This is a genomic window from Novacetimonas hansenii, from assembly GCF_014843995.1.
GTDB lineage: Bacteria > Pseudomonadota > Alphaproteobacteria > Acetobacterales > Acetobacteraceae > Novacetimonas > Novacetimonas hansenii.
In genome coordinates this window covers 2,904,963-2,962,633 of the sequence record NZ_CP062147.1, presented here as the reverse complement: position 1 = coordinate 2,962,633, position 57,671 = coordinate 2,904,963, and the positions used below count along the sequence as shown (strand labels likewise).

48 protein-coding genes, 1 pseudogene and 1 riboswitch (2 of these 50 cut by a window edge) are annotated in these 57,671 nt (G+C 62.3%); of the genes and pseudogenes, 31 read left to right on the top strand and 18 right to left on the bottom strand.

Annotation, left to right across the window (positions count from 1 at the left end; all coding sequences use genetic code 11):
- The 10 genes from IFJ82_RS12915 to IFJ82_RS12870 all read left to right on the top strand — a co-directional run.
- Positions 1-66, top strand: partial view of a cellulose synthase operon protein D gene (locus tag IFJ82_RS12915; protein WP_003617981.1) — the end only. It extends 405 nt beyond the left edge of the window; the window shows 66 of its 471 coding nt (coding positions 406-471); the start codon falls outside the window, past its left edge; its stop codon occupies positions 64-66.
- A gap of 56 nt (positions 67-122) precedes the next feature.
- Positions 123-272 (top strand): hypothetical protein, encoded by a 150-nt coding sequence (locus IFJ82_RS12910; RefSeq protein WP_192264844.1) that lies wholly within the window; start codon positions 123-125, stop codon positions 270-272.
- A 659-nt stretch (positions 273-931) separates the two neighbouring features.
- On the top strand, positions 932-3,160 hold the full coding sequence (locus tag IFJ82_RS12905; RefSeq protein ID WP_192264843.1) for a beta-glucosidase family protein: 2,229 nt from the start codon (positions 932-934) through the stop codon (positions 3,158-3,160).
- 71 nt (positions 3,161-3,231) lie between these two features.
- Entirely contained in the window at positions 3,232-3,876 is a 645-nt protein-coding gene (locus IFJ82_RS12900; protein WP_062809806.1) for a hypothetical protein, read from the top strand.
- A 452-nt stretch (positions 3,877-4,328) separates the two neighbouring features.
- Complete coding sequence (locus IFJ82_RS12895; RefSeq protein ID WP_003617984.1) at positions 4,329-4,847, top strand: cupin domain-containing protein; 519 nt, start codon at positions 4,329-4,331, stop codon at positions 4,845-4,847.
- A 14-nt stretch (positions 4,848-4,861) separates the two neighbouring features.
- On the top strand, positions 4,862-5,497 hold the full coding sequence (locus IFJ82_RS12890; RefSeq protein WP_192264841.1) for an NUDIX hydrolase: 636 nt from the start codon (positions 4,862-4,864) through the stop codon (positions 5,495-5,497).
- A 125-nt stretch (positions 5,498-5,622) separates the two neighbouring features.
- On the top strand, positions 5,623-7,491 hold the full coding sequence (htpG, locus tag IFJ82_RS12885; RefSeq protein ID WP_192264840.1) for a molecular chaperone HtpG: 1,869 nt from the start codon (positions 5,623-5,625) through the stop codon (positions 7,489-7,491).
- Between the two features lie 471 nt (positions 7,492-7,962).
- Positions 7,963-9,063, top strand: a complete 1,101-nt coding sequence (gene mtnA / locus IFJ82_RS12880; RefSeq protein WP_003617988.1) for an S-methyl-5-thioribose-1-phosphate isomerase — start codon at positions 7,963-7,965, stop codon at positions 9,061-9,063.
- 140 nt (positions 9,064-9,203) lie between these two features.
- The gene (gene aspS / locus IFJ82_RS12875; RefSeq protein ID WP_040511565.1) at positions 9,204-11,021 is read left to right on the top strand and encodes an aspartate--tRNA ligase; all 1,818 of its coding nucleotides are present in this window, start codon (positions 9,204-9,206) and stop codon (positions 11,019-11,021) included.
- Positions 11,022-11,025: 4 nt separating this feature from the next.
- Positions 11,026-11,919, top strand: a complete 894-nt coding sequence (locus IFJ82_RS12870; protein ID WP_062808640.1) for a cell envelope integrity EipB family protein — start codon at positions 11,026-11,028, stop codon at positions 11,917-11,919.
- A gap of 491 nt (positions 11,920-12,410) precedes the next feature.
- Here the strand turns inward: IFJ82_RS12870 and IFJ82_RS12865 are convergent, their stop codons facing one another.
- Both IFJ82_RS12865 and IFJ82_RS12860 read right to left on the bottom strand, forming a co-directional pair.
- Positions 12,411-13,193 carry an exodeoxyribonuclease III gene (locus tag IFJ82_RS12865; RefSeq protein WP_192264839.1) on the bottom strand — a complete coding sequence of 261 codons (783 nt, stop codon included), beginning with the start codon at positions 13,191-13,193 and terminating at the stop codon, positions 12,411-12,413.
- Between the two features lie 6 nt (positions 13,194-13,199).
- The gene (locus IFJ82_RS12860) at positions 13,200-13,568 is read right to left on the bottom strand and encodes a HesB/IscA family protein (protein WP_062808642.1); all 369 of its coding nucleotides are present in this window, start codon (positions 13,566-13,568) and stop codon (positions 13,200-13,202) included.
- 131 nt (positions 13,569-13,699) lie between these two features.
- Here IFJ82_RS12860 and IFJ82_RS12855 point away from each other — a divergent pair, with 131 nt between their 5' ends.
- The 8 genes from IFJ82_RS12855 (at position 13,700) to serS (ending at position 22,442) form a co-directional block, all read left to right on the top strand.
- Positions 13,700-14,881: a deoxyguanosinetriphosphate triphosphohydrolase gene (locus IFJ82_RS12855; protein ID WP_192264838.1), complete on the top strand. Its 1,182-nt coding sequence runs from the start codon at positions 13,700-13,702 to the stop codon at positions 14,879-14,881.
- Positions 14,882-14,987: 106 nt separating this feature from the next.
- Entirely contained in the window at positions 14,988-16,790 is a 1,803-nt protein-coding gene (argS, locus tag IFJ82_RS12850) for an arginine--tRNA ligase (RefSeq protein ID WP_075596013.1), read from the top strand.
- Positions 16,787-17,794 (top strand): SPOR domain-containing protein, encoded by a 1,008-nt coding sequence (locus tag IFJ82_RS12845; protein ID WP_192264837.1) that lies wholly within the window; start codon positions 16,787-16,789, stop codon positions 17,792-17,794. Before argS ends, IFJ82_RS12845 begins: the two co-directional genes overlap by 4 nt.
- Positions 17,795-17,873: 79 nt before the next feature.
- A complete protein-coding gene (locus tag IFJ82_RS12840) occupies positions 17,874-18,713 on the top strand; it encodes a segregation and condensation protein A (protein ID WP_048859157.1) in 840 nt (279 codons plus the stop codon).
- Positions 18,714-18,856: 143 nt separating this feature from the next.
- Complete coding sequence (gene scpB, locus IFJ82_RS12835; protein ID WP_192266537.1) at positions 18,857-19,621, top strand: SMC-Scp complex subunit ScpB; 765 nt, start codon at positions 18,857-18,859, stop codon at positions 19,619-19,621.
- Positions 19,622-19,723: 102 nt separating this feature from the next.
- The gene (tatB, locus tag IFJ82_RS12830; RefSeq protein ID WP_003617999.1) at positions 19,724-20,344 is read left to right on the top strand and encodes a Sec-independent protein translocase protein TatB; all 621 of its coding nucleotides are present in this window, start codon (positions 19,724-19,726) and stop codon (positions 20,342-20,344) included.
- An 11-nt stretch (positions 20,345-20,355) separates the two neighbouring features.
- Positions 20,356-21,165, top strand: a complete 810-nt coding sequence (gene tatC, locus IFJ82_RS12825; protein ID WP_003618000.1) for a twin-arginine translocase subunit TatC — start codon at positions 20,356-20,358, stop codon at positions 21,163-21,165.
- Entirely contained in the window at positions 21,165-22,442 is a 1,278-nt protein-coding gene (gene serS, locus IFJ82_RS12820; RefSeq protein ID WP_062808646.1) for a serine--tRNA ligase, read from the top strand. Before tatC ends, serS begins: the two co-directional genes overlap by 1 nt.
- Before the next feature lie 450 nt (positions 22,443-22,892).
- Here the strand turns inward: serS and IFJ82_RS12815 are convergent, their stop codons facing one another.
- Positions 22,893-25,337, bottom strand: a complete 2,445-nt coding sequence (locus IFJ82_RS12815; protein WP_192264836.1) for a helicase-related protein — start codon at positions 25,335-25,337, stop codon at positions 22,893-22,895.
- A 290-nt stretch (positions 25,338-25,627) separates the two neighbouring features.
- Between IFJ82_RS12815 and IFJ82_RS12810 the strand changes: the two genes are divergently transcribed.
- Both IFJ82_RS12810 and gorA read left to right on the top strand, forming a co-directional pair.
- Positions 25,628-26,506 carry a ferredoxin--NADP reductase gene (locus IFJ82_RS12810; protein WP_003618006.1) on the top strand — a complete coding sequence of 293 codons (879 nt, stop codon included), beginning with the start codon at positions 25,628-25,630 and terminating at the stop codon, positions 26,504-26,506.
- A gap of 354 nt (positions 26,507-26,860) precedes the next feature.
- Positions 26,861-28,258 (top strand): glutathione-disulfide reductase, encoded by a 1,398-nt coding sequence (gorA, locus tag IFJ82_RS12805; RefSeq protein ID WP_192264835.1) that lies wholly within the window; start codon positions 26,861-26,863, stop codon positions 28,256-28,258.
- Positions 28,259-28,306: 48 nt separating this feature from the next.
- On the opposite strand, the gene IFJ82_RS12800 is transcribed toward gorA, so the two are convergent.
- Positions 28,307-28,657, bottom strand: a complete 351-nt coding sequence (locus tag IFJ82_RS12800; RefSeq protein WP_003618011.1) for a hypothetical protein — start codon at positions 28,655-28,657, stop codon at positions 28,307-28,309.
- A gap of 333 nt (positions 28,658-28,990) precedes the next feature.
- On the opposite strand from IFJ82_RS12800, the gene IFJ82_RS12795 reads away from it, so the two are divergent.
- The 4 genes from IFJ82_RS12795 (at position 28,991) to gltX (ending at position 33,512) form a co-directional block, all read left to right on the top strand.
- Entirely contained in the window at positions 28,991-30,394 is a 1,404-nt protein-coding gene (locus tag IFJ82_RS12795; protein ID WP_062808650.1) for a class II 3-deoxy-7-phosphoheptulonate synthase, read from the top strand.
- 35 nt (positions 30,395-30,429) lie between these two features.
- The gene (locus IFJ82_RS12790) at positions 30,430-31,665 is read left to right on the top strand and encodes a beta/alpha barrel domain-containing protein (RefSeq protein WP_225578667.1); all 1,236 of its coding nucleotides are present in this window, start codon (positions 30,430-30,432) and stop codon (positions 31,663-31,665) included.
- A gap of 59 nt (positions 31,666-31,724) precedes the next feature.
- Entirely contained in the window at positions 31,725-32,093 is a 369-nt protein-coding gene (locus IFJ82_RS12785) for a hypothetical protein (RefSeq protein WP_040511575.1), read from the top strand.
- A gap of 84 nt (positions 32,094-32,177) precedes the next feature.
- The gene (gene gltX, locus IFJ82_RS12780) at positions 32,178-33,512 is read left to right on the top strand and encodes a glutamate--tRNA ligase (protein WP_192264834.1); all 1,335 of its coding nucleotides are present in this window, start codon (positions 32,178-32,180) and stop codon (positions 33,510-33,512) included.
- Positions 33,513-33,709: 197 nt separating this feature from the next.
- Here gltX and IFJ82_RS12775 read toward each other — a convergent pair whose 3' ends face one another.
- From IFJ82_RS12775 to rpsD, 4 genes are all read right to left on the bottom strand, one after another.
- Positions 33,710-34,486 carry an RNA methyltransferase gene (locus tag IFJ82_RS12775; RefSeq protein ID WP_003618018.1) on the bottom strand — a complete coding sequence of 259 codons (777 nt, stop codon included), beginning with the start codon at positions 34,484-34,486 and terminating at the stop codon, positions 33,710-33,712.
- The gene (cysS, locus tag IFJ82_RS12770; protein WP_192264832.1) at positions 34,483-35,853 is read right to left on the bottom strand and encodes a cysteine--tRNA ligase; all 1,371 of its coding nucleotides are present in this window, start codon (positions 35,851-35,853) and stop codon (positions 34,483-34,485) included. Before cysS ends, IFJ82_RS12775 begins: the two co-directional genes overlap by 4 nt.
- Positions 35,854-35,933: 80 nt before the next feature.
- Entirely contained in the window at positions 35,934-37,502 is a 1,569-nt protein-coding gene (locus tag IFJ82_RS12765; RefSeq protein WP_040510468.1) for a peptide chain release factor 3, read from the bottom strand.
- Between the two features lie 222 nt (positions 37,503-37,724).
- Positions 37,725-38,342, bottom strand: a complete 618-nt coding sequence (rpsD, locus tag IFJ82_RS12760) for a 30S ribosomal protein S4 (protein ID WP_003618022.1) — start codon at positions 38,340-38,342, stop codon at positions 37,725-37,727.
- 353 nt (positions 38,343-38,695) lie between these two features.
- Between rpsD and IFJ82_RS12755 the strand changes: the two genes are divergently transcribed.
- Positions 38,696-39,250: an HdeD family acid-resistance protein gene (locus tag IFJ82_RS12755; protein WP_192264830.1), complete on the top strand. Its 555-nt coding sequence runs from the start codon at positions 38,696-38,698 to the stop codon at positions 39,248-39,250.
- A gap of 289 nt (positions 39,251-39,539) precedes the next feature.
- Positions 39,540-39,625, top strand: a riboswitch (ZMP/ZTP riboswitch).
- Positions 39,626-39,640: 15 nt separating this feature from the next.
- Positions 39,641-40,594, top strand: a complete 954-nt coding sequence (locus tag IFJ82_RS12750; RefSeq protein ID WP_003618025.1) for a DMT family transporter — start codon at positions 39,641-39,643, stop codon at positions 40,592-40,594.
- 27 nt (positions 40,595-40,621) lie between these two features.
- On the opposite strand, the gene IFJ82_RS12745 is transcribed toward IFJ82_RS12750, so the two are convergent.
- Complete coding sequence (locus tag IFJ82_RS12745) at positions 40,622-41,386, bottom strand: NADPH-dependent F420 reductase (protein ID WP_192264828.1); 765 nt, start codon at positions 41,384-41,386, stop codon at positions 40,622-40,624.
- A 250-nt stretch (positions 41,387-41,636) separates the two neighbouring features.
- On the opposite strand from IFJ82_RS12745, the gene IFJ82_RS12740 reads away from it, so the two are divergent.
- A complete protein-coding gene (locus tag IFJ82_RS12740) occupies positions 41,637-41,975 on the top strand; it encodes a hypothetical protein (protein WP_075624076.1) in 339 nt (112 codons plus the stop codon).
- A 375-nt stretch (positions 41,976-42,350) separates the two neighbouring features.
- Here IFJ82_RS12740 and IFJ82_RS12735 read toward each other — a convergent pair whose 3' ends face one another.
- The 4 genes from IFJ82_RS12735 to alaS all read right to left on the bottom strand — a co-directional run bounded on the left by IFJ82_RS12735 (position 42,351) and on the right by alaS (position 48,073).
- Complete coding sequence (locus IFJ82_RS12735; RefSeq protein ID WP_192264826.1) at positions 42,351-43,316, bottom strand: aldo/keto reductase; 966 nt, start codon at positions 43,314-43,316, stop codon at positions 42,351-42,353.
- A gap of 154 nt (positions 43,317-43,470) precedes the next feature.
- Positions 43,471-44,352 (bottom strand): endonuclease/exonuclease/phosphatase family protein, encoded by an 882-nt coding sequence (locus tag IFJ82_RS12730; RefSeq protein WP_003618029.1) that lies wholly within the window; start codon positions 44,350-44,352, stop codon positions 43,471-43,473.
- Between the two features lie 54 nt (positions 44,353-44,406).
- Positions 44,407-45,099: a carbonic anhydrase gene (locus IFJ82_RS12725; protein WP_003618032.1), complete on the bottom strand. Its 693-nt coding sequence runs from the start codon at positions 45,097-45,099 to the stop codon at positions 44,407-44,409.
- 322 nt (positions 45,100-45,421) lie between these two features.
- A complete protein-coding gene (gene alaS / locus IFJ82_RS12720; protein ID WP_075624074.1) occupies positions 45,422-48,073 on the bottom strand; it encodes an alanine--tRNA ligase in 2,652 nt (883 codons plus the stop codon).
- Positions 48,074-48,242: 169 nt separating this feature from the next.
- Between alaS and tenA the strand changes: the two genes are divergently transcribed.
- The gene (gene tenA / locus IFJ82_RS12715; protein WP_225578665.1) at positions 48,243-48,947 is read left to right on the top strand and encodes a thiaminase II; all 705 of its coding nucleotides are present in this window, start codon (positions 48,243-48,245) and stop codon (positions 48,945-48,947) included.
- A gap of 119 nt (positions 48,948-49,066) precedes the next feature.
- Here tenA and IFJ82_RS12710 read toward each other — a convergent pair.
- Together IFJ82_RS12710 and IFJ82_RS12705 are read right to left on the bottom strand one after the other, a co-directional pair.
- Positions 49,067-49,821, bottom strand: a pseudogene (locus IFJ82_RS12710) (IS5 family transposase).
- 152 nt (positions 49,822-49,973) lie between these two features.
- Entirely contained in the window at positions 49,974-50,897 is a 924-nt protein-coding gene (locus IFJ82_RS12705; protein ID WP_003618035.1) for an SMP-30/gluconolactonase/LRE family protein, read from the bottom strand.
- 167 nt (positions 50,898-51,064) lie between these two features.
- Here IFJ82_RS12705 and IFJ82_RS12700 point away from each other — a divergent pair, with 167 nt between their 5' ends.
- Positions 51,065-51,841 carry a competence/damage-inducible protein A gene (locus IFJ82_RS12700; protein ID WP_408887755.1) on the top strand — a complete coding sequence of 259 codons (777 nt, stop codon included), beginning with the start codon at positions 51,065-51,067 and terminating at the stop codon, positions 51,839-51,841.
- A 333-nt stretch (positions 51,842-52,174) separates the two neighbouring features.
- Here the strand turns inward: IFJ82_RS12700 and IFJ82_RS12695 are convergent, their stop codons facing one another.
- The 3 genes from IFJ82_RS12695 to IFJ82_RS12685 all read right to left on the bottom strand — a co-directional run bounded on the left by IFJ82_RS12695 (position 52,175) and on the right by IFJ82_RS12685 (position 54,389).
- The gene (locus IFJ82_RS12695) at positions 52,175-53,131 is read right to left on the bottom strand and encodes an acetyl-CoA carboxylase carboxyltransferase subunit alpha (protein ID WP_040511582.1); all 957 of its coding nucleotides are present in this window, start codon (positions 53,129-53,131) and stop codon (positions 52,175-52,177) included.
- 119 nt (positions 53,132-53,250) lie between these two features.
- On the bottom strand, positions 53,251-54,165 hold the full coding sequence (locus IFJ82_RS12690) for a tyrosine recombinase (protein ID WP_003618038.1): 915 nt from the start codon (positions 54,163-54,165) through the stop codon (positions 53,251-53,253).
- Positions 54,162-54,389, bottom strand: a complete 228-nt coding sequence (locus tag IFJ82_RS12685) for a hypothetical protein (protein WP_050772131.1) — start codon at positions 54,387-54,389, stop codon at positions 54,162-54,164. The genes IFJ82_RS12690 and IFJ82_RS12685 overlap by 4 nt, the downstream gene beginning before the upstream one ends.
- A gap of 133 nt (positions 54,390-54,522) precedes the next feature.
- On the opposite strand from IFJ82_RS12685, the gene aroB reads away from it, so the two are divergent.
- Positions 54,523-56,286: a 3-dehydroquinate synthase gene (aroB, locus tag IFJ82_RS12680; protein ID WP_075624093.1), complete on the top strand. Its 1,764-nt coding sequence runs from the start codon at positions 54,523-54,525 to the stop codon at positions 56,284-56,286.
- 305 nt (positions 56,287-56,591) lie between these two features.
- Positions 56,592-57,671 carry the 5' portion of an OmpA family protein gene (locus tag IFJ82_RS12675; protein WP_192264821.1) on the top strand. Its footprint extends 99 nt past the window's final position, so the window shows 1,080 of its 1,179 coding nt (coding positions 1-1,080); the start codon lies at positions 56,592-56,594; the stop codon falls past the right edge of the window.

The following is a 57,671-nucleotide window of genomic DNA, read 5'->3' as shown; positions in this document are numbered from 1 at the left end:
GATCTGAATGCTGTTCCGCGTCAGACCATCATCATGTACATGCGCGTGCGCAGTTCCGCGACCTGAGGCAGGACAACGGCGGTCTGGTCCGCCGCTGTTTTTCAGGCAGGTCGCCGTCGGCGATGCCGGATGATGCGATGGCGTCCGGCACGACGGCAGGCAGCCGGGCATGGCGGCCCGGCCATTCCGTTTCGGGGTGGTCGGGCTTTTTGCTGTCTGGCGGGATGTGGGGGGAGCCACATGGGCTGGCAACACCTCAAAATAGTGTTTGAGAATGGAAGGTTTTAAGCGATTTTTTGAACACAAGCCATTGATAAAAGACGAAAAAATCTTCGGTCGTTATCTTGTGTGTCTTGAAAATACGATCGCTTGCCTGGATCAGGATTCACAAAAACATTTATTTTTAGTGGGTTGCCGGTTCTGATGTTGAAGAGACTGTTTGAAAAGTCAGGATCGATAACATACTGAAATTATAAAGGTTTTTGGTGAAGCTTTTTCTAAAAAGCTTCGGAAGGCACTGCCTTTTTGAAAAAAGGCGGCATCCAAAAACTTTTCTTCTATTTATCAATGATCTGTTTTCAAATAGAGATAGTTATTCTGCAAAAAATATTGTTTCCCAAAGGTCATTCCTGCTTGATGATCTGACAATCAGCATATGGTTCTGGTGAATATTTTTTCAGAAATCCTCGAAAGACGTTATTTTTTCTGACAACGGCGCCAAAAGTTTTTATTTTTATCAACAGGTTGTTTGTGTGTGGTGCCTTTTGGCATCATGTGCTGCCTGTCATCAGGTTTTCTTGGCCGACATTGCGATATGTCATGCCGTTCTGGCGGGATGGGGTTCATCCTTGGGGCGAAATGGGGGTGGCATGCCGATTGGTGACGTCAGCTTCTTCTGGTTGTGGCCATGTATGAGGAGGATGATCGACGCATGATGATGTCTCGTAAACTGATGTTGCTGTCTGCCGTGGCGTTTGGCGGGATCGTTGCTCTGTCGCCCGGCGCGCAGGCCCGCGAGGGACAGGATGCCCCGGCCACCATGGCCACCACGGCGGACAGCCGGGCGCGCGATCTGCTGTCGCACATGACGCTTCAGGACAAGCTGTCGATGGTTTTCACCATTGATGGGGGGGGCACGATGGGCAATGCGCCGATCCCGCCTGGCGGCCTGGGGTCGGCGGCATATCTGAAGACGCCGGCCGGGCTGCCGCCGTTACAGATCAGTGATGCGGGCCTTGGCCTGCGTAACCCGTCGCATGTGCGCCCGCACGGACAGGCGGTCGGCCTGCCGTCCGGCCTTGCAACGGCCAGCACATGGGACCCGGACATGGCGCGGCAGGGTGGGGCGATGATCGGCGGCGAGGCCTGGCGGCAGGGGTTCAATGTGCTGCTGGCCGGTGGCGCCGACCTGACGCGTGACCCGCGCGGGGGACGCAATTTCGAATATGCGGGCGAGGACCCTTTGCTGACGGGGCGGGTGGTTGGGGCCACCATCGCCGGTATCCAGTCGCAACATGTGATTTCGACGTTGAAGCATTTCGCGATGAACGATCTTGAGACATCGCGCATGACCATGAGTGCGGATATCGATACTGCGGCGATGCGCGAAAGCGACCTTTTGGGATTTGAAATTGCGATGGAGGTCGGGCATCCCGGGTCGGTGATGTGTTCGTACAACCGCGTCAACGACATCTATGCCTGCGAAAATCCCTATCTGCTGACAAAGGTGCTGAAGCAGGACTGGAAATATCCCGGCTTTGTCATGTCCGACTGGGGGGCGACCCATTCGTCCGCCCGATCCGCTCTGGCGGGGCTGGATCAGGAATCATCGGGGGACGATGCCGATGCCCGCCCCTTTTTCCGCGAGATCCTGGCGCGTGATGTCAAGGAGGGGCGCGTCCCCACCAGCCGGGTGGATGACATGGCGCAGCGTATTGTCCGCTCCATGTATGATGTGGGGCTGGTGGACCATCCGCCGGTCATGCAGCCGCTGGACGTCGTGACCGATACCCTTACCGCGCAGCGTGATGAGGAAGAAGGCGCGGTGCTGCTGAAGAACAGTGGGAACCTGCTGCCGCTGTCGCCCACGGCGCATGTCGCCGTGATTGGCGGGCATGCCGATGTGGGCGTGATTTCGGGCGGGGGGTCCAGCCAGGTCGATCCGATCGGCGCGCCCGCGATTGGCGTGGTCAAGGGACCGGGCAAGAAGGACTGGCCCGGCGACCCGGTATATTTCCCGTCTTCGCCATATCGCATGATGCAGGCGGAAGCACCGTCGGCGCGCCTGACCTATACCTCTGGCGCGGACATCGCGCGCGCGGCGGATGCAGCGCGCAGGGCGGATGTTGCGGTCGTGTTCGTGACGCAGTTTTCCTATGAAGGCATGGATACCGCCAATGCCATGACGCTGGATGGCAATCAGGACGCGTTGGTGGCGGCGGTCGCGCGCGCCAATCCGCGTACGGTTGTCGTGATGGAAACGGGGAACCCGGTCATGATGCCCTGGCTGGACAATGTCGGTGCGGTGATGGAGGCATGGTATCCCGGTTCGGGCGGTGGCGCCGCGATTGCACGCCTGCTGTATGGCAAGGTGGCCCCGTCGGGTCGTCTGCCGATGACATTCCCCGCATCGCCCGTCCAATTGGCCCACCCTGATATTGCAGGTGTCACGGCCAACAGTGTGTTTGAAATGCAGTTCCATACCGATCAGGAACTTGTCTATGACGAAGGCAGCGAGGTTGGCTATCGCTGGTTCGACCATACGCATGCGACGCCGCTCTTTGCGTTTGGCCATGGCCTGACCTACACCACTTTTGCCCATGATGGCCTGCGTGTCGCGCATCATGGGGACGATGTCGTCGCCACCTTTACGGTGCGCAATACGGGCACGCGCGTGGGGGTGGATGTGCCGCAGCTTTATGTCCGCCTGCCCGATGGCGGGGGGCGTCGCCTTGCAGGATGGCAGCGTGTGACGCTTGCGCCTGGTGAAAGCCGTGAACTGTCGGTGGTGCTGGAACCACGCGTGCTGGCGCATTTCGATGAGAAGCATGACCGCTGGAACGTGCCATCGGGGGAATATCGCATCTGGCTGGGGTCGTCTGCCGTGGATGAGTCGCAGCAGGTGACGTTCCACCTTGCCGGCCGGAACATGGCCCCCTGAGTATGGCGTGGGTGGGTGCCCCGAAAACTGGCTGGCATCGCGGTCGCTTGTGTCGTGCCTCGGTGTCGGTCATGGTCCTGCTTACGGCGCTGATGTCGGGAGGGGAGGGCATGGCCATGGCGTCCGGCTGGCCTGATACGCCCATGGTACGGATGCGCATGCAGGCTGAAATCCGTACCCTGCAGGTGGCATTGCTGACGCAGCCAAGTGCGACTGTCACGCTGGAGGATTGGTGCGCCCGCCATGGCATGGCCGCGCCCGCGCGTGTGCTGGCGCGGCGTCTGCCTGTGGCACCGGCCAGCATACCGGCGCAGGTGCGCGCCGACCTTGGCGTGGGTGTGGATGAACCGGTTCGCCATCGTCGCGTGGCGCTGTTGTGCGGTGCGCATGTGCTTTCTCTGGCTGACAACTGGTATGTGCCCGCGCGCCTGACCCCGGCGATGAATGCACGGCTGGATCAGACGGATGTGCCGTTCGGCCATGTGGTTGCTGAACTTGGTTTTACGCGGCGCACGCTGGAATCCTCATTGCTATGGTCGCCTCTGCCCACAGGGTGGGAAGCGCACGCCATCCCCCCTGCATCATCGGGCATGATCGCGGTGCCGGCTGAGGTCCTGCGCAATCGCGCGGTCCTGTCACGTCATGATGGCGCTGCATTCAGCGAGGTTGTGGAGACCTATACAGGCGCGATCATGGAATTCACGCCACCATTATAGGTAGCTGTTTGAAAACAAATCATTGATAAAAATAGTGAAAGTTTTTGGGTGCGGACTTTTTTCAAAAAGGCGGCGTCTTCTGAAGCTTTTTGGAAAAAGCTTCACCAAAAACCTTTATAATTTCAGGATGCTATTGGGTCTGAATTTTTAATAAGTCTCTAAGTTATGTTATCTGTTTATTTTAAATTATATTGAAAATACTTCATTTATTTTGGGATGGGGTGGCGGATATTTACTCTATTTTTCCTGATGGGTCGTTGCAAACGGCATTTTAACGCAGACATCAATGTAAAAAGCCTGAAGGCAGAAAGAACCTGACGCGGCTTTTTCCCTGAACATTTTGACAGGGGGCAGCGCGGACACCGCCTTGCCGCCTGTCGCGGGGTCGGGCACGGTGGCGCATTGCCTGTCGTGCGGCAGGCCCGTACCCAGCCAGGCAAATGAGGTGCCCCATGACCGAAAAATCCCCCACGGATCGCAGCGCGCTGGACCTGCGTGACCCGGGGCTGGATGCGGCGAGGGTTCGTGCCGCCCTGTCGCTTGCCCCCCATCCCGAAGGTGGCAGTTACCGTGAAATCTGGCGCGAGACACGCGCCGATGGGGGGCGCGGCAGTGTCAGCACGATCGAATTCCTGCTGGAGCAAGGGGAGCGTTCGCACTGGCATCGTGTCGATGCGGCGGAAATCTGGTGCTGGCAGGCGGGCGGCCCGTTATGTCTGCGTATTGTGGGCGCGGGGCAGGCCGAACAGGCCATAACCCTTGGCCCGTGTCCCGATGCGGGCGAGGTGTTGCAGGCCGTGGTACCCGCCGGGGCATGGCAGGCCGCCCAGGGCATGGGGAAATGGTCGCTTGTGGCGTGCATCGTTGCGCCCGCCTTCCTGTTCGACACATTCGAACTGGCCCCGCCCGGCTGGTCCCCGGCAGGCACGCAGGAACAGACCCAGACAGAAATACCGACAGGCCTGGCGTGATGGAGGACAGGCCCATGACCCACGAACCGCAATGGCTGTCACTTGCACGCGAATTGCAGGCCATCGCGCAAAGCGGTCTTGCCTATGCCGATGGCAGCCCATTTGACCGGGAACGTTACGAGGTCGTGCGTGACGTCGCCGTGCGCATGATGGCGATGGGCAGCGACGAACCCGCCCCGCGGATTGCGGACCTGTTCGCGGCCCAGCGCGGTTATGCAACGCCAAAGGCGACGGTACGCGCGGCGGTGTTCGATGCGTGCGGCCGTATCCTGCTGGTGCGTGAGGTGCTGGACCACGGGCGGTGGACCCTGCCGGGCGGATGGGCTGACGTGAACCTCTCGCCTGCGGAAAACACGGTCAAGGAGGTGTACGAGGAAAGCGGCTATATCGTGCGCGCCACCCGGTTGGCGGCGGTATGGGACCGTGCGCGGCAGGCGCACCCGCCGGGACCGTTTTCGTGTTACACGTTATGTTTCCTGTGCGAACTGCTGGGGGGTGTGCCCACCATCAGTGCGGAAACATCGGAAATCGGATGGTTCGCGCGCGATGAAATCCCTGCGGACCTCTCTCTGGGCCGCGTGCTGCATGCGCAGGTCGATGCGATGTTCGATTATGCCGCCAACCCGGCCCTGCCGACCTATTACGACTGATCCCGCCCTACGGGTCACACTCTGTAATGCGCTGGGCATAGGGCATTGAAATCGGGCATGAAGATTTCCATATCGTAACCCATGACAGTTCGGCCGACTACTGAAGCTGGAGAACAGGTAAAAAGATGACAGAACAGACAGCCGCGCCCGCCGCCGGGGGCGAACAGCATGAATTCAGCGCCGAGGTCGGGCGTCTTCTCGACCTTGTGGTGCATGCCCTTTATTCCGAACGGGAAATCTTCCTGCGCGAACTGGTGGCCAATGCCGCCGATGCGACGGACAAGCGCCGGTTCGAGGCCCTGACCGATGGTGCGCGCGCCCTGCCGGATGATGCGAAGATCCGAATCAATCCCGACAAGGAGGCACGCCTGCTGACCATTACCGATGATGGCGCGGGCATGGACAAGGACGAACTGGCGCGCAACCTCGGCACCATCGCGCGGTCGGGCACCCGTGCGTTTGGCGAGGAACTGCAAAAGGCCAAGCCTGAGGAAAAGCCCAGCCTGATCGGGCAGTTCGGTGTTGGCTTCTATGCCGCGTTCATGGTGGCGGACCGTGTGGACGTGATCTCGCGCCGCGCCGGCAGTGACGAGGCCTGGCGCTGGTCCTCCACGGGCAAGGGGAACTATACCATTTCCCCCGCAACGCGGGAGAAGGCAGGCACGGACATCATCTTGCATATCAAGGAAGATGCCGACGACTTCCTTGATTCGTGGCAGCTTGAGACGATTGTGCGCAAATGGGCGGACCATATTTCGTGGCCCATCAGCATCGTCAAGGAAGGCGAGGAAACCACCGCCAACAAGGGTACCGCCCTGTGGCGCAAGGGCCGTGGCGAAATCGACGAAGAACAGCTTAACGAGTTCTATCGTCATGTCAGCCACAACTTCGACACGCCATGGGCGACGTTGCACTGGCATGCCGAAGGAACGCTGGAATTTTCCGCCCTGCTGTTCATCCCCGGCAGCAAGCCGTTCGAATTCGGCGAACCCGTGCGTGAAAGCCAGATCCGCCTGCATGTGCGGCGCATGTTCATCACGGACGAAGCCGGGCTGCTGCCGCCATGGTTGCGTTTTGTAACCGGCGTTGTCGATACGGAGGATCTGCCGCTCAACGTCTCGCGCGAGATGTTGCAGGCGACGCCGGTGCTGGCGCGTATCCGCAAGGCCGTGACCAATCGCGTGATTTCCGAACTGAAGACCCGCGCCAAGGACGAGGCGGATTTCGACAGGTTCTGGGATAATTTCGGCCCGACCTTCAAGGAAGGCATCTGGGACGATGCCGAGCATCGCACCGAACTGGCGACCATCGCGCGTTTCCGTTCCAGCACGCAGGATGGCTGGACCACGCTGGATGCGTATCTGGAGCGTAAGAAGCCGGAGCAGGAGGCGATCTACTACCTGACGGGGGATCGCGCGGAAATGCTGTCATCCTCGCCGCAGCTCGAAGGGTTCCGCGCGCACGGGATCGAGGTGCTGTTGCTGTCGGATGCGGTGGATTCCTTCTGGCCCGACCGGCTGGGTGTCTACAAGGATACGCCGCTGCGTAATATCAGCCAGTTCCACGCCGACCTTGAGAAGTTTGGCGCGGCGGAGGAAACGGCCGAGGAAAAGAGCGACCTTGAGTCCGTCCTGCCTGCGTTGAAGGAAGCGTTGGGCGATGCGGTGTCCGATGTGAAGGCGACGAATCGGCTGGTGGACAGTGCGGTCGTGCTGGGTGCCGCCGAAAATGGCCCGGATCTGCAGATGATCCGCCTGATGCGGCGCAGCGGGCAGGAAACGCCCGATACGGCGCCCGTATTGCAGGTCAACCCGCGCCATGTGCTGATCCATGAACTGGCGCAGCGCGTGAAGGCCGGGGAGTCGATTGAGGATCTTGCCCTGATCCTGATGGACATGGCCCGCATCCAGGATGGTGAAAGCCCGAAAGACCCGACCCGCTTTGCCCAGCGTCTGACGGCTCTGCTGTCGAAGGTGGCCGTAAAGGCTGGCTGACGCGCCACCCGGCCCGTCATGGTGCGATATCCCGTCATGCCGTCATGCATGGCGGGATATTTTTTTGCCCGTCGCACCATGCGGGGGCGGGCGGGATGGTTCGCGCATGGTGCGGTGATGGCGATACACACGCCCCGCAGATATATTCGTTTACGAAAGACAGCGTTCTTTTGATGCTTTTCGTAAAAAGCTTCCCCAAAAACGTCTTCGGCATCATACAATGGCCGAGGAAGTTTCCCGGCGGGCACTGTCATGGCGGGCACTGTATGGCAGGCAATGTCTGGCGGGGTACGCTTTGGAAATATCGCTGATATTTTCGCATGACGCATGTTAACCGGTGCGCGGGTGATGGCTGACTGCGTGATGATGGCCCGTTGGTATGATCGGGGCTTGAATACATGTCGCGCGGATGCTTCCTTGCACGCCCCTGATGAATGGTAAGTTCCTGATTTTGACAACGGCAAACGACGCATGAAAATCAACGATGTCTCGTATCGCAGCGTTTGGGTTGACCCCGATGACGGGTGGTCGGTGCGGATATTTGACCAGACCCGGCTTCCATGGGCGCTGGACATCCTGCGCCTGACGCAATGTGGGCAGGTCGCCCATGCCATACGCACCATGCAGGTGCGTGGCGCGCCGCTGATTGGCGCGGTTGCGGCCTATGGGCTGGCGCTGGCGTTGCGGGTGGATGCCTCCGATACCGCAATGGAACGTGATGCGGCGATGCTGGCCGCGACACGTCCCACGGCGGTCAACCTGGGGTGGGCCATCGGGCGGATGCTGACGCGGCTGCGTCTGCTTGCTCCTGCCGACCGTGTGGCCGCCGCCTATGACGAGGCGGGGCGCATCTGTGATGAGGACGTGATCCAGAACGAGGCCATAGGCCGGCTGGGCCTTGAACTGATCGAGGAACTCCATCGCGCGCGGGGCAATGCCGCAGGACCGGTCAATATCCTGACCCATTGCAATGCCGGATGGATCGCAACCGTGGACTGGGGCACTGCGCTGGCCCCGATCTATATGGCGCATGACCGGGGTATTGATGTGCATGTGTGGGTGGATGAAACCCGCCCGCGCAACCAGGGTGCATCGCTGACGGCATGGGAACTGGGCAGTCATGGCGTGCCGCACACGGTCATCGCGGATAACGCGGGCGGCCACCTGATGCAGCATGGCAAGGTGGATCTGGTGATCGTGGGCACCGACCGGGTGACACGTAACGGTGATGTCGCCAACAAGATCGGCACCTATCTCAAGGCACTGGCAGCAGCGGATAATGGCGTGCCGTTCTGGGTCGCGCTGCCTTCCACCACCATCGACTGGAGCATTTCGGACGGCGTGCGTGAAATCCCCATCGAGGAGCGTGCAAGTGCCGAAGTCACCCATATCTCCGGCCTGACGGGGGCGGGGCAGGTCGAAACGGTGCAGTTGACGCCACAGGGCAGCGGTGCGGCAAATCCCGCATTCGATGTGACGCCAGCACGCCTTGTGACGGGGTTGATTACCGAACGTGGGCGTTGCAGCGCCACGGCGGATGGGTTGTGTGACCTGTTCCCCGAATATGTATAAGTGAAAAAAAACGCCCGTGCGGCGTTACAGGGGTGTCCGAACTTGACAGCGCGGGGCAGATTGGCTTTGTCGCGCCTGCGGGAACGGACGGCTGTAACGGCCGCCCGGCACCCCTGAAACAGGTTGGACAGGACGAGATCATGCATCCCTATCGTACCCATAGCTGTGCGGCCCTGCGGGCCAGCGACGCCGGGCAGACGGCCCGCCTTTCCGGATGGGTACACAGCAAGCGAGATCACGGCGGCCTGCTGTTCATTGATCTGCGCGACCATTTCGGCCTGACCCAGATCGTGATCCCGGCGGGATCGCCTGTGCTGGAACTTGCGGAAAAGATCCGCGTCGAAAGCGTCCTGACCATTACGGGCGAAGTTGTCCTGCGGGACGCCGCGACGAAAAACCCGAACCTGCCGACAGGGGATATCGAGGTCCGCGCCCAGCAGATTGATGTGCAGTCGGCGGCCGATGTGCTGCCGTTCCAGGTCGCAGGGCAGGAAAACTACCCCGAGGACCTGCGCCTGACCTATCGCTATATCGACCTGCGCCGGGAAAAGGTCCATCGCAACATCATGCTGCGCGCGCAGGTGATCGCAAGCCTGCGTCGGCGGATGACCGATCTGGGGTTCGTCGAATTCCAGACGCCCATCCTGACGGCGTCCTCGCCCGAAGGCGCGCGCGACTTCCTTGTTCCCGCGCGCATGCATCCGGGCAAGTTCTATGCCCTGCCGCAGGCCCCGCAACAGTTCAAGCAGTTGGCGATGGTCGCGGGCTTCGACCGTTATTTCCAGATCGCGCCGTGCTTCCGCGACGAAGCCGCGCGCGCCGACCGTTCACCGGGCGAATTCTACCAGCTTGACTTCGAAATGGCGTTCGCGACGCAGGAAGATGTGTTCGCGACGCTGGAGCCGGTGATGGAAGGGGTGTTTCGTGAATTCGGCGGCGGGCGTATCGTCAGCAAGGCCCCGTTTGAGCGCATTCCCTATGCCACCGCCATGGAAGTCTATGGCAGCGACAAGCCCGACCTGCGCAACCCGCTGAAGATTTCCGATGTCACGGACTCCTTTGCAGAATCCGGATTCGGCCTGTTCGCCCGTATCGTCGCCGATGGCGGTCAGGTGCGCGCCATCCCCGCCCCCGGCGCAGGGGAAAAGCCGCGTGCGTTTTTTGACAAGCTCAATGCCTGGGCACGTGAAGTCGGTGCCGGTGGCCTTGGCTATATCATCTTCGCCGAAGATGGCGGCAAGGGGCCGATCGCCAAGAACCTTGAGCCCGAACGTATCGCCGCCATCCGTGACAAGACGGGCCTGAAGGCAGGCGACGCGGTCTTCTTTGCCGCGGGCAAGGGGGATGAGGTCGCCAGGTTCTCTGGCCTGGTGCGCACGCGCATTGCGACTGAACTTGACCTGATCGAGGAAAATGCCTTCCGTTTCTGCTGGATCACGGACTTCCCGATGTTCGAGCGAAACGAGGATACGGGACAGATCGACTTCTCCCATAATCCGTTCTCCATGCCGCAGGGCGGGATGGAAGCACTGGAAAAGCAGGACCCGCTGACGATCAAGGCCTACCAGTATGACATCGTATGTAATGGTATCGAGCTGTCGTCGGGTGCGATCCGCAACCATCGTCCTGATGTGATGATCCGTGCGTTCGAGATCGCGGGCTATCCCGAAAGCGAGGTCGAGGCCCGTTTTGGCGGCATGCTCAACGCCTTCCGCTATGGCGCGCCGCCGCATGGCGGGTCCGCGCCGGGTGTGGACCGTATCGTCATGCTTCTGGCTGATGAACCCAATATCCGCGAGGTCATTCTCTTCCCGCTGAATCAGCAGGGCGAGGATCTGATGATGGGCGCGCCCGCCCCGGTGGAGAGCGCACGCCTTAAAGAACTGTCGCTGGCGCTGGACCTGCCCAAGCCAAAGCCGGTAGTCGTGAAAACCTCCGAAACCCCAAAGAAAGACTGACGGCATGCATCGTGCCATCCGGGCCTGCGTCATGAACGCGCCACGCTGGCGGGGCGTGTGCATGGGTGCGGCCCGGATGGTGACGGCAGGAATGGCGATGGGGCTGGTTCTGGGGCTGATGCCCCCGGCCAGGGGGGCGGAAACCCCGACACCACTGACGCCACATCGCGCGGTATATGACCTGACGCTGCAATCCGTCAGTGGTGGTCAGATCGTCTCTGCAAGTGGCAGCATGACCTATGTGCTGTCCGATGCATGTTCCGCATGGTCCACGCAGCAGGAACTTAACCTGCAGACTGCATCGCGCAGTGGCGTGCAGACGGAAATCCGTACCGATTACGCCGTGCTGGAGGACAAGGACGGTGGCCACATGGTCTTTCGCACCCATCAATACGGCAGTGGCGTGACGGAACAGAAGATCAGTGGCGAGGCGACGATGACAGCCACCGGTGGTCAGGTGCGTTATACCCAACCGGGCGTAAGCGTCGTCCCCCTTGCGGCGGGTACGCTGTTTCCTGTGGCGCATACCCGCGCGATCATCGCCGCCGGACGCGCGGGACAGGCCACCATCGAACCTGTCCTGTTCGATGGCACCACGGAAAAAGGGGCCATCGACACCTTCATTGTCCTGATGGGGTGGAAGCCACCGCCGGCACAGACGGATATCCCCGCGCTGGCACATCTGGGGTCGGTTGCGACGCATGTGGCCTATTACGACCATGCGACGCACGACATGCCGCCGGATTTCGATATCGGCATGCGATATTTTGAAAATGGCGTATCGGACCGGCTGGACATGAATTTCGGGGAATTCCGTATGCGCGGCACGTTGCGCACCTTTACCCCGCTGCCTGCGCCGCGTCATTGCTCCGTCATGGTGACGCCGCATTCGCCATAAAGGACAGGCAGGGGTGGGCTTTGTCCCCACCCCTTGCCCAAAGATATTAGAGAGTGTCTGAGAACAACTCATTGATGAAAAAAGAAAAGTTTTTTGGTGCCGCCGTTCGATCGAAAAAGGCGGCGTCTTCTGAAGCTTTTTTCAAAAAGCTTCACCAAAAACTTTTATGATTTCAGGATGTTATCGAGCCTGACTTTTCAAACAGTCTCTTATCTGTCCTTATGAAAATAATCCATTGATAAGGAATGATAAAAGTTACCGGGTATTGCCGTTTTCCAATCAGGCAACGCCCTTTAACGCGTTCTGGCAAACGCATTGCCAGAAACTTTTATTATTCAGCCTGTGACGTGACCTGCATGTTCCAACAGTTGCTTCAGCAGATCACGATGCATGGGGCGGGCGCCCTGCGTTCTGCGGGGGCTGGGGCGCCCGGTTCTTTCATGTGTGCAATGGCCCCCGCATATCCGGGAATATTTCTTTGAATATTTCTTTCAGGCCACCGCGTCGCGCAGTGTGACAATCAGCGGGACATGGTCGGAAGGCTGCGTCATGTTCCGTTCTTCCCGGTCGGGGATGGCGCTCAGCAGCCGTTCGGCCACGCGGGGCGACAGCAGGGCATGGTCGATGCGTAACCCGCTGTCACGCTGCCATGCGCCTGCCTGATAATCCCAGAACGTATAAAAACGTCCCACCGGATGCAGCGCGCGCAACGCATCGGTCAGCCCCAGCCACAACAGCGTGCGAAAGGCCGCGCGCGATGCCGGGCGCACCAGTGCATCATCGGGGGGCAATGCGCCGGGGGCGAGGTCTTCGTCCGTCGGGCAGACATTGTAATCCCCCGTCAGCACGAAGTCCGTGCCCGCATGCAGCAGGTCACGTGCATGTCGCGCCAGTGCCGCCATGAAGGCCAGTTTGTTGTCATAGCCCGCTTTCCCGCCCGAATTGCCGTTGGGCAGGTAAAGGTTGCCAAATGTCAGTGCCTCTGTCCGGATTTCGACATAGCGCGCCTGTGGTGGTTCGCATTCCCATCCCGGCAGGGAACGGTGCGTCACCGTGAACGGCACGCGCGACAGGATGGCGACGCCGTTATAGCTTTTCTGCCCGACGACCACGCTTTCATATCCGGCCTTGCGAAACGCATCGGCGGGGAACTGGTCCTCGATGCATTTGATTTCCTGCAGGCCAATCAGGTCGGGCTGTTCACGTTCCAGCCATTGCAGGACATGGTCGTGGCGCTGGCGGATGGAATTGACGTTCCAGGTGGCGAATTTCATTGGGCGTCAGTCAACCGAGAAACTGGTGCCACATCCGCATGACGAGGTCGCCTGCGGATTGCGGATGGTGAAGTGCGCGCCCATCAGGCTATCCTTGAAATCAAGTTCCCCGCCCTCAAGCAGGTCGAGGCTGGCAGGATCGACGATCACATGTGTCTCCCCCGCCGGGATGACGATGTCGTCGGGGGCGATGGCGGTTTCCAGCGCGAATTTGTACTGGAACCCGTTGCACCCGCCCGCCAGAACGGAAACCCGCAGGCCCGGCGGCGTGGCGGAGGCTTCGCCCTGTTCGTCGATGATTTCGCGCAGGCGCCTGATTGCACCGTCAGAGACGCGGAAACTGGCGGGGGTGGGGTGGTCGGTGGTCTTGTCCATCGGGTATCACCATCGTGTGACGGAACCCGCGAACGTGGCGGCATGGTAGCCATCGCGTCCGGGGCAGGTTATCGGACAAAGGACGGATGCGCGGCCATCGCGCCCGGCCTTCATGCGGGATAGAGGTATATATGAGTGTCGCCCCCTATGCTGTCCAGATCGCGACCGCGCGCGGCCGCCTTCACAAGGAGGCCGAAGCCCCCACGCGCACGCCATGGCAGCGCGATCGGGACCGCATCGTCCATTCCGCCGCCTTCCGGACCTTGCAATACAAGACGCAGGTATTCCTGAATCACGAAGGCGATTTTTTCCGTACCCGCCTGACACATTCGCTGGAGGTGGCGCAGATTGCGCGTTCCATCGCACGCAGGCTGCACCTTGACGAAGACCTGACCGAAGGGCTGGCACTGGCGCATGATGTCGGTCACACCCCCTTTGGCCATGCGGGGGAGGAGGCATTGTCGGCGGCGATGCAGCCATGGGGCGGGTTCGATCATAATACGCAGTCCCTGCGACTGGTGACGATGCTGGAGCGGCATTATTTTGCTTTTGACGGGCTGAACCTGACATGGGAACTGCTGGAGGGGTTGGCCAAGCATAACGGGCCGGTGGACCATCCCACGGCCTATGTCGCCGATTATGCCGCCCGCCACGGGCTGGAACTTGGCAGTTTTGCTTCGGCGGAGGCACAGGTCGCGGCGCAGTCGGACGATATCGCCTATCACGCCCATGACCTTGATGACGGGCTGCGCGCGGGTCTGCTGCACCTGCCCGATCTGGAGGATTTGCCCGTGGTGGGCGATGCCCTGGCCCAGGCACGGCTGGTGCAGCGCGAGGTCGGGGCCGAACGGTGCGGGGCGAATGACCCACGCCTGCGGCACGAGACGATCCGCCGGGTCATCAACGTGCTGGCCACCGACCTTACGGCACAGACACAGCGTAATCTGGAACGCCTGTCGCCCACCTGTGCCGATGACATCCGCCATGCACCCTATCCCGTGGTGGCATATAGCGAGGCGATGCGCGCGGCGAATCTGGAAATCCGCAAGTTCCTGTATGCCCGGCTGTATCGCCACTGGCGGGTAAACCGCATGACGCGCAAGGCGCGGCTGACGGTCGAATCGATTTTCACCATCCTGTCGGAAAACATGACGCTGCTGCCCGATGGCTGGCGCGAAGATGCGCTGGCGGCGCGTGATGCCAAAAAGATGGCCGATGCGCACCGGGTCGTGGCGGATTATATAGCCGGGATGACCGACCGTCTGGCGATGGAGGAATATCGGCGGTTGACGGACCTGTCCTCGCCGGGGTGAAACAGCATGGCATCATGCCATGCCCCGTTTCGGGATATGGCCTGTGTGCCGCGTTATGTTTTCCGGGCCTGTGGCTCCGGGTGTCAATTTTGGGAAACCGCACCACATGTCTGACAGTCTGTTCGTCCGCTATCTTTCGCATGTGCGCGAGGCACTGGGCCAGGTCGTGCCCGATCTGCCCCCCGCCATCGTGGCGCGGGTGGAGGTCACGCCCACGCGCGATCCATCGCATGGCGACCTTGCGACGAATGCGGCGCTGCTGGTGGCGAAGGTCGCGCGACGCAAACCCGCCGACATCGCGGCGGACCTGGCCCGTGTGCTCGAATCCGTGCCCGGTATCACCGCGGCGCAGGCGGCAGGGCCGGGATTTGTGAACCTGAAGCTTGCCCCGGCGGTCCTGCAGGAGGTCGCGGCACAGGTGCTGCGTGCCGGCGACTCCTATGGTGATGGCCATGTGGGTGACGGTGTGAAGGTCAATGTCGAATATGTCTCCGCCAATCCCACGGGGCCGATGCATGTCGGGCACTGCCGTGGCGCGGTGGTGGGGGACGCGCTGGCGAACCTGCTGTCGAAGGCGGGATATGGCGTGACCAAGGAATATTACATCAACGATGCCGGGGCGCAGGTCACGGCGCTGGCATGGGCTGCATACTGGCGTTACCTGCAGGCGATCGGCACCACGTTGACGCAGGATGAATTCGCAGCCCTCGTGCCCGGCGGCATCCAGTATGGCGGCGATTACCTCGTGCCCGTGGGCGAGGAACTGGCCGCCCGTCATGGCACGTCGCTGGCGGCCGATGGTGGTCGGCCCGCACCGGTGGATGTCTGGATGCAGACCGTGCGGACCGAAACGGTGGCGCGCATGATGGCCATGATCCGCGAGGACCTCGAAGCACTGGGCGTGCATCACGACGTCTTCACCAGCGAGGCGAAGATCCTTGCGGATGGGGAAACCAACCGTGCCATCGACCGCCTGACGGCCAAGGGCCTGATTTATGAAGGTGTGCTGGAACCGCCCAAGGGCAAGCTGCCCGAGGATTGGGAAGCACGACCGCAGACGCTCTTCCGCTCCACCGAATTCGGTGATGACGTGGACCGTCCGCTGCGTAAGTCCGACGGGTCGAACACCTATTTCGCCAATGATATCGGCTATCACGCGGACAAGATCGCGCGCGGGGCCGATGTGCTGATTGACGTGTGGGGCGCGGACCATGGGGGCTATGTCACGCGCATGAAGGCCGCCGTCGCGGCGCTGGGGCAGGATGGGAAGCCTGAACTTGACGTGCTGCTGTGCCAGATCGTGCGCATTGTGCGTGACGGGCAACCGGTGCGCATGTCCAAACGTGCGGGCACATTCGTCACCCTGCGTGACCTGATTGACGAGGTCGGGCGCGATGCCGTGCGCTTTACGATGCTGACGCGCAAGGCCGATGCGCAGATGGAATTCGACCTCGACCAGGTTGTGGCGCAAAGCCGCGACAACCCGGTCTTTTACGTGCAGTACGCCCATGCGCGCTGCTGCTCCGTACTGCGTGGCGCGGCCGAACTGGCACAGGCGGGCAGGCTTGCGGGCGACCTGTCGGCGGAGGCGCTGGCCGCGCTTGATCTGTCGGGGCTGTCGTCGGATGCGGAACTGGCGCTGCTGGGGCGCATGGCACAGTGGCCGCGCGTGGTCGAAAGTGCGGCCATCGCGCATGAACCGCATCGCATCGCCTTTTACCTGCAGGAACTGGCGGCGGATTTCCATGCGTTGTGGAACCGTGGGCGTGATGACGCCACCCTGCGTTTCCTGCATGAGGATGACGCCCAACTGACGCGTACGAAACTGGCACTGGTGGAAGCCACGGCGCGTGTGATCCGTTCGGGTCTGCGCGTCCTTGGTGTCGAGCCGGTCAAGGAGATGCGATGAGTTCAGCAGACCCCACCGATCGTAACCCGCACGAGGATCGGATCAACCGCGAGCGTGAGCGCATGAGCCCCGATTACGGGGACGAGGATGACGCCCCGCGTGCGCCCATGGAACCGCCCGAATCCGGGGCGGACCGCCGTGGCGTGCGTGGGCGTGGGATCATGTCCACCGTAAGCGGGCTGCTGGGTTCGGGGTTGTTGGGTGGCAACGACCCGATGACGCGCAAGCTGCTGTTCGGGGCGGCGGGCCTTGGGGGGCTGCTGATCGTGTTCGTGGGCGGGTGGTCGTTGTTTGGCCATCACCAGAACGGCATTCCCGTAATTGGTCCGCCGCCGGGTGCGTTGCGTGTCAAACCGGCGGACCCGGGCGGGATGCAGGTGCTGGGCGCTGATGGCCCAGGCGTGGGGGATGGTGGCGGCGACGGCGCGCATATGGCCCCCGGCCCGGAACAGCCGCGCCCCGACGCCATGGCCCGCCAGTATGGGCAGACGGAGGCACCGGCAACCCCCGCCCCGGCACAGGCAGGCGCCGCCGCGCCGGGCGTGCAGGCCACGCCGCTGGCTTCGGCGCAGACAGAGGAGGGGGCGGCGCCATCCACCGCTGCGAGCATCCCTGCTGCTGCCACCCCTGCCGTTGCACCCCCGCAGCCCGCGCCGCAGGCGACGGAGGAGGCGGACGGGGCATCGGATGAAGATGACCATGCCCCCGCTGCCGCGCCGTCCGGCGCGCATCATGGTGCCGTTTCGCATGCGGCGGGCGGGCAGTATGGCGTGCAGCTCGCGGCACTCGACAGCGAGGCGGCAGCCCGGAAAAGCTGGGGACGGCTGCAAAGCCAGTATGCCTCCCTGTTTGGCGATCGCCAGCCCGCCATTGTCCGCGCCGAGCATAACGGGACTGTGTTCTATCGCCTGCGTGTCAAGGGATTCGCCTCCACCGCGCAGGCTTCTGCCTTCTGCCAGCAGGTCAAGGCGCACGGACTGGCCTGTAACCCGGTCCGGTTCTGAGCCTGCGGCATGATCGTTTTTCATGCCGGTCGCCGGGAATGCCCCCATGTCCGCTGAGGACGTGGGGGACCGGGGGGATATGGAGGATGCGGCCACGGCGGAGGGGCATGCGCCGGTCGTGATGTCCCCGGTCCTGCACCTTGACGGGTTCGACGGGCCGATGGACCTGCTGCTGGAGCTGGCGCGTGCGCAGAAGGTTGACCTGTCGCGCATTTCCATCCTCCAGCTTGTGGAGCAGTACCTTGCCGTAGTCGATTCCGTGCGTGACCTGCGGCTGGAACTTGCGGCCGACTGGCTGGTCATGGCGGCGTGGCTGGCGTGGCTGAAATCACGCCTGCTGCTGCCCGCGCATGACGAGGATGCCTTGGATGCGGAGGAGGCGGCAGGCGCATTGCAGGCGCGGCTGGTGGAACTCGAACGGATCGGTCTGCTGGCGCGCTGGCTTGGGGCGCGGCCCTGCCTCGGGCATGACGTGTTTGAACGTGGGGAGGCCGAAGACCTTGTGGAGGTCGACCGCTCCGGCCTTGCGGTGGATATCGCCCAACTGATGCGTGGTTACATGACGGCCATGCGGCGGCATGCGCGCAAGCGTGCCTATCGCCCGCGGCAGTTCCATTTCTGGACGGTGCAGGATGCGTTGCGCCGCCTGCGTGACCTTCTGGGCGCGGACATGGTGCCTGACTGGTGCGGCCTGGATGCGTTCCTGCCCACCGCGCGTGAGGCGGGGCGGATGGACGCACCGCAGGAGGACGAACGCCGTGCGCAGCAGCGTGCGGCGGTGGCGGGCACGCTGCTTGCTACGCTGGAGATGGCCAAGAGCGGGATCATAGAATTACGCCAGAACGAGGAATTCGGCCGCATTGAACTGCGCCGTAACCCGCAGGCCGAAATACTGGAGACAGGAGTGCAGACGGCATGACGACAATCCCGCCCGATGAGGACCCTGCCGCACCCCGGTTGCCACTGTCCGGTGGGTCCGCCATGGATGTGCCATCGCGGGATCGCGCATCCCATGGGGATGACGGGCGCGAAGGCGGGGACAGCCCGGCTGTGGCGGCGGGGATGGTGGTGTCGGACATGTCCGTACGTCTGGTGGAGGCACTGATTTTCGCACGCGCCGAACCGGTCAGTGAACGCGCCATTGCGGAACTGCTGGAAACGCAGGGCGATATCCCTGCCGGTGTGGACGATCTTGCCGCCTATACCCGTGCGACGCTTGATGCGTTGCTGGCGCTGTATGAGGGGCGCGGCGTCATGCCGGTGGCGGTCGCGGGCGGGTGGCAGTTCCGCACCGCGGCCGACCTTGCGCCACGCCTGACGCGGGTTCTGCGCCGTCCGCGCAGGCTGGCCCGCTCCACCATGGAAACGCTGGCGATCATCGCCTATCACCAGCCCTGCACCCGCGCTGAGATCGAGGGGATACGTGGCGTGTCGCTGAGCCAGCAGGTGCTTGATACCCTGCTGGAGGCCGAACTGGTCATGCCGCTGGGGCGCAAGGAGGTGCCGGGGCGGCCGATCCTGTGGGGGACATCGTCCGGGTTCTTGCGGCATTTCGGGTTGCGTGACCTGCGTGACCTGCCGCGCCGGGAGGAACTGCTGGTGGATGTGCCCGACCTGCCATCGTCTGGTGCCATCGACGAGGGGCAGGGGAGCGCCGATATCTTTGGGCAGCCGGATGCGGTGGGGGCGTTGCCCGACGACATGCAGCCGGAGCAGCCCGGTGCGGCCGGGGATATAACAGGGGATACAACAGGGGGTGTGGCAGGGGATGCGGCGCATGCGGAGGCCGTGTCCGATGATGCGGTTTGCGCCCCGCCCGATGCGTGATAGGTCTGCGGACAGGTTTATGCACGCAGTGCGACGGGTTGGTGGGATGCTGGTCCCGGCAGGTGGTTTTACTGCCTGCGCGGCAGGAGAGGGCAGGGTGTCATGTTCGATTTCGCGTGGTCTGAATTTGCCCTGATCGGGGCGGTGGGCCTGTTGCTGATCGGGCCGAAGGACATGCCGGTGGCCATCCGCACGGTAACGGGCCTGATCAAGAAGGCGCGCAAGATGGCGGCCGAATTCCAGACCCATGTCGATGAAATGGTGCGCGAGGCCGACCTGACGGAGGCACGTGACCAGCTTGGCCGCCTGCGCAGGATGAATGTGCGTGACCAGATCATGCGCGCGGTCGATGGTGATGGCAGTTTGCGCCGCGCGCTTGATGACCGGCCACTCGACGCCGGGACGGCGTTGTCCGCCCCCACCATCACCCCGCCGCCGACAGGTGGGGATGCGACATATCCGCCGATGGACGAGGTTGCGATGCCATCGCGTTATCGCGCGCCAACAGCGGTGCCGGGCATCGCGTCATTGCATGATGATCCTGTCACATGGCCCGTAATGGCCGGTCCGCCCGCGCCGGATTTCGTGCCGCCACAGGTCGCGCGCCGGATTGCCGATGAACGCGCGCGCCTGCACCCGCCCGCGTTCCTGCCGCCGGTGCGCGTGATCCATGCGGGCCACCGCGTCGCCCCGGCGCGCGCGGCCGATACGACCAGTTCCTGAATGTCTGGCCCATGCCGGGGGATACGACGCTGAACGACGATAAGCTTGATGACCAGCCCATGCCACTGCTTGAGCACCTTGTGGAACTCAGGCGACGCCTGTTGTGGTCGGTCGCGACCTTCGCGGTCTGTTTCGCGGTCTGTTATTATTATTCGACCCAGCTTTACATGTTCCTCGCGCGGCCGCTTGCGGACATCATGCGCCAGCAGGGCGAACAGCCGCACCTGATCTATACCGCGCTGGCGGAAGCGTTCTTTACCTATATGAAGGTGGCGTTCTTTGGCGCGGCCTGCCTGTCCTTTCCCATGATCGCCATACAGGCATGGATCTTCATCGCGCCGGGCCTGTATCGCAGTGAAAAGCGCGCCTTTGCGCCGTTTCTGGTCGCGACCCCGGTGATGTTCGCGCTGGGCGCGTCGCTGGCATATTATTTCGTCTTTCCCGCCGCATGGAAATTCTTCCTCTCGTTCCAGAATGCGGGCGGCCATGGGGCGGATGGCATCGCAATCCAGTTGCAGGCCAAGGTGTCTGAATACCTGTCGCTGGTGATGAAGCTGATTCTGGCGTTCGGCACCGCCTTCGAACTGCCGGTCGTACTGACGTTGCTGGCGCGGGTGGGGCTGGTGACGGCGGACGGGCTGGCGCGGGTGCGGCGTTATGCCTATGTCGGGGCATTCGTGATTGCCGCTGTCCTGACGCCGCCCGACGTGATTACCCAGACCGGTCTGGCGGTGCCGATGATCGGGCTTTATGAAATTTCCATCGTCTGCGCGCGCATGGTCGCCCCCCGTCGCGTGGACGAGACCGAGGAGGATTCCTGATGCATGACCTGCGCGCCCTTCGCGCCGACCCCGACGCGTTCGACGCCGACCTGACCCGGCGGGGCGAAGCCCCCGTTGCGCACGTTCTGCTTGAACTGGATCGCGACCGCCGTGCCGCCGAAACCGCGTTGCAGGAATGTCAGGCCCAGCGCAAGACCCTGTCGAAGGAAGTTGGCGCCCTGCGCCGCACCGGGGCCGACAGTTCGGCGGTGGAGGCGAAATCCGCCGCCCTGCGCGACCGGATGGAGGAACTGTCCACGCAGGTGGCCGATCTGGATACGAAACTGCGCGGGACGTTGGAATGCCTGCCCAACCGCCTTGATGCGGGTGTGCCCGATGGCCGGGACGAAAGCGCCAATGTCGTGTGTCACACCTGGGGCACCGTGCGGGAGATGGGCTTTCCCGCAAAGGAGCATTTCGAACTTGGCGAGGCGCTGGGTCTGATGGATTTCGAAACCGCCTCACGCCTGTCGGGCGCGCGGTTCGTGGTCCTGCGTGGTGCGCTGGCGCGGATGGAGCGCGCGTTGGGACAGTTCATGCTGGACCTGCATACACGTGAAAACGGGTATGACGAGACTGCCGTCCCCGTGCTGGTGAATGACGAGGCGATGTATGGCACTGACAAGCTGCCGAAATTCGCGGACCAGTCCTTTCGCACGACCGATGGCCGCTGGCTGGTGCCCACGGCGGAAGTGCCGCTGACGGCCTCGGTCGCGGGGGAAATCCTGTCCGCCGATACACTGCCGCGTCGCATGGTGGCCCTGTCCTCATGCTTTCGTAGCGAGGCCGGGGCGGCAGGGCGCGATACGCGCGGCATGCTGCGTCAGCACCAGTTCCAGAAGGTGGAAATGGTGTCCATTACCGCACCCGAAGATAGCGAGGCGGAACATGAGCGCATGACCCGCTGTGCGGAAATGGTGCTTGAACGTCTGGGCGTGCCCTATCGCCGGATGCTGCTATGTGCGGGGGATACCGGTTTCGGCGCGGCCCGTACCTTTGACCTTGAAGCATGGCTGCCGGGGCAGAAGGCGTGGCGTGAAATCTCGTCATGTTCGACCACCCGTGATTTTCAGGCACGCCGCATGAATGCCCGTTACCGTGCGGCGGACGGGAAACCCGCTTTTGTCCATACGCTCAATGGTTCGGGGCTGGCGGTCGGGCGCACCCTGATCGCGGTGATGGAAAACGGACAGAATGAAGATGGCTCCATCACGGTGCCGGAGGTGCTGCGGCCCTATATGGGGGGGACGGACATCATCAGGGCTGGCGTGAAATAAGCTGTGTGATGGGGCAGCGATCCGCAGGAGGCTGCCCCTGCCCCCTCCGATGGTTGTGCCCTTGTGTACGGGGGGTAAAAAGTTTGTCCCGATACCCCATGGGAATGATGCGAGTTCTTGACAGAGCTTTTTTAAAAAAAGCTTTGCAAGTCAGCATATTTTCAAAAGATAAAAGTTAATGTCTGAAGATGTCCCGTTTCGTCTCAATGGGCTGTTTTCAGACAGGGCCTTATGAGCGACTGTGTAAAAAGTCAGCCTCGATAACATACTGAAATTATAAAAGTTTTTGGTGAAGCTTTTTCTAAAAAGCTTCGAAAGACGCTGCCTTTTTGAAAAAAGACAGCATCCAAGAATTTTTCTTGTTTTCAAACAGTCTCTGAACGGATCACGGTGCAGGGAGCACACGCCCTGCGCTATGTCTCATATGTTGATGGCGCCGCCTGTGGGCGCTTATTTCCTGCGCCGTGGCCTGCCACGTGGGCGCTCGTCGGCGCGGGGGCTGCGATCCGTGCGGTCGTGGTGACGGCGACGGGGGGGCATCTGCGGCAGTTCGGCGCGTGTGCGCGTACTTTGCTGACGCAAGACCTCCTCGATCCAGTCATTAAGGCGCGTGGTCGCGATTTCCGCATTCTCCCGGTCGGGATAGGCATCGGGAAAGCGTAGCGCCAGCCACCGCCATGCCACCAACCGTTTGTGGCGTTTTTCCGCGCGTTCCAGTTCGCTGCGTTCCGCCCGTTCGGCAGGTGGCAGGCGGCCGGTGCCCGGTGGCGGCACGGCATGGCCCGCCGCGTGGTCCGCAGCCCATCCCACCAGGCGCTGTATGCCATTGTCGCGGTCATCGACCGGGCACATCGCATAGACCCAGCGTTGCGCCAGCGTCAGCCCCTCCACCCCTTCGAGGGCTGTTGCGATGGCGAAGGCCTGTTCCATATTGGCCAGCCGGTAATTCGGGTCATCGCGGCGCAGGACGGCGCGGCGGATGCGCACCAGCACGCCGAACAGGCTGTCGGAACCGATTTCGGCGGCGACCGCCTGTACGATATCCGCGTCGGGCTGCACCTGTGGCCGCAGGTCGTCAAGCTGGGCCGGTGGGGCGGCCAGCATGGCATGAATGAAGGACGGGCTGCCGACCCCCTCCAGCACCGAGACGATGCCCTTTTCATGCTTGCCAAATCGTCCGGCACGACCGCCGATCTGCTTGACTTCCTGCGCATTGAGATCGCGCGTCTGCGTGCCGTCGAACTTGCGCAGCGCGGCAAAGACCACGCGGCGGATGGTCAGGTTCAGCCCCATGCCGATCGCATCCGTCGCGATCAGGATGTCGGCCTCCCCCCGGTTGAAGCGCTGGGCTTCCGCACGGCGCACTTCGGGGCTGAGCGCGCCATAGACCACGGCCACGCGCCTGCCATGCGCAAGCAGCAGCGCACGCAGGTCCAGGACCTCGCGCCGGGAAAAAGCAATCAGCGCGTCATGGGGTTGCAGGTCCTGGATACGCACCGGCATGTCGGCGGCGACAAGCGGGCTTTTGCGTTCCAGATGCACTTCGTCCACCGGGTCGCCACACAGTTCGGCAATGCGCCGGACCATGGGGATGCAATCCGGTGCGCCAAGGATGAACAGGTGCCGTGCCGGTGCCCCCATGATGGCCGCTGTCCATGCCGCCCCACGGTCTGGATCGGTCAGCATCTGTGCCTCGTCGATGATGGCGACATCGACGGGATTGTTCAGCGGACACATTTCCACCGTGGCGGCAAGGTGGCGGCTGCCGGGGACGTCGATCCGTTCCTCGCCAGTGGCGAGCGAGGTGGGCACGCCGCGCGCGGTCAGGGATTCGCGGAATTCATGCGCCAGCAACCGTAATGGCGCGAGTGCCAGCCCGCTTTCCGCACGTGCGAGTGCATCAAGCGCGGTATGTGACTTGCCGCTGTTGGTCGGGCCTGTCACCAGCGTGATGCGGCGTTTCAGCGCACGTGCGGTGGTGAAATGCGCGGCATAGCGGTCAAGGGCAGCAACCTGTGCGATCACGGCATTGCCCACGCGCCGGTCGCCCAGGTCGGGGGCCAGCGGCGTGGGGGTGCCGCGTTCGGTATGGTCATGCCGCCATGCCTGCACCTGCGGGCGCAGGGCGATCAGTTCGGCGGGATCGAACTCCCACCGTTCCTGCCCATCCCTTTGTGGCACGCGGCGTGCGACCGGCAGGCGCTTTTCCGCAATCCAGCGCAGCGCCTCACGGTGGGAGCAGCGCAGCAGGCCGGGCACCTCGGCAAAGGGGACAAGCTGCGTCTCCCACTCCCGCAGGCGCTGGACTTCCTCCTTGCGGCGGGCGCGGGCGGTCTGTTCGATTTCCTCGCGCCGGTTGCGGGTGCGGGTGTCGGCGTCCTCCACCTCACGCGCGAAGGCGTTGGCATCAGGCAGGTCGAAGGCGTCCGCCGCCGCAAGTGCGAGCGTGCGCAGTTCCGCCGCCGCCAGAATACGCCCCGTGCCATCGAACAGGTCGGTGCGCACGTTGTCCACCGCCGCGCGCGCGCTGTCGCCCTGATCGCGCAGGCGCGCGCGCAGCACCGGGCGCAGCGCGGCCAGCAGGCGGGCGTCGTCGGGTTCGGGGTCGTCAAGTGTGCTGGCCGCGCTTTCGGCATCGGCACGCGTGACCCAGACCTGCCCCGCGCGGCGGGTCATGTCCATCAGGCGCGATCCCCACGGCTTGCGCCGCAATGTACACAGCGCCGTGCGGAACGTGTCCGCGTCGATATGTTCCGCCCCCGGTTGCAGCAGGCGCGCGATGATGCGCTCCAGCTTCTGGCGTTCGCGGGTTTCCACATTCAGGCCGGTGGCCGCGATGGCCGCGTCCATGGCGATCAGGGCAGGCGCCGCACGGGCGGGAAGATCAGATGTCATGCCTGCCTATGTGCGTCATCCGGGGCCGCACGACAATGTCCCGAACACGGCGAAGGGCACTCAATTCGCACCCTGGCCCGCGTCGGGTGGGGCGAAAACCGTCCATTGCATGACGGCGGCTGGGTCGCATCAGACGCAATTCTGCTTCCTTCGCGGCGATTTATGCAGGTTTATGCTGGAACACAACGCGTCAGAAGCCTAAACATTCCCGCCTTGGAAAAATTGTCGCCGGACGCATATGACAGGGGAACCTGTCGCGCGTCCGCGTCAGTCGGGAGAATAATGACCTTATGTCGGATACGTTGATCACGCCCGCCGCTGATGCTGTCCCGTCCGGACTGGCGCCGGTGGAGGGGCAGCCGGGTGTTTATCACCTTGCCCCGCCGGTCAAGGAATATGGCCACCTGAACGCGGAAACGGTGTTGACGGTCCATCACTGGACCGATCGCCTGTTTTCCTTCACCACGACGCGTGACCCCGCCCTGCGTTTTGAAAACGGGCAGTTCGCGATGATCGGGATCGAGGTTGAGGGAAAGCCGCTGTTGCGTGCCTACAGCATCGCCAGCGCGAATTACGAGGACAACCTCGAATTCCTGTCCATTGCCGTGCCCGATGGCCCGCTGACCTCGCGCCTGCGTCATGTGAAGGTGGGGGACAAGGTCCTGATCGGGCGCAAGCCGGTGGGGACGCTGTTGCTGGATAACCTGCGTCCGGGCCGCAACCTGTATTTCCTGTCCACGGGCACGGGCCTTGCCCCGTTCATGAGCCTTATCAAGGACCCGGAATGCTATGAGCGGTATGAGCATGTGATCCTGAGCCATACGGTCCGTGTCTCGGGCGAGCTGGCCTATTCCAACCATATCCGCCATGAACTGCCGCAGCACGAGTTCCTTGGCGAGGATGTGTCGGGCAAGCTGCTGTATTACCCCGCCGTCACGCGTGAGCCGTTCGCCGTGACCGATCGCATCACCAAGCTGGTCGAGACGGGCAAGATCTTCACGGATCTCAATATCCCCGAACTGGACCCCGAACATGACCGCGTCATGATCTGCGGTTCGCCGGAGATGCTGGCGGATACGGAGAAAATGCTTCAGGAACGCGGCTTTGACGAGGGTAATAACTCCCGCCCTGGCGCCTATGTCGTTGAAAAGGCATTTGCTGAACGTTGATTGAACGCAGGCCGCGACCTTCCTGCCCGTCGCATGCGATCTGGGGGCGGGAATGGTCGTGGTTATGGCCGGGCATCCTGTGATGCCATGGTGCACTCCGGTGCTCTCCGGCGGCGCGGGCGGGCGCGTGTTGTGTGCCCGGCCGTAAAACCCGGCCATGGCTGGGGCTGTGTTAAAAAACGTCCCGGATGAAAAACATGTTTTCGGATCTGGTCCCGGCCCTGAAAACCGGTGGCGTCTTTCGAGGGGTTTTCCGGGAAAAATTTCACCAAAGACTTTCCTGATGATGACAGGATGTTTCCGGGGGCTTTCCCCCGGATCGGTCTTTTCAGGTAACGGGATGCGGCGGTTTCCATGGCGTATGATTTTGATCTGTTTGTGATTGGCGCGGGGTCCGGTGGGGTGCGGTGCGCGCGTATCGCCGCATCCCATGGGGCGCGTGTCGGCGTGGCCGAAAGCAGCCATTGGGGTGGCACCTGCGTCAATCTTGGCTGCGTGCCAAAGAAGCTGATGGTGCAGGCCAGCACATATGGTGCGGATGTGCGCGACAGCCACGGATTCGGCTGGGATACGCAGCCGGGGCATCATGACTGGGCTGCGCTGATCGCCGCCAAGGACCGTGAGATCTCGCGTCTGAATGGCATTTATGTCTCCATGCTGGAAAATGCCGGTGTGCGGTTATTTACCGGCCATGCCCGGCTGGAGGATGCGCATACCCTTTCCATCGGTCCGTCCACGCTTGATCCCGATGTCGCCCCGCGTCGCATTACGGCACGACGGATCGTGATCGCGGTGGGATCAACGCCGTTCGTCCCCGATCTTCCCGGCATTGAACATGCCATCACCTCCGATCAGGCCTTTCACCTGCCACGCCGCCCGGAACGGGTCTGCATTGTCGGTGGGGGGTATATCGGGGTGGAATTCGCGGGGATCTTTGCGGGGCTGGGGTCCACCGTTGACCTTGTCTACCGCCCGCACCAGCCATTGCGCGGGTTCGATGCCGACCTGCGCGCCGCCCTGCACGAGGCCATCGACCTGCGTGGCATCAGGCAGCATCGCGGCACCACCCCCACCGCGATTGAACGCCGTGCGGATGGCGGTTTTGTCGTCACCCTCAACCATGGCGACCCGATCGAGACGGACTGCGTCTTTTTCGCCACCGGACGGCGGCCCAAGGTCGCGCAGCTCGGGCTGGAAGAGGTCGGGGTCAGGACGGTATCGGGCGGCCGGATCGTGGTGGATCGCCACAGCCAGACCTCGGTGGAGGGGATCTATGCCATTGGCGATGTGACCAACCGTCTGAACCTGACGCCGGTTGCGATCGCGGAAGGTCACATCCTTGCGGATCACCTGTTTGCCGACAGCGTGCGTGAATGGTCATTCGCCACGACGCCCAAGGCCGTATTCTTCAGCCCGCCCGCCTCCAGCGTCGGCCTGTCGGAGGAGGAGGCCGCCCGGAATGGCGCGGTGGACATCTATCTCAGCCGTTTTCGCCCCATGCGCAACACCCTGGGCGGCAGCCCGCAGCGCACGGTGATGAAGCTGGTGGTGGATCAGGCCAGCCAGAAGGTCGTGGGGGCGCACATGCTGGGTGATGACGCGCCGGAAATCATGCAGGGACTCGCGATTGCGGTGACGGCCGGGCTGACCAAACAGGACTGGGACCGCACGATCGGCATTCATCCGACCTCGGCCGAGGAATTCGTGACCATGCGCACCCGCACGCGCGAGACGCCGCATACCCCGGCATAGCCGACATCCGTCCGGCCCTTGTGACCTGACGGATGTGCAAAAGGGCAGTTAGCGTGGCGCGACCCAGCCATTGCCGGTGGAATCACCAAGCTGCCCGTCGCCGTTGATGCCGCTGGCCTGATAGGAAGAGCCAAAGCGCGACAGGTCGGTCCCGGTGACGGAATCACGATGGACATGTTCGGCATGGTCGGGGTCGGGACCATGGTTCAGTTCCATCGACGGCGCATCCTGATAACCGGGGGGCAGGTGGCCGCGTTGACCATGGACGGTCATGCGGTCGTTGCTGTTGTCCGAACCGGAATCCTGGTCCGATGATCCGGGGGCGGCGTTGGCGCTGACACTGACCAGGCACAGCCCCGCGGCAAGTGCTGTCATGAGTTTTCCACGCGACATGAGCATGGTTCGGTTTCCTTCCGCTTTCGGCCATTACAATGCCAATTCCCGCCACGCGGCGTAAGTCACGTGGCAGCAGGCCATCCATGTTGATGTGTCATATGGAACGAACCGGGCGATAATGCGACCGTCAATGATGCATTGACCCGCATGATGTGGCGATCGGGCAACGCCATGCGGGACATATAATAACAGCGAATATGCCCCCGGCATAACAAGATGCTTTGCCAGCGGGGGTTTTTTAGACATAAAGGCAACCCCCTGTGGGCAGGCAGGCGGATGGCAGATCCGCGCCCAGGGGTGAATATCGTTTTGACCAGAGGACACAGGACACGACCCATGAGTGCGACGCACATGAAAAACAGCACCGCGCGGCAGAACTGGACGCCCGGAAGCTGGCGGTCGTTTCCCATCAGGCAGGTGCCGACCTATCCCGATCCCGCGGCGGTGGAGGCGGTGGAAGAGCGGCTGCGCCGTTACCCGCCGCTGGTGTTCGCAGGTGAAGCGCGCCGCCTGAAATCCCATCTGGCACAGGCCGCGCGGGGGGAGGCGTTCGTCCTGCAGGGTGGGGCCTGTGCCGAAAGTTTCAGTGAATTCACCGCCGACATCGTGCGCGACACCTTCCGCGTGCTGTTGCAGATGGCGGTCGTGCTGACATTCGGCGCCAAGGTCCCGGTCATCAAGCTGGGCCGTATGGCCGGACAGTATGCAAAGCCGCGTTCGTCGGACACCGAAACACGTGATGGCGTGACGTTGCCGTCCTATCGCGGGGACAATATCAACGGCGCGGCGTTCACCGCCGAATCGCGCATTCCCGATCCGTTGCGCATGGAAACCGGATATTTCCAGTCAGCGGGCACGATGAACCTGCTGCGCGCGTTCGCGGGTGGCGGCTATGCCAACCTGCATGAGGTGCATCGCTGGAACCTCGGTTTCGTCGAACGTTCAGCCATGGCGCAGCGGTACGGGCAGCTTGCCGAACGTATTGGCGAAACACTGGACTTCATGGCGGCGTGCGGCCTGACGACCGCGTCAACCCCCCAGCTTGACGAGACGGAGTTCTATACCTCCCACGAGGCGCTGCTGCTGGGGTATGAGCAGGCGATGACACGTATCGATTCGACATCGGGGGAATGGTACGACTGCTCTGCGCATTTCGTATGGATCGGTGACCGCACACGCCAGCCCGATGGCGCGCATGTGGAATTCCTGCGTGGCGTGCGCAACCCGATCGGCATCAAGGTCGGCCCCACCACGGGCATCGAGGACCTGGAGCAGTTGCTCGATATCCTCAACCCCACGGACGAGGCGGGGCGCATCTCGCTCATCTCGCGCATGGGGGCGACAAAGGTGCGCGACCACCTGCCGCAGCTTCTGCGCAAGGTGCAGGCGACGGGGCGGACGGTCACATGGCTGTGCGATCCGATGCACGGCAATACCAGTTCGACGACGAATGGGGTAAAGACCCGCTCGTTCGACGCCATCTTGGCGGAAGTAAAGGGCTTTTTCGACGTGTTCGAGGCCGAGGGCGGTTTCCCCGGCGGCGTGCATTTCGAAATGACCGGCCAGAACGTGACGGAGTGCATCGGCGGCGCGCAATGCCTGACCGAGGATGACCTTGGCGAACGGTACGAGACATTCTGCGACCCGCGCCTGAATGCCGAGCAGTCGTTGGAAATGGCGTTCCGCCTTGCGGAGGAACTCAAGACCCGCCTGCACCGCGTGCCCGCCGGGGAAAAGTAAAGCCCCGCCACAATGGCGGCATTGACGGAGGAAACATGTCCAGTCCCGACCATGACGCGTCTTCACCCGGGGAGGGCCACGGGGATGGCGGCCTGCCGGGCGGGACATGTTCTTCCCCTCTTTACGGGGTGCCGGATGGTGCGGCCATAACGGCGCGCACCGATGCCTATTTCAACCGCACCCGTGAAATCGTCTCCCATTTCGGGGACTGCACCGTTACCTATGCGCTGTTCCTGCGTCGGCCCGTCGTCTCCGCCCCGCGGCTGATGACCGACTGGCTGATGCAGGTCGCCCGTGCGCGCGGGATTGCGGTCACGTGTGACGTGATATTCCCCGAAGGGACATGGGTGGGCGCGGGGGAACCCCTGGCCTATGTCACGGGGTCGTTCGCCCACCTTGCGGATCTTGAAACCCTGCTGCTGCAACAGTTGGGGCCGGTCTGTGTGGCCGCGCACAATGCGTACCAGATGGCGCTGGCACTGCCGAACGTGCGCTTCATGGCGATGGAGGCGCGGCACTGCGCGGGGTATGAGATGCAGGTCCAGATGGCCTATGGCGCGTCTGTCGGCAGCAGGGCGGCGCAGGCCGAAGGTGCGCTGGGTTTCATCGGCGGGGCCAATGACGCCACCGCGCCCTATTTCGACACGGCCTTCGGCCTTGGCACGATGCCGCATGCGCTGATCGGCTATGCCGGGTCCACCCTGCGCGCGGCGGAGATGTTCCATACCGTCTATCCCGATTCGGACCTTGTGGTGCTGGTGGATTATTTCGGGCGGGAATTGACGGATGCGCTGGAGGTCTGTCGCCGGTTTCCAGATCTTGCGGCGGCGGGACGGCTGAGTGTGCGTCTGGATACCCATGGTGGCCGTTTTCTGGAGGGGCTGGACCCGCAGGGATCGTATGCCGCGCTGGAACGCAATACGCCGGGCACGATCCGGCGTTACCGGTCGGACAAGGAGCTGCGCTATCTCGTCGGCACCGGGGTATCGGCCGCCGCGATCTGGCGCATGCGCGAGGTGCTGGACGCTGCGGGTTTCCCACATGTGCGCATCGTCGCATCTTCGGGCTTCAGCGTGGAAAAATGCCTCAGCATGGCGGATGCGCACGCACCGGTGGATGTGATCGGCACGGGGTCGTTCATCCCCGATCGTTGGTCCGAAACCTATGCCACGGCCGATATCGTCGCCTATGACGGGGAACCGCGCGTAAAGGTCGGGCGGGAATTCCTGCTGCGTCATGCGCGCGGGCGCGATACGGTGCGCCATTCCTGACCGGCGGGGCGGGGCATTCATGCCCCGGTTCGCCGTTGATTCCAACGAAAGGCCTGATCGTGTCGGAAAACCTATTTGCTCCCGAAGGGGGCTGGCGTGTGCGTATCATCGACCTGTCCGGTGGTGCGGAGGATAATATCGTGGAGGAGGTGGACGGTTTCCCCGACCTGATCCACGCCAATGCCTTTGCCCGTGCCTATGTCCGTGACAGTATCGAACGCTGCCGCAGCGCGGGCCTGTCGCCCAAAGAAGTGCTGCAGGCATGGTTTGCCTATGGCGAGGACGCGGAGGTGCTGGAAGCCGGTGAAAATGGCTGGCGTTCGGCCAATGAACTCGACGATTTTGCCGCCCATCGTGCATCCGCCATGGAACGCGACTGGCGTGCGCTTGACCCCCGCCGGGCGGAAGAGGACGACGACGCGGATTAAGCCCTTTCGCCATATGGCGCGTCCTGGGTGTGATGGTGCATCTGGTGACTGGTTTTTCCCACGCGATCACCGCATAAAGGGCGCATGAAACTCCGTTTTGCGCCCAGTCCGACCGGACTGATCCATGTTGGCAACGCCCGGCAGGCCATCGCCAACGCCCTGTATGCCCGCCATTATGGTGGGCGGTTCCTTCTGCGTATCGATGATACCGACGTGGCACGTTCCAAGGAGGAATATGTCACGGCATTGCAGGCGGACCTGCAATGGCTGGGCATCGAATGGGATGAATTCGTGCGACAGTCGGACCGGCTGGACCGTTACGCGCTGGCGATTGAACATCTCAAGGCCACCGGGCGGCTGTATCCGTGTTTCGAGAGCGAGCAGGAACTTGCCTCCAAGCGTGAGGCACGGATTCGCGCGCGAAAGCCGCCGATCTATGACCGTGCGATGCTCAAACTGACACCGCAGCAGCGCGCGCAGGCCGAAGCCAATGGGAAGATGCCGTACTGGCGCTTCCGCCTGTCGGACCGCATGGTGCGCTGGGATGATATGGTGATGGGCGAAAGCCGGGTGAAGCTGCCGTCGATTTCCGATCCCGTGCTGGTCCGCGCGGACGGGACGGTGCTGTATACGCTGGCTTCCGTCGTGGATGATATCGAAACCGGCATCACCCATGTGGTGCGGGGGGAAGATCACGTTACCAATACCGGCGTGCAGATTGATATTGCCGTGGCCCTGGGGGTTGCGGCGGACCATTTCCGCTTTGCCCACCTGCCTTTGCTGCTTGATGAAGGTGGGGGCAAGCTGTCGAAGCGTTTCGATGGCCTGTCGCTGCGTTCCCTGCGTCAGGACGGGATCGAGCCCTCGGCCGTTGTCTCCTACCTTGCCCGGCTGGGCAGTGCGGATGACCCGGAACCGATGTCTTTCGCCGATCAGGCGGCAGGTTATGACCTGTCGCGCGTTTCACGTTCCGCCGCGCGGTTCGACATGCGCCAGCTTCTGGGGCTGAACCGCCGCATCATGCACGCCATGCCGTTCGAGGAGGTGCGCCCACGCCTGCCCGAAGGTGCGACGGAGGCCTTCTGGCTGGCGGTGCGGGGCAATGTGGACATGATTGGCGAACTGCGCCACTGGTGGGATGTGGTGGCCGGGTCCATCGTTCCCCCCGTCATGGAGGCGCAGGAGCGTGACTACCTGCTAAAGGCCGTGGAGCTGCTGCCTGCGGAGCCATGGGATGAACAGACATGGAAGACATGGACCACTGCCCTGAAAGAGGTAACGGGCCGTATGGGCAAGGCCCTGTTCCATCCGTTGCGTCTTGCCCTGACGGGGGAAGAAAAGGGGCCGGAGATGCGCGACCTGCTGCCGTTGATGGGATATGACCGCGTGGCCGGACGCCTGCGGATCGCGGCGCGATAGCCAGAAAGCACGGCACCGCCCCGCCGCCCCGGGGTTTGGCAAGGGACATTGCCCTTTGCCAAACCTGATGGCGGGGGATCAGGCCATGAAATTTGATAAGGTGTTCTGAGACCTTTGGAGGACACCGCCTTTTTTGAAGACAAGGCGGCCGCCGGAAGCTTTTGTTACTTCCCAATCCTCTGTTTCAATATCCCGGATTACTGCTGCCGCGCCTTGCGCCCGCGCGCCAGTTCCGTCACCACCCCATGCAGCGTGCGCAGTTCCTGTTCGGTCACTTCGCCCCGTTCGAAGAAATGACGCAGGTTGCGCACCATGCCGGGGCGCTTCTGCTCATTTCGCAGGAACCCGCATTCGTCAAGATCACCGATCAGGTGACGCATGAAATTATCCAGTTCCCCCTTGGTCGCGACATGGGTTTCGTTGGTCATCAGCTCACGTGGCGGGGTATCGTCCTGCGTCATCCACCATTCATAGGCCATGATCATTACCGCCTGCGCCAGGTTCAGCGACATGAACGCGGGATTGAGCGGATAGCGGATCAGCGCATCGGCGCGGGCCATGTCCTCGTTATCAAGGCCCGCGCGTTCCGGCCCGAACAGCAGTCCCGTACGCAGCCCCCGGCGCGAGATCGCGCGCAGTTCGGCGGCGCCACCCCGTGCGGTCATCACCGGCTTGACGATATGGCGCGGGCGCGGACAGGTGGCAAAGACATGGTGCAGGTCGGCCACCGCGTCCCCAACCGTGTCAAACACGGTCGCGGATTCAAGGATACGGTCCGCGCCAGAGGCCGCGCGCCAGGCCCGTTCCTGCGGCCATCCGTCACGTGGCGCGACAAGACGCATGTGGAACAGCCCGCCATTGGCCATGGCGCGTGCGGTCGTACCGATATTTTCGGCCATCTGCGGGCGGACCAGGATGATAACCGGGCTGTTGCCAATGGGGCCGATATCCGCCCCGCCGTCACGTCCGGTCATGCTGTCCTCCATGTCGTGCCGCCGGGCCCGTCTTCCAATGCGATGCCCTGTTGCGCCAGTTCGTCGCGGATGGCGTCGGCGCGGGCGAAATCGCGTGCCTTGCGTGCCGCCAGCCGTTCGTCGATCAGGGCCTGGATCTTTGCCGTGTCAAGCTGCGCATCGCCGCGGAACCATGTGTCGGGCGTACTGCCCAGCAACCCGATCAGCTGTCCGGCCGCCCGCAGGTCGCGCGCGGCCTGCGCATCACCCGCCAGCGCCCGGTCCGCCATGGCATGCATTTCGGCAATGGCCGCGGGTGTGTTAAGATCCTCGCACAGCGCACGTACGAAAACATCCGGCGGTGGGGTTGTCCCGGCTGCGTCCCCATCGTTCAGCATTGCCAGCGCACGATAGAACCGGTCGAGCGTCTGGCGTGCATCGTCCAGCCCGTCGCGTGTGAAGTTCAGCACCGAACGGTACTGCGCCCGCAGCAACAGCAGGCGCAGCGCCTCTGCCGGGGTGTCGCGCAGTACATCGCGCACGGTCAGGAAGTTGCCGAGGGACTTCGACATCTTTTCCCCATCCACCAGCAGCATCGCATTATGCACCCAGTGGTTGGCAAAACGCCCGTGCGGATGGCAGCACATGCTTTGCGCGCGTTCGTTTTCATGATGGGGGAACAAAAGGTCCGACCCACCACCATGGATATCGAAACTTTCGCCAAGGTAATGATACGACATGGCGGAACATTCAATGTGCCAGCCCGGACGACCCCGGCCCCATGGGCTGTCCCATCCCGGCGTATCCACGTCAGAGGGTTTCCATAGCACGAAATCACCCGGCGCGCGCTTGTAATCCGCGACGTCCACCCGTGCGCCCGCCATCAGGTCATCGGCGCTGCGGCCCGACAGCCCGCCATAATCGGGATAATCCGCCACAGAAAACAGGACATGGCCTTCGGCTTCATACGCGTGGCCATTGTCGATCAGTTCGCTGATCATGCGCTGCATCTGTTCGATATGGTGGGTGGCGCGCGGTTCAATGTCGGGTGGCAGGATGGAGACCGCCGCAAGGTCCTGATGGAAATCGTGGATGGTCCGCGCCGTCAGGGCCGTAATGGGTTCGTTGTTTTCGCGCGCGCGCGCATTGATCTTGTCATCCACGTCCGTGATGTTGCGGACATAGGTGACGTGCGGATACAGGTGGCGCAACAGGCGCACCAGCACGTCCGCCGTGACCATCGCGCGCAGGTTGCCGATATGCGCAAGGTCATAGACGGTCGGCCCGCAGTAATAGACACGGACATTTTCAGGGTCGAGCGGCGTGAACGCAACCGTCTTGCGGCTTTTGCTGTCATGCAGGCTCAGGCGGGGCATTGTGTCGGACATGATGCGCCTAGATGCGCCAGACAACGGGCCTGACGCAATACTCTTGTGGGGTGGAAAACAAAGCGGCGGTGGGCGGGCCGTCAGCCGATTTCCTGGCCGATCTGCTTGATGTCGTGAAAGGCGAGTTCGGGTTGCCCTTCCGCCGTGCGCCGCATCATGAACGCCGAAGAGGCAAGGAAGACCGGATCGCCGTCGATATCATCGGCCATGGCGCTGCGGTTGACGCTACAGAACGTCTCCAGCCGTTCGCGTGGGCCGGTGACCCAGCGAGCCAGGTTATAGGGCGTCGATTCGAAACCGATCGACACGCCATATTCCCCCTTCAGCCGCGCCTGAAGCACATCAAGCTGTAGCGTGCCGACCACGCCGACAATCGGGGGGGAGCCGTCCTGCGGCCGGAAAAGCTGCACCACGCCTTCTTCGGCCAGTTCCGTCAGGGCCTGGCGCAGTTTCTTGGCCTTCATCGCATCGTCAAGACGGACACGACGCAGGATTTCCGGTGCGAAATAGGGCACGCCGGTGAACCGCAGGTCCTCGCCCTCGGTCAGGGTGTCGCCAATGCGCAGGGTGCCGTGGTTGGGAATGCCCACCACGTCACCGGCAAAGGCTTCCTCCGCCAACTGGCGGTCGCGGGCGAAAAAGAACTGTGGTGTGTGCAGGGCGAACTGTTTGCCGATGCGGACATGCTTGAGCCGCATGCCACGTTGCAGGCGCCCCGAACAGATGCGCGCGAACGCCATGCGGTCGCGATGGTTGGGGTCCATGTTCGCCTGGATCTTGAACACCAGCGCGGTCATCGCCTCTTCATCCGCATGGACGCTGCGGGTTTCGGTTGCCTGGTCGCGCGGCGGCGGCCCGAACGAGGCCAGCGCGTCAAGCAGGTCGGTCACGCCGATTTCCTTCATCGCACTGCCGAAGAATACGGGCGTCAGGTGGCCGGCGTTGAAGCTTTCGAGGTCGAATTCCGGCAAGGCCGCCTGGGCAAGTTCAAGTTCCTCGGCCAACTGGAGCATGCGTGGGTCCGACGGGTCGAGTGTGCTGGTGGTGTGCAGTTCACGGCGGTAGATGTCATAGGTGCCGACGAATTTCGCAGCCCGCCCCACCGGCCAGGTCGCGGGCGAGGTATCAAGCGCCAGCGAGGACGAAATCTCGTCCAGCAGGGCGAACGGGTCCTGTGCCTCGCGGTCCATCTTGTTGATGAAGGTGACAATGGGAATGTCACGCAGGCGGCAGATCTCGAACAGCTTGCGCGTGCGCGCCTCGATCCCCTTGGCCGCGTCGATCACCATTACCGCCGCGTCAACTGCCGTCAGCGTGCGGTAGGTATCTTCGGAGAAGTCTTCATGGCCCGGCGTGTCGAGCAGGTTGAAGATGCAGTCGCCATATTCGAATGTCATGACCGAGGTCACGACCGAAATGCCGCGATCGCGTTCGATTCCCATCCAGTCCGAACGTGTGCGCCGGCGTTCGCCCTTGGCCCGCACGTTTCCCGCCATCTGGATCGCGCCACCCGCGCGCAGGATGCGTTCGGTCAGCGTGGTCTTGCCCGCGTCGGGATGCGAAATGATGGCGAATGTCCGGCGGCGTGCGATTTCGTGCGCGATGGAGCCGGGTGCGGCAGGCGGGACGGGATCGGCGGCGGCATTCATGTGCATATACCTTCGTGCGTCGCACCATGCGACGGCACGACAGGGGCGCGCACCGCGGGGGCGCGAACGGCAGGCCACGGAAAACCGGGGCAGGCGATGACGGACCAGTATGACAGGACCCAGTATACAGGGCCCAGTATGAAAAGGCCCACAAACACGGACGCCGGACGTGGAGGCAATGCCCCACGCCCGGCGCCATGACAGCCCGGTTCCGGGTGTGGATCAGCGAGAGTAGAATTCGATGACCAGGTTCGGTTCCATCTGGACCGGATACGGGACATCCGACAGCTTCGCCGTGCGGGTGAAGGTGCCCTTCATCTGGCGATGATCGACTTCCATGTATTCCGGCACTTCGCGTTCGCCGCTCTGCGCTGCGTCAAGCACGATCGCCAGTTGCTTGGACTTTTCACGCACTTCGATCACGTCGCCATCACGCACCAGATAGGACGGGATGTTGACCTTGCGACCGTTGACCGTGATGTGGCCATGGCTGATGAACTGACGTGCCGCGAACGGGGTGATCGCGAACTTCATGCGGTAGACCACCGCATCCAGGCGACGTTCCAGCAGGTCGATCAGGTTTTCAGACGTATCGCCCTTGCGACGGACGGCTTCGTCATAATACTTGCGGAACTGCTTTTCGCCGATGTTGCCGTAATAGCCCTTGAGCTTCTGCTTCGCCATCAGCTGGATGGAGAAGTCGGACGGCTTCTGCTTGCGGCGCTGGCCGTGCTGGCCGGGGCCGTATTCGCGCTTGTTGACCGGGGACTTTGCACGGCCCCACAGGTTGACGCCAAGGCGACGGTTAATCTTGTACTTGCTCTCAAGGCGCTTGCTCATTGCGCGCTCTCTTTCTTCATCTGCATGGCGGGCGACCGGCATCGCGCCGGATCTGCCATGCCATGGTGTGGCACCGGTAGGTCCTGTTCCCCATGAACAGGACGGGCGCGTTCCGCATTAACCGGTGCCGGGGGAGCAATAACCCCTGAATGGCCAAGGCACCGGCCGGTCCGTCCACGTTCCCGGCAGTCGGGCGCGTATAGGGGTACGGCGTGGTGATGTCAATTCCCGCGCGGGGCGGATGGTGTAAAAGCCGGTATCATCATGGCCGGGTTGCCTGTTATGTATCAGGCTTTCCGCCCATTGGGCGACCGATCCGCATGATGCGTTCAGGAATTTGAGGGATTTTCACGATGGACACGCCATTTACACAGCGCTGGAGCCTGTTTTGCGGCCTTGGGGTGGTGCTGGTTCTGCTTGGGTTCGTGGCGTGGGTTGACGCCATCACGGTCACGATGGCCAGTACGATCCTGCTGGGGCTGCTGCTGTTCCTTGGGGGGACGGTACAGCTTGTGCATGCTTTTGTCGTGCGGGACTGGGGTGGGCGGCTGATGTCGATTCTCGGCGGTGCGCTCTATATCCTTGGCGGCACGCTGATGATGGAGGAACCTGCCACCGGTTCCATGGTCATTACCATTTTCCTGTCGGTCTGTCTGGTGGTGTCGGGCATCGGACGCATCATCATGGCGATCCAGCAGCGTGGGCTGAGCGGATGGTGGATGATCCTGATGGGGGGCGTCATCAGCCTTCTGGTGGGGGTGGTGCTCTATCTCATGCTACCGTGGTCGGGGCTGTGGCTGATTGGCACGTTCATTGCCGTCGAACTGATTGCCGCGGGCATCGGCTGGGTGCAGTTCGGGCTGGCGCTGCGGCAGGCGGCTTATCTGCCGCCCGGACAGGGTATGTAACGGGCAAGGTATGTAATGCACAGGGTATGTAACGTGCGGGATCTGTAACCCGCATCGCGACGGGCCATTTCCGCGCACTGTTTTATATTCCGAAGGAAAAAGCATCACCGGCAGATCCCGGCATGGGGCCAGCCCGTTATCGTGGCGCCCGCCCGCCGTTTTCCTGTCGCCCTGTGATGTACAGCCCCGCCGGGTGATCCGGCGGGGCTTTTTTCATGGGGCATATGCGGTGGGTCATAACTTTATCGCAATCGAATATGGACACGATACCGGCCGGACCCTACGCTGGGATGGTCCGCATGACTGGCGACATGAGGTGGGTTGACCACCGGGAAGTGTGGATATGGTTCCGCGCCGCTCGCCTGGGCATTCTCCTGTCATGATCGGAGCATGTGCATGTCTGCGACATCCGGCCCCACAATGCCCCGCCTTGTGGGGATTGGCCTGCTGGCGGCCGCGCTGTTTTCCATTACGTTCGTCCTGAACCGTGCCATGAGCCTGGGCGGTGGCCACTGGGTATGGAGTGCGTCGCTGCGTTATGTCGATATGGCGGTGCTGCTGGCCTTGTGGCTCCTGCTGCGGCGTGGTCCTGCCTATCTGGGGGCGGTCCTGCGCCTTTTTCGCGCACGCTTGGGGTTCTGGCTTCTGGCGGGCGGAATCGGGTTTGGCGTTTTCTATGCCTGCTGCTGCTTTGCCGCCGACCATGCGCCGGGATGGATCGTCGCCGCAACATGGCAGTTGACGATCCTTGCCACCCCGTTCGTGCTGCGTGCATTTGGCGCACGTGTCCCGTTGCATGGCCTGCTGTTCCTGGGCCTGATCTTCCTCGGGGTCGTGATCCTGAACCTGCAACGTGTCTCCACCGGGGTGGGGCTGGCGCAGGTCCTTGCTGGTGTTGTGCCCGTCATGGTGGCGGCAATTGCCTATCCCGTGGGGAACCAGTTGCTTAACCGGGCAAGGCATGCGCGGGACAGCGCGGCTGTGCTGTTATGTGACCCGGTGGCGTCTGTCCTGCTGCTGACGTTGGGGGCGTTGCCGGTTTTCATGGTGCTGATCGTCGCCTTCCGGCCCCCACCACCGGGAATGGGGCAGGTGGGGGCGACTGCCGTGATCGCGCTGGTCGCAGGATGCCTTGCGACGACATTGTTCCTTTATGCCCGCAACCTGTCGAACGATGCCCTGCGCATCGCGGCGGTGGATGCGACGCAGGCTGCGGAAGTGGGGTTTGCCCTTGTGGGGGAGATGTTCATGCTTGGCATGCCCCCGCCCGACCTGCTGGCCTGGGCGGGCCTGTTGGCCGTGATGGGCGGGCTGGTCGGCTTTACGTTACAGGGCAGGAACTGACGGGGCAGGCGGGGGGATAGCGGCGGCCTATCCGTTGCGGCTGGCGTCGGGCTGTGTCGCGGCGGGCAGGTTCAGGATTTCGCGCAGGTGCGCTGCTGTGGTCGCGGCCTCGAACGCAGGGCCGCCGGGCTGGAACTCCCGCGCGGTGGTCAGCGGGCCGACGATCACCGGGTCCATTCCCGCATCCCAGATCAGTCCCTGCACCGTTTCCAGCGCCGCGCGGGAATCGCCCGCCAGCGGGATGCCCAGACGTGGCGGCTTGCGCCATGCCTGGGCGGCGATGGTGGTCATGTCCTCGGAATTGAGGCCGCGGACAACCGCACTGTTGGGAAACAGGTCGCGCGTGGTAATGCCCGCGCCCTGCTGCATCGCCAGCCGTGCGATGCCCCCGTCACGCCAGGAATAGGGGTTGGTGGCGTCGAGGATGACCTTATCCTCGGTATTGCGTCCCAATGTCTGCGCCAGTTGCGGCAGCGCGCCATAGGGCACAGCCAGCACGATGACATCGCCAAACAGCGCCGAATCCGCGGGTGTCCCGGCCCGGGCAAGGGGAAACATTTTTCGTGCAAGGCGCTTTGGCGCGTCCATTCCCCGGGCGGAAAACATGACCTGATGGCCTGCATGCGTCCATAAACGACCCAGCGTTTCCCCCACATGACCTGATCCGATCATCCCGATCCGCATTGGGGCCGTGGCATGGCCCCGCCGTGCGCGGGCGAGTGGGGATAGCAGTGTCGCGATCCCGGCAAGCGTTCCAAGGGCCATGCGGCGGGTCAGCGGGGAAGAAGACATAAGGAACGGGTACCTGGTCCTGTTAGAAGAAATGCAAATGCCGGTGGAGGGTGCGCAGCCCCGCTCCGCATGGGGTGACGCGCATGGCGCCGGCAGAGTATGCGATGGCCGCGATACCTTTGAAACGAAAAAATCATGTCCCCCGGCCCAGCGGGTGGGGCGATGCCGGGGGATGCTGTTGGTGCTTTGGCGCGGGTCCGCTATATTGCGTCATCTATTTCATGTGTCATGGCCCGCAGGAGAGACGCAGATGCCCGACGCCGACAGTCATGCGGATCATCCCCTGTCCGCCAGCCCACAGTCCGTTGCTGCGGATATCGCGCACGAACAGGCGGTTTCAACGGATGTTCCCGATCCCGGCCCCGTGCCGGGCGCACAGCCCCTGGCCCCAGAAACCCGTGACGCGGCGGGCGATGCCGCCGATGCCGCCGCCGTCGCGACAGGGGGCGCTACGGCTGCTGCCGCCGTGCCGCCCGGGATCATGCCGTTCAAGGAACTGCTGCAACTGATGGGGGCGGTTGTCTTTGTCATGGTGTTGCTGGCGATTGGCTGGGCCGCTGCGCATGCGTCCGGGGTCTGGCCCGAATAAGTGGGTATCTGGAAATAATGGATATGGGAAATACATGACCATGTCCTGCGTCATCCCCTGGTCGGCGGATGACGTTGCGCGTTGCTTTTGCAGGGGCGGGGAATGCCGCCTTTATTCAAACGTCAGCGCCTTTTGAAGCAAGGCGCTGGTCAGGAACTTTTGTTGTTTCCAAGAGAGTATTTGGAAACAAACCATTGATGAAAAACAGGAAAAGTTTTTGGGTGTCGCCTTTTTTTTAAAAGGCGACGTCTTCTGAAGCTTTTTGGAAAAAGCTTCACCAAAAACCTTTATAATTTCAGTATGTTATTAAGCATGACTTTTTAAACAGTCCTTTGAATCAAAGACGGCGACCTTTCCCGCCATGTGAGGCAAGCTTCAGCCTGTCGGGGCCTGTGCGTCCAGCAGGGCCTGCAATGCCGCCATATCCGCTGGGGCAAGAGCCTGTGCATGTGCAACATTGGTGCTGACCTGCCGTGCGCTTGTGGCGCCGGCGATGACCGATCCCACGACATCATGTGACAGCAGCCAGCCAAAGGCGAGTGCGGGCAGGTCCAGTTCGCGCTCCGCGCCAAATGTCTTCAGCCGTTCCAGCAACGTCCAGTTCGCATCCGTCAGGTAACGTTCATGCAGATAGGTCCACGCCGCCAGACGACTGCCTGCGGGCGGCGGGGCGTTGCGTTTGTATTTTCCCGTCAGGACGCCACTGGCCAATGGGAAATAGGGCAGAAGCCCCAGCCCGAAATGCCGCATGGCTGGAATAAGGTCATGTTCGGCCCTGCGTGAGAGTAGCGAGAATTCGTCCTGACAACTGATGAATCCGCCCATTCCCGCCGCGCGGGCTGTATGCTGCGCGTCGGCCACCTGCCATGCGGGCAGGTTGGAACAGCCCGCGTACAGGATTTTCCCCGCCCGTGTCAGGTCATCCAGCGCGCGCAGTGTTTCGTCGATCGGGGTGGTGGGATCGGGCATGTGAAGCTGGTAAAGGTCGATATAATCCGTGCGCAGGCGACGCAGGCTGTCTTCCACCGCGCGGCGGATATACCGGCGCGACGCTCCTTGCAGATGTCCATCGGTATCCATGGGCATGCCGAATTTCGTCGCCAGTACGATGTCGCGGCGGCGTGGGCCAAGAATTGCGCCCAGCGCCTCCTCCGATGCGCCCGCATGGGCATCACGGCGGCCATAGACATCGGCCACGTCAAACAGCGTGATCCCGCATTCCAACGCCTGATGGACGACCGCGCGCGACGTGTCGAGGTCAATACGTCCGCCAAGGTTGTTGCATCCCAGCCCGATGGCAGAAACCTGCAGGCCCGAATGGCCCAGATGACGCATCTGCATGGTTTGTCCTTCCTTCGGGTGATGATTGATAAAGACGCCCGGATGCCACCAGTTACCTGAATGGGGCTTACCTGAATGGGTCGGTATTTTTTCAGGTCTTTGCAACTGCGGCAGCGGATATTTTATTTCCAAGTGGTTTTCCGGGTACGGGCCATTATGGCATGTCCAGCCCGATGGAAACCGGGCAATGATCCGACAGGCGTGATTGCAATGTCGGGTCATGTTCGCGATATGTCATGACGCGCAGGCTGTCGGGGTGCAGCCATTGCCGCGCCTGATCGCCAAGCACGATATGGTCGATGAAGTAGTTTCCACCCCAACATGGGCTTGCCAGTCCCACAGTTGGCGCCACCAGCGGACCATTTTCACCCAGCATGGCCAACATGGCGTCGCCGGGGCCAAGCATATGGTTGAAATCGCCCATGATGGCGAAAGGTTCACCTTCATCCTGGCGTTCCATGATCCAGTCCGTCAGGGCGGCGACCTGCCGATACAGGGTGCGGCAGGCGGGACGCCGGTCATCTGGCGCACCATCGCGGCATCCGGCCTTCAGATGTATCACCAGCACACGCAGGCTGGCGCGTCCATCGCCCACCGTGACGTCCAGCCCGCTGCGCAGATGGCGGGGCGCGTCGGGGGGATAGACGTCAATGGCGCGCACATCAGGATGGCGCGTCACGATCAGGCCGCCCCGCACGGCCAGCGCGGTTTTCTGTACCACCCCATCGCCAGAGATGAGGATGCGGTAATCAGGCGCGGGAAACAGACGTGCGGCGAGTTCGGGCGTATCCACTTCTTCCAGTGCTGCGATGTCAGGATGCAGGCGCGCGGCATAGCGGGCCAGCCGCACGATGTCCGCCATGTCACGTGGACGCACGTCATCGGGCAAGGCGCGGTCCCCCGCCGGACGGGTGGTCAGCCAGTCGAGGTTCCATGTGGACAGCCGCAAGGGCATGGCATGGGCCATCATTGGCATATGGCCCCCCGTGATCAGGACCATCAGTAAAAACACGAACGGGCGCGGCAGGCGGGACATGCCCGACCTTACCGCGCCCGTGACCGCAACGCAGGGGTTAATGGGAGAAAAGGATCAGGCCGATTGCGCCTGTGCCGCAGCCGTAGAGGCACGCAGCGTCTCGATCGCGTCATGCACGCTGACGAAATGGCGCGAGGTTTCGTCAAGGATCACGACTTCGCCGCTGGGAATGTCATAGAACCAGCCCTGCAACGTCAGTGTATTGCGCGCCAGGCCCGCCGCCACCGCCGGATGCGTACGCAGGTGCGAGATCTGCAAAAGCACATTCTGTTCCGCAAGGCTGCGCACGGAGGCCGGGCCAGCGTCGGAGACCTCCAGCACGGCGCGGGCGGCTTCGGCGTTACGCAGCCACGAGGCAACGGTCGGCATCTTCGCCAGCTTTGACGGGTCGGGGTCCAGCAGCGCCTTCATCGCGCCGCAATCCGAATGCCCGCAAACGATGATGTGCGAGACCTTGAGCGCGAGAACCGCATATTCGATGGCCGATGACACACCACCCAGCATCTCCCCATAGGCGGGGACGATGTTGCCGATATTGCGCAGGACGAACAGTTCGCCGGGCTTGGTCTGTGTAATCAGGCTTGGGTTCACGCGGCTGTCGGCGCAGGCGATGAACAGGGTGCCGGGTGCCTGCTGGTCTGCAAGGCTGGCGAACAGGTCGCGGTTCTTCGGAAAGACCTCGGTATTGAAACGTTCCACGCCATGCAGAAGGTCAATCAGGGTTTCACGGGCATTCGTATCGGTCATGTCGGCACTCCTGTCACGTTATGTCCGGAACGGTAACACTCAATCATGAACAGGGTCCTGATATGAAGTGTTATTCTTATTTCCTATACATTTTAATGCATGAAGTAAACAGATGTTCCCGGTGGAAGTGATTTAGAAATACTATGTAAATGTAATTAAAAAATGTTCATCTTTATAGAGGGTATCGTTAATAAATATGGGTGCCAATGGTTATATTATACTGAAACAGGTGCCTGCGGATCGGGACGTTACAAAAAAGGCGGAGCCATTGGCCCCGCCCTTCATGGTAATAACGACGTAATAACGCTCTGGGGGCAGGATTTCAGCCCTGAAGCATCTGGGGCAGCGCCGCGCGGATCGCATCAAGTGCTGCCTGCGCCTTGCTGATGTCCGGGCCGCCGGCCTGCGCCATGTCCCGCCGGCCACCGCCGCCCTTGCCGCCCATTGCCGCGCTTGCGATCCGTACCAGCGCCACGGCATCCACCTGTTCCGCACGGTCGGTGGTGACGGCGACGACAATGCTGCCTTTGCCATCGGCGGTGGAGACAAGTGCTACCACGCCAGAGCCGATTTCCTTGCGCAGGGAATCCGCCAGCGGCTTGAGCTCCTTGGGCGGCAGGTCGCCCACGTTGCGTGCGACAAAGCTGGTTCCGGCCACGTCCTCGACCTTGGGCGTGCCGTCACCACCGGCGGCAAGCTTGCGTTGCAGGTCGGACAACTGGCGTTCCATGACCCTGCGTTCCTCCAGCAGCGCGGCAAGGCGTTCGGGGGCTTCCGCCGGGGTGACGCGCATCATCGCCGCCATCTGGAACAGGCGCTGTTCCGTGGTGACGGCCGCTGTTTCCGCCGCCTTGCCGGTCACGGCTTCGATACGGCGCACACCGGAGGAGACGCCATTTTCCGCCGTGATACGGAACAGGCCGATATCGCCCGTGCGCCGCACATGCGTGCCACCGCACAGTTCGATCGACCAGGCCGCGCGCCCGTCTTCTGGTCCACCCATCGATACCACACGGACTTCGTCACCATATTTTTCACCAAACAGGGCCATCGCCCCCTGTTCGATCGCCTCATCGGGTGTCATGTGACGGGTCGTGACCTCGGTGTTCTCGCGGATGCGGGCGTTCACCTCGGCCTCGATATCCGCCAGTTCCTCTGGCGTGATCGGCCGCGGCTGGCTGACGTCAAAGCGCAGACGGTCCGGGGCGTTCAGGCTGCCTTTTTGCGTCACATGTGCGCCAAGGCGACGGCGCAGCGCCTCGTGCAGCAGGTGTGTGGCGGAATGGTGCGCGCGGATCGCGCTGCGCCGTTCGTGGTCCACACGGGCGGTGACGGCATCACCGGGATGGACTGTCCCGTCGATCACGGTGCCGGTATGCACCAGCAGATCGCCCAGTTTTTTCTGCGTATCGGTTATGGCGATTTTCAGGCCCTTGGCCGTGATCGTGCCGGTATCGCCCACCTGGCCGCCGCTTTCGCCATAAAATGGCGTCTGGTTCAGCAGGATTTCCACCTTTGTGCCCGGGCCTGCGGCATCGACGCTGGCGCCATCGACAATGACGGCCTGTATTTCGGCATCAGAGATTTCGGTCGTATAGCCAAGGAATTCAGAGGCGCCGAATTTATCGCGGGCCTCGAACCAGATGGTTTCTGTGGCGCTGTCACCTGATCCGCTCCATGCCGCGCGGGCGCGCTGGCGCTGGACTTCCATGGCCTCGTCAAAACCTGCGACATCCACCCCATGATGGCTGTTGCGCAGCGCATCCTGTGTCAGGTCGAGTGGGAAGCCGAACGTATCATACAGCTTGAACGCCACCGCGCCCGGCAGTGGCGCACCTGCGGCAAGATTGGCCGTTTCGTCCTCCAGCAGCGCAAGGCCGCGTTCGAGCATCGCCTTGAAACGCTCTTCTTCCCCGCGCATCGTCTCTTCGATCAGGGCACGTGCCTGCACCAGTTCGGGATAGGCGCCGCCCATCTGGCGTATCAGGGCGGGCACAAGTTTATAGAAGGTGGGTTCGGTCGTGCCCATCATATGCAGATGACGCATGGCGCGGCGCATGATGCGGCGCAGGACATAGCCGCGCCCGTCCTTGGACGGCAGGACACCATCAGCAATCAGGAAGGAAGTGGAACGCAGATGGTCGGCCACCACGCGGTGGCTGGCATTGAAGGGCCCATCCGGGTCCTGTCCCGTAACCTCGGCAGAGGCAAGGATCAGCGCGCGGAAGGTATCGATGTCATAATTGTCGCGCTTGCCCTGCAGGATCGCGGCAAAGCGTTCCAGGCCCAGCCCGGTGTCGATCGACGGGCGGGGCAGGGGGGAGCGCACGCCGGGCGGGTTTTCGAAATACTGCATGAACACGAGGTTCCATATTTCGGTAAACCGGTCCCCGTCCTCATCGGGTGATCCCGGTGGTCCACCGGCCACTTCCGGCCCATGGTCATAGAAGATTTCCGAACATGGTCCGCATGGCCCCGTATCGCCCATGCGCCAGAAATTGTCGGTGGTCGGGATGCGGATGATGCGGCTGTCGGGCAGGCCCGCGATCTTGCGCCACAGGGCGGCGGCTTCCTCGTCTTCGGAATAGACGGTGGTCAGCAGCCGGTCCTTTGACAGGCCGAACGTGCCTGTCACCAGTTTCCATGCCAGTTCGATGGCTTCGGCCTTGAAATAATCGCCGAAGGAGAAATTGCCCATCATCTCGAAGAAAGTATGATGCCGTGCGGTATAGCCGACATTGTCGAGGTCGTTATGCTTTCCGCCCGCACGCACGACCTTCTGCGCCGTGGTGGCGCGGCAGTAGGGGCGGGTTTCCTGGCCGGTAAAGACATTCTTGAACTGGACCATGCCTGCATTGGTGAACAGCAACGTCGGGTCGTTGTTGGGAACCAGTGACGAGGATGGAACGATCTGGTGTCCGTTCGCGGCGAAATAGTCCAAAAAGGTGGCGCGAATGTCATTTGTTGTTGGCATGGCGGAAAACAGACGATCCTGTGGTGAAAGAAATTGCGGTCTTGGTTCCCTTCACCTAGCGCACGCGTAACGCCACAGGAAGGGTATACATGACCCGGCCCGCCACATGATGTCGTGTGCCGAAACCGGGCGCGTAATGTAGCCGCGTATGAAGACGAGGAAAATGGACATGACATGGGATGCGCAACGTGACTGGCCCCTGCTGGAATCTGGACTGGCGGGGCGGTTGCGCCGGGATTGCATGGAGGAATGGGAACGCTTCATCCACCATCCTTTTGTCAGGGGGCTGGCCGATGGGACATTGCCGGAAAATGCGTTCCAGAACTTCCTGATTCAGGATTACCTCTATCTGGTCCAGTATACCCGTGCCTGTGCGCTGTCGGTTCATAAATCGACAACGGTGGAGGACATGCGCGCTGCTGCTGCTCTGGTATCGGGCATCCTGGATACGGAACTGCCGCTGCATGTGAACTATTGCAAGGGATGGGGCATTGACGAGGACATGTTGCGTCGCGCGCCGGAATCCCTCGAACTTCTGGCCTATAGCCGCTTTATCCTTGATCGTGCGCAGACGGGGGATCTGCTGGACCTGCTGGTGACACTGGCGCCATGCATGATCGGATATGGGGAAATCGGGGCGCGCCTGCATGCCGATCCTGCGACCCGGCGCGACGGCAATCCCTACTGGTCCTGGATCGCGTTATATGGCGGTCAGGAATTCACTGACCTGGTGGAGGGGGGAATCCATCGTCTGAATATGGTGGGCGCGCAATATGGGGCCGATGCCCGCTATCCCATGCTCCGGGCGGAGTTCAACACGGCAGTTCGCCTGGAGGCCGCCTTTTGGGAGGCTGGACAAGGTGTCGGTGCATAATAATGCATTGATAAATAATGGAAAAACTTGGAATCATTGTCTTGTTTCTTAAAGTCGATCTTTTCCAAGGCTTCCCTGCAAAAACGTCATCAAAACTTTTATTATTTTACGACGTGTCGTCAGTTAAGCAGGATGATGATTGAGGCGAACTGCACGGCTGCGAGGAAGGTCGATTTCAGTTTATCGTAGCGGGTTGCGATAGCGCGAAACTGCTTGAGTTTATTGAAGAACCTCTCAACAAGGTTCCGTTCGCGGTAGAGAGAAAAATCGGTTTTCCGTCGTGTCGTTCTGTTGCGTTTTGGCGGGATGACCGGGGTAATCCCGCGCTGTATCAGCCGATCGATCAACTTGTCCGCGTCATACGCCTTGTCAGCAAGGAAAGCATCAGGGTCGATGTTTTCCAGAAGTGGTTCTGCCTGGGTGATATCGGCATCCTGTCCCGGTGTGATACCGAGCTCCACCGGATTGCCCAGAGCGTCGCAGATGGCGTGGATCTTTGTGGTCAGTCCGCCCCGGGATCGTCCAATGGCCTGATCCGTGCCCCTTTTTTGAGAGCTCTGGCGCTGTGCTGATGCGCCCGGACAATCGTGCTGTCGATCATCATGTATTCATTGTCGTGATCGGCCGCCAGATAACAAAATATCTGTTCGATGACGCCGCTTTCACACCAGCGGCGCAGACGCCGGTGCACGTTTTTCCAGTCACCGAAACGGGCAGGAAGGTCGCGCCATGGAATACCCGCGCGATAGCGATACAGCACCGCCTCCACGAACAGACGGTTGTCCACCGCAGTGCCGCCGACATAGCCTTCTCGACAGGGGAGAAGATCCTTTATCCGCTCCCACTGGTCATCGCATAAACTATAGCGCCGCATCTGTCTGTCTCCTCCAAAAAACGGAAAAACAGTCAGCACACGCAGACATTAAGTACAACCCTCACGTGCCACACTCAGGGACTAACTGACGACACGCCGTAAGAACAAAGAACTCTCCAAGGGGTCGCATCAGGAAGCCGAGAAGGAATCCGTCAGGCGGGGGTATGCAGTTCCCTGCCAAGTTCGCGCAGGCCGCTGGCCGGAAAGGTAGCCTGCGGCTGCCCCGGCACATCGACGCGGAAGGTAAACAGCCCCCCCGTCTGCGGCTGTGTGGCCAGCACGTCGTCCGACAGCCCCTTGCGCGCCGTCGTAACGAACACCGTGCGGTAATCCGCCCCACCAAAAGCAATCTTGGTGACATTACGCGCGGGGACAATAACTGGCGGCAGGCCCTGTCCATCGGGCAGGAAACGCGCAATCCGGCCGCCCCCCCAAACCCCGACCCACAGGCATCCGGCGCTGTCCACGACCACGCCATCGGGATACCCATCCGTCAGGCGGGCAAAAACACGGCGATTCGACAACATGCCATCATCGGACAGGTCAAAGGCATAAATGGATTGCTGCTGCGAATCGTTATGATACAGCGTCCGCCCATCGGGGGAGAGCGCGGGACCATTCGTCACCACATACCCCTCGTCCTGCCGCACGATCCGCAGGCTGCCATCAGCCTGGCGCGTGACGGAATACAGGGCGCCAGATGGGGAAGTTTCCCCGTCATCCATGGTGCCAAACCACAGGCGGCCGCGCGGGTCCACATATCCGTCATTGATCCGGTTTCCCGGCTGTTCAGGTTCCACCACCGCCTGTGCGCTGAAATGTCCGGTCCGGGGATCGAACACATGCAGGCCGTCCTGTAACCCGCACATGAAGGTGCCATCCGCGACGGGCACAAGGAAACCCGGACGATGCGGCGCCTTCCACGAGGCCTGCGCCCCGGTGGCGGGGACATGGCGATGGATGGCCGACCCGACGATATCCACGAAATAGAGCGCCTGCTCAGCCTCTGCCCAGACCGGGCCTTCACCAAGCTGCGCCTTGAGATCCCATGCGCATTGCGGTGTCATCGTGTCCATGCTGCTTCCTTTGCGGATATATCGGATGGGTGGGACTCTATCGCAAAATGCCATGATGCGTGCATCCCCCCATCTGGCCCATGCCCCCTTCCACGCGGTCATGGCCAAGACTTTTGGCGCGATATCCTGTAGCCTGCGTGTTGATTGATCCCTTCGCCCCCAACCCGATGGATAACGACGCCATGAACCCGACCGCCTGCATCCTGGTTATCGGTAACGAGATCCTGTCCGGACGGACGCAGGACGTGAATGTGCAATATATTGCCCACCGCCTGACGCAACTGGGCATCAGCCTGCGGGAGGTACGGATCATTCCCGATATCCGCCCCGTGATTGTCAATGTCGTGACCGAAGCGCGCGCGGCCTATGACCATGTTTTCACCACGGGCGGGATCGGCCCGACGCATGATGACATCACCTCATCTTGCGTGGCCGACGCATTCGGCGTGCCATGGGCCCCCCACCCCGAAACGTTCGCCCTGCTGGAAAAACATTTCGCACCGGGTGATTTCAACGCCGCGCGCCAGCGTATGGCCACCCTGCCGGAAGGGGCGACCCCCATTCGCAATCCCATCTCCATCGCACCGGGCTTCACCATGGGGAACGTGCATGTCATGGCGGGGGTGCCCCGCATCATGCGCGCCATGTTCGAGGAAATCGCCCCGACCCTGCGTCACGGCACGCCGGTCACATCACGCAGTTGGCATGCATTCGGCCTGTATGAAGGGGCATTGGCGGCGAATCTGGAAAACATCCAGAATGCCCATCCCGATATTGATATCGGTTCTTACCCGTTCCACGACCATGACGGGCATGGCGGCGTGGCCTTGGTGTGCAAGGGACTGGACATGGACGAAGTCACGCAGGTCGCCCGCGATATCGAGGCCATGATCCGGGAAATGGGTTTCACACCGCTGGAAGGTGAACCCGCGCACAAGGCATGAAGCCCCCTGCTTCAACGCCTTCACGCCTTGTGTAGAAACGGATGTCGGGGAGCTATAGCGCCCTGCACGTCGCCTTATTCCAAGGCGACGGATTTTGGGGCGTTTTAAGAGACTGTTTGAAAATTCAGGCTCAATAACATCCTGAAATCATAAAGGTTTTTGATGAAGCTTTTCAGGAAAAGCTTCAGAAGACGCCGCCTTTTTGAAAAAGGCGGCCCCCAGAAACTTTTCTTATTTTCTCAATGATGTGTTTTCAAACAATCTCTGAAAAGCGCCACCAAAAACCTTTATGATTTCAGGTGGCGGCGAAGGGACACGCGCGCAGGCATGACCTCAGGCGACCTTGTCGCGCCCCATCGCAAGGAATTTTTCCCGCCGCTGCGCCTTGAGCAACGTGGCGTCCTTTTTCATCAGCCCCGGCAGTTCCGCCGCAATGGCATCACCCACCGCACGGATCGTCGCCTTGGGGTCACGCTGCGCCCCGCCAAGTGGTTCGGGAATGATTCGGTCGATCAGCTCAAGATGCAGGAGATCCTGCGCCGTCAGCTTCAGCGCCCCGGCGGCCGTGCTGGCTTGCTTGGGGTCACGCCACAGGATGGAGGCACAGGCCTCTGGCGAAATGACGGAATAGATCGCATGTTCCAGCATCATGACCCGATCCCCGGCGCCAAGTGCGATCGCCCCGCCGGAGCCCCCTTCGCCGATCACGGTCGCAATGACCGGAACCGGCGCGGACAGGCAGGTGTCGATCGACCGTGCGATGGCCTCCGCCTGTCCGCGTGCCTCCGCATCAATGCCGGGCCATGCGCCGGATGTGTCGATAAAGGTCAGGACCGGCAGGCCAAACTGCCCCGCAAGCTTTATCAGGCGCTGCGCCTTGCGATAGCCCTCGGGCCGCGCCATGCCGAAATTATGCTGAAGGCGGGTCTCGATCTCGGCCCCGCGTTCCGTGCCGATCACGACGACAGGCTGTCCATTGAAACGGCCAAGCCCACCGATAATCGCCTTGTCCTCGCCAAACTGGCGGTCACCCGCCAGCGGCGTGAATTCGCCGATCAACCCGGCGATGTAATCGACCGTATGGGGACGCTGCGCATGGCGGGCGACCTGCACCTTCTGCCATGGGGTCAGCTTGGCATAGGCCGCACGCAATTCGCGGTCGGCCTTTTCCGTCAGGCGCGCGATCTCGTCGGCAATATTAATGCCGTCAGGACCGGACATCTTGCGAAGTTCGTCAATCTTGTTTTCAAGCTCGGCGACGGGCTTTTCGAAATCTAGAAACTGGCGCATGGCCTGCCGATAGCACAGGCCGGGGCGCAGCCAAACAGATTCTGCACCGATCATCGCGCGTTTTTCCTGCCCCGCGTATTTTTTACCGCTGGCGGCGCCGCCATGCGGGCCTCCCCACATCAGGCGGGGGCATGTTCCGACAACGGATGATGATGGCGCAGTGCCTCTTGCAGCCGTTCGGTCAGGACATGGGTATAAATCTGTGTGGTGGTAATGTCGGCATGGCCCAGCAACACCTGCAACGCCCGCAGGTCCGCCCCGTGCGAAAGCAGATGCGTCGCAAAGGAATGGCGCAGCACATGCGGCGACAGGCGCTGCGGGTCCAGCCCGGCCTTCAGCGCGACATCATGCAAGATGCGGTCGAATCCCTGCCGCGTCATGGCACGCAGCGGGTTGCGGCCGGGAAACAGGAACATACTGCGCAACGGGCGGTCCATGCGCATCAGTTCATCGGCCGCGTCGCGCGCGCGCGACGACAGGGGCACCATGCGTTCGCGCCCCCCTTTCCCCCGCACAAGCAGCATTCCCGTCGTGCGTTCCAACGCCGCACGCGGCAGGGACAGCAGTTCCGAAATACGCAACCCCGAGGCATATAGGATTTCAAGCGCGGTACGCGCGACCAGCATACGCCGAACCTCATGCGCGCCGGCATCGGCACGCGCGACACACGCCGCCAGCAGGGCGTCCACATCCCCTTCGGACAGGAACCGCGGCAGCGTGGCGCCCAGGCGCGGGGCCTCCAGCATACTGGCGGGATTGTCGGGGCGGCGCCCCTCACGCACAAGGAAGAGGTAATATTGCCGCAGGCATGACAGCCGCCGCGCCTGGGTCCGCGCCGAAAGCCCGGCCTGCGCCAGACCCGAAAGATATGCACCAAGCTGCCGCGCCGATGCCTGTGGCAACGACGCGCCCTCCACCGCCAGTGCGGTGCCGAGGTCGTCAAGATCGCGGCGATAGGCCTTCAGGGTATTAAGCGCGGCCCCACGTTCGGCGGCCAGCATTTCCAGGAACGCATCGACGCCATCCGCACTCATTGCGCGGGCATGGGCGCGGGCGTGGGCTTGACCAGCGGCATGACCGGCAGAGGTGCGGGCGGGGCCATCGCCATGGGCGGCGGCGCGGCAGGGGCCGCTGCCATCGACAGGTCGCGATGCACGTCCTGCTGTACCAGCGCGGGCGGGAACATACCCAGCGATACGAACCCGCCGACCATGCAGAGCAGCACGACCGCGAACACAGCGACAATAATACGGCCCATGACAGTTTCCCCCATGCAAAGGATGCGCAAGATACCAAGGTGACGCCCCGAAAAGCCATCCATGACCACGCATTGGCGGCGTGCGGTCTTCCCCGCTATCCGTTTTTTCCCGCTCTATGTTAGGTTGGGCGTCATGTCACGCCCGATTTCATCCGATACGCCCCCGACGGCGCACCCCGCGTCCACGCACAACGACGCCACGCCCCTGTTCATCCCCCTCGACCTTGATGCGCTTGGCCATGGCCGACATGCCATCCCCACCATGCCACAGGGACGCAGCATCGTGCTCGTAGGGCTCATGGGGGCGGGAAAGACCACCATCGGGCGCCTGCTCGCCGCGCGGCTGAACCTGGAATTCGTGGATTCGGACGAAGAAATCGAACGTGCGGCAGGCTGTTCCATCGCCGATCTGTTCCAGAAATATGGCGAGGCGGAATTCCGCCGGGGCGAACACATGGTCCTGCGCCGCCTGCTGTCGGGACCGCCGGTCGTGCTGGCGACGGGCGGTGGCGCCTTCATGGACCCGCGCACCCGCGCGTGCATGCGTGAAAATGCAACGTCGGTCTGGCTGCGCTGCCCGTTGCCGGTCCTGCTGCAACGTGTGCAGGACCGCACCCATCGCCCGTTATTGAACGTCGACTCGCCCGCGACGGTCCTGTCGGACCTTATGCGCAAGCGCCATCCCGTTTATGCCGAAGCAGACATTATCGTCGATTGTGGAGATGACAACGTGGAGCACAGTGCCGACCGGGTCCTGGGGGCCATCAACACCGCACGCCGCCCCCTGCTGGTGCCGGTAAAGCTGGAACGTGCCAGTTATGACGTGCTGATCGGGACGGATCTGATCCGTCGCGCGGGTGCGCACCTGTCCGCGCTGCTGCCGCAGAAACGGGTCATGATCGTCACCGACGCGAATGTTGCGGCCCTTCACCTTCCCGCCCTGCACGCGGGGCTGGAGGAAACCGGCATCCAGCACGAGACCATTACCGTGCCGCCGGGCGAAGGGTCAAAGACGCTGTCCGAATACGGGCGCGTCACCAATGCCCTGCTGGAGGCCGGGGTCGAACGCGGCACCACCGTCATCGCCCTGGGGGGGGGGGTCGTGGGGGACCTGACGGGATTCGCCGCCGCGACCACCCTGCGTGGCCTGCCATTTGTGCAGATCCCGACAACCTTGCTGTCGCAGGTCGATTCGTCCGTGGGGGGCAAGACCGGGATCAACACGCCCTTTGGCAAAAACCTGCTTGGTGCGTTTCACCAGCCCCTTTCCGTCCTGGTGGACACGACGGCGCTGACCACGTTGCCCGCGCGCGAAATCCGCGCCGGATATGCCGAAATCCTGAAATCGGGCCTGCTGGGCGATGCCGACCTGTTCGAATGGTGCGACCGGCACGCTCAGGCAGTACTGGAGGGCGACCCGGCCATGCAGGCAGAAGCCATCCGCCGGGCCTGCGCCTTCAAGGCCACCGTCGTCGCCGATGATGAACGTGAGGAACGCAAGACCAACGGACGCGCGCTGCTTAACCTTGGGCATACGTTTGGCCATGCGCTGGAGGCGGAGCTTGGTTATGACGGACGGCTGTTGCATGGGGAGGGGGTCTCGATCGGGCTGCGCCTTGCATTCATGCTGTCTGTGCGGCTGGGATATTGCGCGCAGGCCGACCTTGAACGCGTAAGCGCACATCTGGACCGCCTGGGCATGCCCGCACGCATCAGTGATACGGGGGAGGCATTTTCCGCCGCCACCCTGATCCGCCATATGCAGCGTGACAAGAAAATGCGCGACGGGCGGCTGTCCTTCGTTCTTGTCCGCGGCATTGGCAAGGCATTCACCTGCCGCGATGTGCCCGATGACGCGGTGGCCGACGTACTGCGCGCGGATGGCTGCCGCCCCTGATCGTAATCACTATCCCATGTCCCGTCCCGGCGGGCGGGGCGTGATGTTTATGCAACAACTGGCCGGATGATGGGGCCCACACGCCATCATCCGGTGCGTATTTACCTTATCTCAACCTGTCTCCCTCAAAACGAAGCCGCCAAGGGTCGTAACGGGAGATCTGGAAAGAAATATTCCCGCACTATTCCCCCTGGCGTCGCAAGAGAAAAGCATAAGCTTTATTCGCTCAACATTGTATCGCCCTTGGTGGAACTGCCCCCTGTATCCACAAGCACAGGCGTACGATCAGGTTTAAGGACGGGAATATGCGTCTGCGTACGGCGTTACTGGCAACGACCCTGATGGCCGCCGCCCCGGCGGCGTCAATGGCCACGACAATCACCGGCCCCTATGTTGGGATCGGGGGGGGCTATGACCTCACCCAGGTCCAGCACGGCCACGGGGTTGACCGCGACGGTGGTCCCAACCATCAGGAAAACGAGGTCGGGACACGCGACCGCCTGCGCCATGGCAATGGCTGGACTGGCTTTGGCGGGGTGGGCTGGGGCTTTGGCAACGGGCTGCGCGTGGAAATCGAGGGGGATTACAACTGGTCGCAGATCAACCGTGAAACGATCGGCGGCGGGGCGAATACCTTTGTCGGCCGCACCCACGGTTCCGACCGGTCCTATGGCGGGTTCCTTAATGTCCTGTATGACATCGACCTGAAGCGCCTGTTCAACATCGACGTTCCCGTCACGCCATTCGTCGGTGTCGGTGCGGGCTATCTGTGGCAGGATGTCAGCACCTCGACCGGCTACAACATCAGTGGCGTCAGCGCGAACGTCCGCCACATGGGCGGCAACCAAGGCTTTGCCTATCAGGGTATCGTCGGCGCGGCCTATGATATCCCCGGTGTCCCGGGCCTGCAGATGACCACCGAATACCGCATGATCGGTCAGCCGCAGTCCTTTACCATGGGCAACGCAGGCAGCCAGACCAGCATCGGCAGCCCGTGGAACGCGGAACGCAATGGCTATGTCCATTTCGATCACCGCTTCAACCACCAGTTCATCGTTGGCGTGCGCTATGCATTCAACCATGCCCCGCTGCCGCCGCCGCCGGCCCCCACCGTGGCCCCGCCCGCACCGACCGCGGCACGCACCTATCTTGTCTTCTTTGACTGGGACGGCGCAGCCCTTACCGGTCGTGCGCGTGAAATCGTGGCCGAAGCCGCACAGGCATTCACACACGTCCAGACCACTCGCATCGAGGTCAATGGCTATACCGATAACTCGGCAGCGCAGCCCGGTCCCCGTGGGCAGCAGTACAACATGGGCCTGTCTCTGCGTCGCGCCAACAGCGTGAAGGCCGAGCTGATCCGTGACGGCGTGCCTGCCAACGCC

Coding starts and splice junctions, on each gene's coding strand:
- IFJ82_RS12910 (WP_192264844.1), top strand. CDS start 123: ATGCCGGATGATGCGATGGCGTCCGGCACGACGGCAGGCAGCCGGGCA.
- IFJ82_RS12905 (WP_192264843.1), top strand. CDS start 932: ATGATGATGTCTCGTAAACTGATGTTGCTGTCTGCCGTGGCGTTTGGC.
- IFJ82_RS12900 (WP_062809806.1), top strand. CDS start 3,232: ATGGTCCTGCTTACGGCGCTGATGTCGGGAGGGGAGGGCATGGCCATG.
- IFJ82_RS12895 (WP_003617984.1), top strand. CDS start 4,329: ATGACCGAAAAATCCCCCACGGATCGCAGCGCGCTGGACCTGCGTGAC.
- IFJ82_RS12890 (WP_192264841.1), top strand. CDS start 4,862: ATGACCCACGAACCGCAATGGCTGTCACTTGCACGCGAATTGCAGGCC.
- htpG (WP_192264840.1), top strand. CDS start 5,623: ATGACAGAACAGACAGCCGCGCCCGCCGCCGGGGGCGAACAGCATGAA.
- mtnA (WP_003617988.1), top strand. CDS start 7,963: ATGAAAATCAACGATGTCTCGTATCGCAGCGTTTGGGTTGACCCCGAT.
- aspS (WP_040511565.1), top strand. CDS start 9,204: ATGCATCCCTATCGTACCCATAGCTGTGCGGCCCTGCGGGCCAGCGAC.
- IFJ82_RS12870 (WP_062808640.1), top strand. CDS start 11,026: ATGCATCGTGCCATCCGGGCCTGCGTCATGAACGCGCCACGCTGGCGG.
- IFJ82_RS12865 (WP_192264839.1), bottom strand. CDS start 13,193: ATGAAATTCGCCACCTGGAACGTCAATTCCATCCGCCAGCGCCACGAC.
- IFJ82_RS12860 (WP_062808642.1), bottom strand. CDS start 13,568: ATGGACAAGACCACCGACCACCCCACCCCCGCCAGTTTCCGCGTCTCT.
- IFJ82_RS12855 (WP_192264838.1), top strand. CDS start 13,700: ATGAGTGTCGCCCCCTATGCTGTCCAGATCGCGACCGCGCGCGGCCGC.
- argS (WP_075596013.1), top strand. CDS start 14,988: ATGTCTGACAGTCTGTTCGTCCGCTATCTTTCGCATGTGCGCGAGGCA.
- IFJ82_RS12845 (WP_192264837.1), top strand. CDS start 16,787: ATGAGTTCAGCAGACCCCACCGATCGTAACCCGCACGAGGATCGGATC.
- IFJ82_RS12840 (WP_048859157.1), top strand. CDS start 17,874: ATGGAGGATGCGGCCACGGCGGAGGGGCATGCGCCGGTCGTGATGTCC.
- scpB (WP_192266537.1), top strand. CDS start 18,857: ATGGTGGTGTCGGACATGTCCGTACGTCTGGTGGAGGCACTGATTTTC.
- tatB (WP_003617999.1), top strand. CDS start 19,724: ATGTTCGATTTCGCGTGGTCTGAATTTGCCCTGATCGGGGCGGTGGGC.
- tatC (WP_003618000.1), top strand. CDS start 20,356: ATGCCGGGGGATACGACGCTGAACGACGATAAGCTTGATGACCAGCCC.
- serS (WP_062808646.1), top strand. CDS start 21,165: ATGCATGACCTGCGCGCCCTTCGCGCCGACCCCGACGCGTTCGACGCC.
- IFJ82_RS12815 (WP_192264836.1), bottom strand. CDS start 25,337: ATGACATCTGATCTTCCCGCCCGTGCGGCGCCTGCCCTGATCGCCATG.
- IFJ82_RS12810 (WP_003618006.1), top strand. CDS start 25,628: ATGTCGGATACGTTGATCACGCCCGCCGCTGATGCTGTCCCGTCCGGA.
- gorA (WP_192264835.1), top strand. CDS start 26,861: ATGGCGTATGATTTTGATCTGTTTGTGATTGGCGCGGGGTCCGGTGGG.
- IFJ82_RS12800 (WP_003618011.1), bottom strand. CDS start 28,657: ATGCTCATGTCGCGTGGAAAACTCATGACAGCACTTGCCGCGGGGCTG.
- IFJ82_RS12795 (WP_062808650.1), top strand. CDS start 28,991: ATGAGTGCGACGCACATGAAAAACAGCACCGCGCGGCAGAACTGGACG.
- IFJ82_RS12790 (WP_225578667.1), top strand. CDS start 30,430: ATGTCCAGTCCCGACCATGACGCGTCTTCACCCGGGGAGGGCCACGGG.
- gltX (WP_192264834.1), top strand. CDS start 32,178: ATGAAACTCCGTTTTGCGCCCAGTCCGACCGGACTGATCCATGTTGGC.
- IFJ82_RS12775 (WP_003618018.1), bottom strand. CDS start 34,486: ATGACCGGACGTGACGGCGGGGCGGATATCGGCCCCATTGGCAACAGC.
- cysS (WP_192264832.1), bottom strand. CDS start 35,853: ATGTCCGACACAATGCCCCGCCTGAGCCTGCATGACAGCAAAAGCCGC.
- IFJ82_RS12765 (WP_040510468.1), bottom strand. CDS start 37,502: ATGAATGCCGCCGCCGATCCCGTCCCGCCTGCCGCACCCGGCTCCATC.
- rpsD (WP_003618022.1), bottom strand. CDS start 38,342: ATGAGCAAGCGCCTTGAGAGCAAGTACAAGATTAACCGTCGCCTTGGC.
- IFJ82_RS12755 (WP_192264830.1), top strand. CDS start 38,696: ATGGACACGCCATTTACACAGCGCTGGAGCCTGTTTTGCGGCCTTGGG.
- IFJ82_RS12750 (WP_003618025.1), top strand. CDS start 39,641: ATGTGCATGTCTGCGACATCCGGCCCCACAATGCCCCGCCTTGTGGGG.
- IFJ82_RS12745 (WP_192264828.1), bottom strand. CDS start 41,386: ATGTCTTCTTCCCCGCTGACCCGCCGCATGGCCCTTGGAACGCTTGCC.
- IFJ82_RS12740 (WP_075624076.1), top strand. CDS start 41,637: ATGCCCGACGCCGACAGTCATGCGGATCATCCCCTGTCCGCCAGCCCA.
- IFJ82_RS12735 (WP_192264826.1), bottom strand. CDS start 43,316: ATGCAGATGCGTCATCTGGGCCATTCGGGCCTGCAGGTTTCTGCCATC.
- IFJ82_RS12730 (WP_003618029.1), bottom strand. CDS start 44,352: ATGTCCCGCCTGCCGCGCCCGTTCGTGTTTTTACTGATGGTCCTGATC.
- IFJ82_RS12725 (WP_003618032.1), bottom strand. CDS start 45,099: ATGACCGATACGAATGCCCGTGAAACCCTGATTGACCTTCTGCATGGC.
- alaS (WP_075624074.1), bottom strand. CDS start 48,073: ATGCCAACAACAAATGACATTCGCGCCACCTTTTTGGACTATTTCGCC.
- tenA (WP_225578665.1), top strand. CDS start 48,243: ATGACATGGGATGCGCAACGTGACTGGCCCCTGCTGGAATCTGGACTG.
- IFJ82_RS12705 (WP_003618035.1), bottom strand. CDS start 50,897: ATGGACACGATGACACCGCAATGCGCATGGGATCTCAAGGCGCAGCTT.
- IFJ82_RS12700 (WP_408887755.1), top strand. CDS start 51,065: ATGGATAACGACGCCATGAACCCGACCGCCTGCATCCTGGTTATCGGT.
- IFJ82_RS12695 (WP_040511582.1), bottom strand. CDS start 53,131: ATGCGCCAGTTTCTAGATTTCGAAAAGCCCGTCGCCGAGCTTGAAAAC.
- IFJ82_RS12690 (WP_003618038.1), bottom strand. CDS start 54,165: ATGAGTGCGGATGGCGTCGATGCGTTCCTGGAAATGCTGGCCGCCGAA.
- IFJ82_RS12685 (WP_050772131.1), bottom strand. CDS start 54,389: ATGGGCCGTATTATTGTCGCTGTGTTCGCGGTCGTGCTGCTCTGCATG.
- aroB (WP_075624093.1), top strand. CDS start 54,523: ATGTCACGCCCGATTTCATCCGATACGCCCCCGACGGCGCACCCCGCG.